60 protein-coding genes, 3 tRNA genes and 1 riboswitch (1 of these 64 only partly in view) are annotated in these 56,694 nt (G+C 48.3%); of the genes, 20 read left to right on the top strand and 43 right to left on the bottom strand.

Going from position 1 to position 56,694, the window contains the following annotated elements; all coding sequences use genetic code 11:
• The 3 genes from msrA to NOM72_RS11670 all read right to left on the bottom strand — a co-directional run.
• Positions 1-310: the 5' end (the start) of a peptide-methionine (S)-S-oxide reductase MsrA gene (msrA, locus tag NOM72_RS11680; RefSeq protein WP_255999215.1), read on the bottom strand. 638 nt of this gene lie to the left of the window's left edge; only the first 310 of its 948 coding nucleotides appear in the window; its start codon is at positions 308-310; the stop codon falls past the left edge of the window.
• 69 nt (positions 311-379) lie between these two features.
• Positions 380-562 carry a hypothetical protein gene (locus tag NOM72_RS11675; RefSeq protein WP_035399267.1) on the bottom strand — a complete coding sequence of 61 codons (183 nt, stop codon included), beginning with the start codon at positions 560-562 and terminating at the stop codon, positions 380-382.
• 80 nt (positions 563-642) lie between these two features.
• Positions 643-2,124, bottom strand: coding sequence for an amino acid permease (locus NOM72_RS11670; protein ID WP_029343164.1), 1,482 nt, complete (start codon positions 2,122-2,124; stop codon positions 643-645).
• A 132-nt stretch (positions 2,125-2,256) separates the two neighbouring features.
• Positions 2,257-2,445, bottom strand: a riboswitch (Lysine riboswitch).
• Positions 2,446-2,610: 165 nt separating this feature from the next.
• On the opposite strand from NOM72_RS11670, the gene NOM72_RS11665 reads away from it, so the two are divergent.
• Entirely contained in the window at positions 2,611-3,066 is a 456-nt protein-coding gene (locus tag NOM72_RS11665) for a MarR family winged helix-turn-helix transcriptional regulator (protein WP_023466733.1), read from the top strand.
• A 137-nt stretch (positions 3,067-3,203) separates the two neighbouring features.
• Positions 3,204-4,295 (top strand): diguanylate cyclase, encoded by a 1,092-nt coding sequence (locus NOM72_RS11660; protein ID WP_235147612.1) that lies wholly within the window; start codon positions 3,204-3,206, stop codon positions 4,293-4,295.
• Positions 4,296-4,340: 45 nt separating this feature from the next.
• On the opposite strand, the gene NOM72_RS11655 is transcribed toward NOM72_RS11660, so the two are convergent.
• A complete protein-coding gene (locus tag NOM72_RS11655; RefSeq protein WP_023466731.1) occupies positions 4,341-4,946 on the bottom strand; it encodes a TetR/AcrR family transcriptional regulator in 606 nt (201 codons plus the stop codon).
• 192 nt (positions 4,947-5,138) lie between these two features.
• Here NOM72_RS11655 and NOM72_RS11650 point away from each other — a divergent pair, with 192 nt between their 5' ends.
• The 5 genes from NOM72_RS11650 to NOM72_RS11630 all read left to right on the top strand — a co-directional run bounded on the left by NOM72_RS11650 (position 5,139) and on the right by NOM72_RS11630 (position 10,285).
• Positions 5,139-5,795: an HlyD family secretion protein gene (locus NOM72_RS11650; RefSeq protein WP_023466730.1), complete on the top strand. Its 657-nt coding sequence runs from the start codon at positions 5,139-5,141 to the stop codon at positions 5,793-5,795.
• A 12-nt stretch (positions 5,796-5,807) separates the two neighbouring features.
• Positions 5,808-7,499 carry a DHA2 family efflux MFS transporter permease subunit gene (locus NOM72_RS11645; RefSeq protein WP_035399224.1) on the top strand — a complete coding sequence of 564 codons (1,692 nt, stop codon included), beginning with the start codon at positions 5,808-5,810 and terminating at the stop codon, positions 7,497-7,499.
• Between the two features lie 130 nt (positions 7,500-7,629).
• Positions 7,630-8,187 carry a hypothetical protein gene (locus tag NOM72_RS11640; RefSeq protein WP_255999214.1) on the top strand — a complete coding sequence of 186 codons (558 nt, stop codon included), beginning with the start codon at positions 7,630-7,632 and terminating at the stop codon, positions 8,185-8,187.
• 121 nt (positions 8,188-8,308) lie between these two features.
• Positions 8,309-8,866: a nitroreductase family protein gene (locus tag NOM72_RS11635; protein ID WP_255999213.1), complete on the top strand. Its 558-nt coding sequence runs from the start codon at positions 8,309-8,311 to the stop codon at positions 8,864-8,866.
• 222 nt (positions 8,867-9,088) lie between these two features.
• A complete protein-coding gene (locus tag NOM72_RS11630; protein ID WP_255999212.1) occupies positions 9,089-10,285 on the top strand; it encodes an MFS transporter in 1,197 nt (398 codons plus the stop codon).
• A gap of 52 nt (positions 10,286-10,337) precedes the next feature.
• On the opposite strand, the gene NOM72_RS11625 is transcribed toward NOM72_RS11630, so the two are convergent.
• The 3 genes from NOM72_RS11625 to NOM72_RS11615 are packed head-to-tail and all read right to left on the bottom strand — an operon-like array spanning position 10,338 to position 12,032.
• Positions 10,338-10,865, bottom strand: coding sequence for a DM13 domain-containing protein (locus tag NOM72_RS11625; RefSeq protein ID WP_055969882.1), 528 nt, complete (start codon positions 10,863-10,865; stop codon positions 10,338-10,340).
• 35 nt (positions 10,866-10,900) lie between these two features.
• Complete coding sequence (locus NOM72_RS11620; RefSeq protein ID WP_255999211.1) at positions 10,901-11,353, bottom strand: DUF4385 domain-containing protein; 453 nt, start codon at positions 11,351-11,353, stop codon at positions 10,901-10,903.
• A 49-nt stretch (positions 11,354-11,402) separates the two neighbouring features.
• The gene (locus NOM72_RS11615) at positions 11,403-12,032 is read right to left on the bottom strand and encodes a TetR/AcrR family transcriptional regulator (RefSeq protein ID WP_064300475.1); all 630 of its coding nucleotides are present in this window, start codon (positions 12,030-12,032) and stop codon (positions 11,403-11,405) included.
• A gap of 108 nt (positions 12,033-12,140) precedes the next feature.
• Here NOM72_RS11615 and kynU point away from each other — a divergent pair, with 108 nt between their 5' ends.
• From kynU to kynB, 4 genes are read left to right on the top strand one after another with little or no spacing between them, the layout of a single operon-like run.
• Positions 12,141-13,418 (top strand): kynureninase, encoded by a 1,278-nt coding sequence (kynU, locus tag NOM72_RS11610; protein WP_174315905.1) that lies wholly within the window; start codon positions 12,141-12,143, stop codon positions 13,416-13,418.
• A 10-nt stretch (positions 13,419-13,428) separates the two neighbouring features.
• Complete coding sequence (locus tag NOM72_RS11605; RefSeq protein ID WP_035399235.1) at positions 13,429-14,808, top strand: amino acid permease; 1,380 nt, start codon at positions 13,429-13,431, stop codon at positions 14,806-14,808.
• A gap of 23 nt (positions 14,809-14,831) precedes the next feature.
• Positions 14,832-15,671 (top strand): tryptophan 2,3-dioxygenase, encoded by an 840-nt coding sequence (kynA, locus tag NOM72_RS11600; RefSeq protein ID WP_050676921.1) that lies wholly within the window; start codon positions 14,832-14,834, stop codon positions 15,669-15,671.
• 13 nt (positions 15,672-15,684) lie between these two features.
• A complete protein-coding gene (gene kynB / locus NOM72_RS11595; RefSeq protein ID WP_035399239.1) occupies positions 15,685-16,308 on the top strand; it encodes an arylformamidase in 624 nt (207 codons plus the stop codon).
• A 40-nt stretch (positions 16,309-16,348) separates the two neighbouring features.
• Here kynB and NOM72_RS11590 read toward each other — a convergent pair whose 3' ends face one another.
• The 3 genes from NOM72_RS11590 to cydD form a co-directional block, all read right to left on the bottom strand.
• The gene (locus NOM72_RS11590) at positions 16,349-16,987 is read right to left on the bottom strand and encodes a cyclase (protein WP_174315903.1); all 639 of its coding nucleotides are present in this window, start codon (positions 16,985-16,987) and stop codon (positions 16,349-16,351) included.
• A gap of 125 nt (positions 16,988-17,112) precedes the next feature.
• Entirely contained in the window at positions 17,113-18,822 is a 1,710-nt protein-coding gene (gene cydC / locus NOM72_RS11585) for a thiol reductant ABC exporter subunit CydC (protein ID WP_058713397.1), read from the bottom strand.
• On the bottom strand, positions 18,819-20,549 hold the full coding sequence (gene cydD, locus NOM72_RS11580; protein ID WP_058713396.1) for a thiol reductant ABC exporter subunit CydD: 1,731 nt from the start codon (positions 20,547-20,549) through the stop codon (positions 18,819-18,821). Before cydD ends, cydC begins: the two co-directional genes overlap by 4 nt.
• Positions 20,550-20,757: 208 nt before the next feature.
• Here cydD and NOM72_RS11575 point away from each other — a divergent pair, with 208 nt between their 5' ends.
• Positions 20,758-21,240, top strand: coding sequence for an Rrf2 family transcriptional regulator (locus NOM72_RS11575; protein ID WP_055969858.1), 483 nt, complete (start codon positions 20,758-20,760; stop codon positions 21,238-21,240).
• Positions 21,241-21,262: 22 nt separating this feature from the next.
• Positions 21,263-21,631 (top strand): nuclear transport factor 2 family protein, encoded by a 369-nt coding sequence (locus NOM72_RS11570; protein ID WP_023466710.1) that lies wholly within the window; start codon positions 21,263-21,265, stop codon positions 21,629-21,631.
• A 61-nt stretch (positions 21,632-21,692) separates the two neighbouring features.
• Here the strand turns inward: NOM72_RS11570 and NOM72_RS11565 are convergent, their stop codons facing one another.
• Both NOM72_RS11565 and ypfJ read right to left on the bottom strand, forming a co-directional pair.
• On the bottom strand, positions 21,693-21,860 hold the full coding sequence (locus tag NOM72_RS11565; RefSeq protein WP_023466709.1) for a hypothetical protein: 168 nt from the start codon (positions 21,858-21,860) through the stop codon (positions 21,693-21,695).
• 82 nt (positions 21,861-21,942) lie between these two features.
• Complete coding sequence (gene ypfJ / locus NOM72_RS11560; protein ID WP_255999210.1) at positions 21,943-22,785, bottom strand: KPN_02809 family neutral zinc metallopeptidase; 843 nt, start codon at positions 22,783-22,785, stop codon at positions 21,943-21,945.
• A 183-nt stretch (positions 22,786-22,968) separates the two neighbouring features.
• On the opposite strand from ypfJ, the gene NOM72_RS11555 reads away from it, so the two are divergent.
• Positions 22,969-27,414, top strand: a complete 4,446-nt coding sequence (locus NOM72_RS11555; protein WP_255999209.1) for a polysaccharide biosynthesis protein — start codon at positions 22,969-22,971, stop codon at positions 27,412-27,414.
• A gap of 48 nt (positions 27,415-27,462) precedes the next feature.
• On the opposite strand, the gene NOM72_RS11550 is transcribed toward NOM72_RS11555, so the two are convergent.
• Positions 27,463-28,635 carry a glycosyltransferase gene (locus NOM72_RS11550; protein WP_255999208.1) on the bottom strand — a complete coding sequence of 391 codons (1,173 nt, stop codon included), beginning with the start codon at positions 28,633-28,635 and terminating at the stop codon, positions 27,463-27,465.
• Between the two features lie 49 nt (positions 28,636-28,684).
• Here NOM72_RS11550 and NOM72_RS11545 point away from each other — a divergent pair, with 49 nt between their 5' ends.
• Genes NOM72_RS11545 through NOM72_RS11535 form a run of 3 tightly spaced genes read left to right on the top strand, consistent with a single transcriptional unit; the run spans position 28,685 to position 31,867 of the window.
• Positions 28,685-29,863 (top strand): MATE family efflux transporter, encoded by a 1,179-nt coding sequence (locus NOM72_RS11545; protein WP_255999207.1) that lies wholly within the window; start codon positions 28,685-28,687, stop codon positions 29,861-29,863.
• A 1-nt stretch (position 29,864) separates the two neighbouring features.
• Positions 29,865-31,004, top strand: a complete 1,140-nt coding sequence (locus tag NOM72_RS11540; protein ID WP_255999206.1) for a glycosyltransferase family 4 protein — start codon at positions 29,865-29,867, stop codon at positions 31,002-31,004.
• Positions 31,001-31,867, top strand: a complete 867-nt coding sequence (locus NOM72_RS11535; RefSeq protein ID WP_255999205.1) for a glycosyltransferase family 2 protein — start codon at positions 31,001-31,003, stop codon at positions 31,865-31,867. Before NOM72_RS11540 ends, NOM72_RS11535 begins: the two co-directional genes overlap by 4 nt.
• On the opposite strand, the gene NOM72_RS11530 is transcribed toward NOM72_RS11535, so the two are convergent.
• The gene (locus NOM72_RS11530) at positions 31,851-32,462 is read right to left on the bottom strand and encodes a response regulator (protein WP_255999204.1); all 612 of its coding nucleotides are present in this window, start codon (positions 32,460-32,462) and stop codon (positions 31,851-31,853) included. The genes NOM72_RS11535 and NOM72_RS11530 overlap by 17 nt on opposite strands.
• 40 nt (positions 32,463-32,502) lie before the next feature.
• Here NOM72_RS11530 and NOM72_RS11525 point away from each other — a divergent pair, with 40 nt between their 5' ends.
• Positions 32,503-33,837, top strand: coding sequence for a sugar phosphate nucleotidyltransferase (locus NOM72_RS11525; protein ID WP_052017228.1), 1,335 nt, complete (start codon positions 32,503-32,505; stop codon positions 33,835-33,837).
• A gap of 41 nt (positions 33,838-33,878) precedes the next feature.
• Here NOM72_RS11525 and manA read toward each other — a convergent pair whose 3' ends face one another.
• The 11 genes from manA to NOM72_RS11470 form a co-directional block, all read right to left on the bottom strand.
• Entirely contained in the window at positions 33,879-34,829 is a 951-nt protein-coding gene (manA, locus tag NOM72_RS11520; RefSeq protein ID WP_023466696.1) for a mannose-6-phosphate isomerase, class I, read from the bottom strand.
• 176 nt (positions 34,830-35,005) lie between these two features.
• Positions 35,006-35,647: a peroxiredoxin-like family protein gene (locus tag NOM72_RS11515; RefSeq protein WP_255999203.1), complete on the bottom strand. Its 642-nt coding sequence runs from the start codon at positions 35,645-35,647 to the stop codon at positions 35,006-35,008.
• A gap of 40 nt (positions 35,648-35,687) precedes the next feature.
• Positions 35,688-36,755: a YcjF family protein gene (locus NOM72_RS11510; protein ID WP_035399298.1), complete on the bottom strand. Its 1,068-nt coding sequence runs from the start codon at positions 36,753-36,755 to the stop codon at positions 35,688-35,690.
• A 98-nt stretch (positions 36,756-36,853) separates the two neighbouring features.
• Complete coding sequence (locus tag NOM72_RS11505) at positions 36,854-37,336, bottom strand: GNAT family N-acetyltransferase (protein WP_255999202.1); 483 nt, start codon at positions 37,334-37,336, stop codon at positions 36,854-36,856.
• A gap of 37 nt (positions 37,337-37,373) precedes the next feature.
• The gene (locus NOM72_RS11500; protein WP_370688698.1) at positions 37,374-37,811 is read right to left on the bottom strand and encodes a GNAT family N-acetyltransferase; all 438 of its coding nucleotides are present in this window, start codon (positions 37,809-37,811) and stop codon (positions 37,374-37,376) included.
• Between the two features lie 107 nt (positions 37,812-37,918).
• Positions 37,919-38,620, bottom strand: a complete 702-nt coding sequence (locus NOM72_RS11495) for a YjjG family noncanonical pyrimidine nucleotidase (protein ID WP_035399304.1) — start codon at positions 38,618-38,620, stop codon at positions 37,919-37,921.
• Positions 38,621-38,622: 2 nt separating this feature from the next.
• Entirely contained in the window at positions 38,623-39,093 is a 471-nt protein-coding gene (locus NOM72_RS11490; RefSeq protein ID WP_023466690.1) for a DMT family transporter, read from the bottom strand.
• Positions 39,094-39,105: 12 nt separating this feature from the next.
• Positions 39,106-39,768, bottom strand: coding sequence for a Crp/Fnr family transcriptional regulator (locus tag NOM72_RS11485; protein ID WP_255999200.1), 663 nt, complete (start codon positions 39,766-39,768; stop codon positions 39,106-39,108).
• Positions 39,769-39,780: 12 nt separating this feature from the next.
• Positions 39,781-40,206, bottom strand: coding sequence for a DMT family transporter (locus NOM72_RS11480; protein WP_023466686.1), 426 nt, complete (start codon positions 40,204-40,206; stop codon positions 39,781-39,783).
• A gap of 190 nt (positions 40,207-40,396) precedes the next feature.
• Positions 40,397-41,251, bottom strand: a complete 855-nt coding sequence (locus tag NOM72_RS11475) for a PPK2 family polyphosphate kinase (protein ID WP_050676896.1) — start codon at positions 41,249-41,251, stop codon at positions 40,397-40,399.
• A 74-nt stretch (positions 41,252-41,325) separates the two neighbouring features.
• Positions 41,326-42,180, bottom strand: coding sequence for an SDR family oxidoreductase (locus tag NOM72_RS11470; protein ID WP_255999199.1), 855 nt, complete (start codon positions 42,178-42,180; stop codon positions 41,326-41,328).
• Positions 42,181-42,302: 122 nt separating this feature from the next.
• On the opposite strand from NOM72_RS11470, the gene NOM72_RS11465 reads away from it, so the two are divergent.
• Positions 42,303-42,644, top strand: a complete 342-nt coding sequence (locus NOM72_RS11465) for a winged helix-turn-helix transcriptional regulator (RefSeq protein ID WP_255999198.1) — start codon at positions 42,303-42,305, stop codon at positions 42,642-42,644.
• A gap of 51 nt (positions 42,645-42,695) precedes the next feature.
• On the opposite strand, the gene NOM72_RS11460 is transcribed toward NOM72_RS11465, so the two are convergent.
• The 5 genes from NOM72_RS11460 to NOM72_RS11440 all read right to left on the bottom strand — a co-directional run bounded on the left by NOM72_RS11460 (position 42,696) and on the right by NOM72_RS11440 (position 45,698).
• Positions 42,696-43,688, bottom strand: a complete 993-nt coding sequence (locus NOM72_RS11460) for an NAD(P)/FAD-dependent oxidoreductase (protein ID WP_255999197.1) — start codon at positions 43,686-43,688, stop codon at positions 42,696-42,698.
• A 64-nt stretch (positions 43,689-43,752) separates the two neighbouring features.
• Positions 43,753-44,166 (bottom strand): phosphotransferase family protein, encoded by a 414-nt coding sequence (locus NOM72_RS11455; RefSeq protein WP_255999305.1) that lies wholly within the window; start codon positions 44,164-44,166, stop codon positions 43,753-43,755.
• A gap of 5 nt (positions 44,167-44,171) precedes the next feature.
• A complete protein-coding gene (locus NOM72_RS11450) occupies positions 44,172-44,645 on the bottom strand; it encodes a phosphotransferase (RefSeq protein ID WP_255999196.1) in 474 nt (157 codons plus the stop codon).
• The gene (locus NOM72_RS11445; protein ID WP_023466678.1) at positions 44,642-45,124 is read right to left on the bottom strand and encodes a GNAT family N-acetyltransferase; all 483 of its coding nucleotides are present in this window, start codon (positions 45,122-45,124) and stop codon (positions 44,642-44,644) included. The genes NOM72_RS11450 and NOM72_RS11445 overlap by 4 nt, the downstream gene beginning before the upstream one ends.
• Before the next feature lie 13 nt (positions 45,125-45,137).
• Positions 45,138-45,698, bottom strand: coding sequence for an isochorismatase family protein (locus tag NOM72_RS11440; protein WP_075643167.1), 561 nt, complete (start codon positions 45,696-45,698; stop codon positions 45,138-45,140).
• Positions 45,699-45,827: 129 nt separating this feature from the next.
• Here NOM72_RS11440 and NOM72_RS11435 point away from each other — a divergent pair, with 129 nt between their 5' ends.
• The gene (locus NOM72_RS11435; protein ID WP_023466676.1) at positions 45,828-46,001 is read left to right on the top strand and encodes a hypothetical protein; all 174 of its coding nucleotides are present in this window, start codon (positions 45,828-45,830) and stop codon (positions 45,999-46,001) included.
• A 37-nt stretch (positions 46,002-46,038) separates the two neighbouring features.
• Here NOM72_RS11435 and NOM72_RS11430 read toward each other — a convergent pair whose 3' ends face one another.
• The 13 genes from NOM72_RS11430 to NOM72_RS11370 form a co-directional block, all read right to left on the bottom strand.
• The gene (locus NOM72_RS11430) at positions 46,039-46,638 is read right to left on the bottom strand and encodes a short chain dehydrogenase (RefSeq protein ID WP_195866251.1); all 600 of its coding nucleotides are present in this window, start codon (positions 46,636-46,638) and stop codon (positions 46,039-46,041) included.
• A gap of 38 nt (positions 46,639-46,676) precedes the next feature.
• Positions 46,677-47,444 carry an alpha/beta hydrolase gene (locus NOM72_RS11425; RefSeq protein WP_214861626.1) on the bottom strand — a complete coding sequence of 256 codons (768 nt, stop codon included), beginning with the start codon at positions 47,442-47,444 and terminating at the stop codon, positions 46,677-46,679.
• Positions 47,445-47,467: 23 nt separating this feature from the next.
• The gene (locus NOM72_RS11420; protein ID WP_255999195.1) at positions 47,468-48,034 is read right to left on the bottom strand and encodes a hypothetical protein; all 567 of its coding nucleotides are present in this window, start codon (positions 48,032-48,034) and stop codon (positions 47,468-47,470) included.
• A gap of 75 nt (positions 48,035-48,109) precedes the next feature.
• Positions 48,110-49,906, bottom strand: a complete 1,797-nt coding sequence (glmS, locus tag NOM72_RS11415) for a glutamine--fructose-6-phosphate transaminase (isomerizing) (RefSeq protein ID WP_023466669.1) — start codon at positions 49,904-49,906, stop codon at positions 48,110-48,112.
• A gap of 412 nt (positions 49,907-50,318) precedes the next feature.
• The gene (gene glmM, locus NOM72_RS11410) at positions 50,319-51,674 is read right to left on the bottom strand and encodes a phosphoglucosamine mutase (RefSeq protein WP_023466667.1); all 1,356 of its coding nucleotides are present in this window, start codon (positions 51,672-51,674) and stop codon (positions 50,319-50,321) included.
• Between the two features lie 29 nt (positions 51,675-51,703).
• On the bottom strand, positions 51,704-52,990 hold the full coding sequence (locus tag NOM72_RS11405; RefSeq protein ID WP_023466665.1) for a CdaR family protein: 1,287 nt from the start codon (positions 52,988-52,990) through the stop codon (positions 51,704-51,706).
• Positions 52,990-53,850: a diadenylate cyclase CdaA gene (gene cdaA, locus NOM72_RS11400; protein WP_023466663.1), complete on the bottom strand. Its 861-nt coding sequence runs from the start codon at positions 53,848-53,850 to the stop codon at positions 52,990-52,992. The genes NOM72_RS11405 and cdaA overlap by 1 nt, the downstream gene beginning before the upstream one ends.
• Before the next feature lie 79 nt (positions 53,851-53,929).
• Positions 53,930-54,550, bottom strand: a complete 621-nt coding sequence (locus NOM72_RS11395; protein WP_023466661.1) for an anti-sigma factor — start codon at positions 54,548-54,550, stop codon at positions 53,930-53,932.
• A 16-nt stretch (positions 54,551-54,566) separates the two neighbouring features.
• Complete coding sequence (gene sigW, locus NOM72_RS11390) at positions 54,567-55,130, bottom strand: RNA polymerase sigma factor SigW (RefSeq protein WP_023466660.1); 564 nt, start codon at positions 55,128-55,130, stop codon at positions 54,567-54,569.
• 125 nt (positions 55,131-55,255) lie between these two features.
• Positions 55,256-56,164 (bottom strand): arginase, encoded by a 909-nt coding sequence (gene rocF / locus NOM72_RS11385; RefSeq protein ID WP_255999194.1) that lies wholly within the window; start codon positions 56,162-56,164, stop codon positions 55,256-55,258.
• A 211-nt stretch (positions 56,165-56,375) separates the two neighbouring features.
• Positions 56,376-56,451: transfer RNA gene (locus tag NOM72_RS11380), tRNA-Ala, on the bottom strand.
• An 11-nt stretch (positions 56,452-56,462) separates the two neighbouring features.
• Positions 56,463-56,534 (bottom strand) — tRNA-Gly (locus tag NOM72_RS11375).
• Between the two features lie 6 nt (positions 56,535-56,540).
• Positions 56,541-56,613 (bottom strand) — tRNA-Lys (locus NOM72_RS11370).
• Positions 56,614-56,694: the final 81 nt, after the last annotated feature.

The following is a 56,694-nucleotide window of genomic DNA, read 5'->3' as shown; positions in this document are numbered from 1 at the left end:
GTGCTTCATCGACATAAAAGATAGCCGGTTGGTATGATTCACCACGGTCATTGAATTGACCTCCACCATCTGTCGGATCGATTTGACGCCAGAAGATCTCGAGTAATTCTTCGTACGTAATGACGGACGGATCGTACGTGACTTCAACCGCCTCCAAGTGACCTGTCGTTTCCGAACAGACCTCTTTATAAGTCGGGTTCTCTGTATGACCACCGGTATATCCTGAAATGACCTGCTCTACCCCATCATATTTATGGAATGGCTTGACCATGCACCAGAAACAACCACCTGCAAATATTGCTTTTGCCATCTATCTTCCCCTCCTCTGTATGTGTCTATTTTACCGCGTTCAGAGAATGGACTCGACTTTCCTGCTCATTCAATCCTCTGGGTTCGCTTTTAGACGACGCATGACGAAGTAAATCGCCGCAAAGACAAGGAGAAGTCCTCCAAGCGAATACCAGATGTTATTCAAACGATAAATCATTTGGTATAAGGCTAGCGTCACAAGCAATAATGCGATCGGTAAGAAGGCACGCTTAAAGTGGTACCAGTAATTCACGAAGATCGCCTCCTGTTTTTCTTTCATCTTACTTGAAGCGACATCTAAAAAGCCACCTTCATTTGAAGGTGGCTCAATGATTAAGATTGACGTGGATGTTCTGGGAAGTCCATCTCGTCATAACGAACGATTGACGTCCGGTTTTTGAATTTATGTCCTAACCAGAAGGCAAGGAATAATGGAATACCAACATACGTTGCGGCAATTCCGACCCAATCAATTTGATCAGCGAGGAATGCGGCATAGTTTTGACCGACGATGACGAGGAAACAAAGACCGAATGCGAACAGCGGACCGAACGGGAACGCTGGTGCAACATATGGTAAGTCTTTCAACGAGTGACCTTGTGCAACGAATCCTTTACGGAAACGATAGTGACTGATCGCAATCCCGAGCCATGCGATGAATCCTGTCATCCCGGAAGCATTGAGTAACCACAAGTAGACTTGTCCACCAAACATCGACGTCAAGAAACAGAGAGCACCGACCGCACCTGTTGCGAGCAAAGCGTTACGCGGTACACCGTTTTTCGATACTTTTGCGAATAACTTCGGTGCATCCCCTTGACGCGCCAGTGTGTACAGCATCCGTGTCGAAGCATACATACCTGAGTTTCCGGCAGATAGAACAGACGTCAAGATGACGGCGTTCATGAGTGCTGCTGAGAACGCAAGACCTGCTTTTTCAAAGACGAGCGTAAACGGACTAACCGCTACGTCCGTAATGTCATTCGAAACCAAGTTCGGACTTGTATACGGAATGAGCATTCCGATGACAAAAATCGCGAAGACGTAGAAAAGCAAGATGCGCCAGAAGACTTGTTTGACTGCTTTTGGAACATTCTTTTTCGGATCTTCCGATTCACCCGCTGCAATCCCGACCAGTTCTGTACCTTGGAAACTGAATCCGGCAACGAGAATGATACCGATGACGGCAGGAATCCCACCGACGAACGGCGCATCGCCAAGAGCAAAGTTTTTAAAGCCAACCGGTGGCTCCGATGTAAAGACACCGAAAATCATCGCAACACCGACGACTAAGAAGACGATAACGGTAACGACTTTAATCATGGCGAACCAATACTCCGCTTCTCCGAATCCTTTAACGGAGAAGTAGTTCAAGCCAATCATGAGTAAGAGGAACAAAGCACTGAAATAAAATCCAGGAACGTCCGGGAACCAATACGTCATAACAATTTGTGCTGCGACGAGTTCGACTGCGATCGTGACTGCCCAGTTGTACCAGTAGTTCCAGCCAAGTGCAAAGCCGAATGATGGATCGACGAATTTCGTTCCATATGTCGAGAAGGATCCAGCGACCGGCATGTACGCCGCCATTTCACCAAGACTTGTCATCAGGAAGTAGACCATCAGACCAACGATTGCATACGATAGGAGCGCCCCACCTGGTCCTGCTGCTGCGACGGAAGCACCGGACGCAATGAAGAGTCCTGTTCCGATTGCCCCACCGATGGCGATCATCGACATATGACGGGCCTGTAATCCACGTTTTAATCCTTCTGCTGTCGAATCTGTTGTTTGTTTTACATCTAGATTGTTCATTTCGTTCGCTTCTCTCTGTTTAGATTTTTTGAGAGGACACTTTTTGAATGAAAAAAACAAAAAGCGTCCTCATCTTCCAGATGGAAGATGAGAACGCAACATAATAAAATGGATGCGCCTCATTCTACCGTCGTGAAAGATAGCTCTCCACAAGTAAGTGATACCCGACTTGTGACAGTATTAGACCTATTCGATCTAATCCCAATCGATCATCTTCAAAGCGATGATTGATTTCGGCAATTCTTCCTTTCAGGTCACTTCATCTGTCGCTTGACGACATCCGTAACCGTACTCTTAAGAACTGCAACCTCCATCCCACTGGTTGAGTGAGAACTGAATTAAGTTAGTTATTACTACGCCATATTACACAAAACGCCACGAAATTGTCAATTGCCTTTTTCGAATCTGGGGTAGTAGATGGTAAAAATCCGATATGTTTAGTACACTAAATGGTAGAAGTCCACTGAGAGAAAGGATGCTGCTTGCATGCCACAGGAACGTGATTTGCTAACTTATCGACTCGAAGAACAAATGCGTGTCATTCTTCGTACCCTGCGACGTGAACTTAACCGGCTATTTGAAGGAACGGCGACCCGGAGTGAATTTTTCATCTTACGAAGCCTTTCTGAAAATGGGCCTCAGCGCCCGACGCTTCTCGCGGAACAATTTGAGCTCGCGACGAGTCAAGTCACTGCTTTAACGGATAAGCTGTATAAACAAGGATACGTCACACGGACACGTTCGACGGAAGATCGTCGTTCGATCGTCCTCGCTTTGACGGAGGACGGGGAACGTGCATTTCGAGATCTCGAAATCGTTCGGAAAAACTATTTACAAGATCGCTTCGGTACATTGACGGAAGAAGAGCTCGAAACGATGATTCGTGTATTTGATAAAATTTTACAGACGATGGATGAGGATACTCTTACTTCATCTTCTTAAAAACGGTAGATTTTCTACCGTTTTTTCTATTTTGTCTAAAGATTTCTCTATGTCTAACCGTTATCTACTTGAGTATACTGGAAGTATATATATGGAAATCTGTTAGCTGGGGGAGTTGGGAGGATTTGTTGGCCATCATGAATCAATTCATCATTAACTTTTGTCTACTGTTCACAACGATTACTCTCTTGTTCTTACCGTTTCGGAATCAACCGCGTATTTCATTGAACTCCAAATGGAGCATTCGACTTATACTCGGAGCAGTCTCTGGTCTGATTGCGGTTTTATTGATGTTTAACGGGATCCAAATCGACGTCGCCCGTGTTGATTTACGTATCGTTCCTGTCGCGATCGCCATGCTGATCGGTGGTTTCCCAAGCGCCATCGTTGCTGGTGCAATGATCATCGGGACACGTTACTTTTTAACACCAGTTGATCAAATGGAAGGATTTTATTTATCGACGTTGATCATCGTCTTGTTCATCACGACGATTGGGATCATTCGTCGATTCATCCATGTCTCGATGCGTCATTTTCAGCTTATGGTGTTGGTCGGTATTCTCTATTCGTTACCCGCCATCTACATCCTGACGAACAGCTGGTCGACATTCTTTAAAATCTCGATTGCGTACGTCTTCTTTAATTTATTAGCTGGCTTTGTCGCTTATCGATTACTGACGGAATTACGCCGTCACTTCGAAAACATCCAGTATCAGCAGAAACTCGCCATGACGGATGCTTTGACAGGGCTCGCCAATCGTCGTCGTCTGGATGACTCGCTTTCGCTTGTCGGTTCGACCGACCAAGGCTATTCGCTTGTACTCATCGATATCGATTTCTTCAAGCATGTCAATGATACATATGGTCATGATGCGGGCGATGATGTGTTACGCCAACTCGGCATGACTCTCGCTTCCTTAACGCGTCCAGACGACCTCGTCGGACGGTACGGTGGTGAAGAATTTTTAATCATCTTACCAAGTACTTCAGCGAAAGAAGCGCAAAAAATAGCAGAACTAGCTCGGCTGACGGTCGCACGTAACCTGTTCCCGACAGCAGATGTACCTGATCTGCAAATCACGATCTCACTTGGGATTTCCCATTCCAGTGGTTCGCATACGTCACTTGAAGCATTACAACAGGCAGATAAAGCGTTGTATTACTCAAAAGAAAGCGGACGGAACCGGAGTACGATCTATACGAAAGAACTTGCATTCCGACAAGCTTAAACTGATTGGACACTTCCGTAGGGGAGTGTCTTTTCTTTTACGTATTCATTCCGTCTCTTTAGGAAAACCGATGCTTTCAACCGTTCCAAAGACAATCATCCGACTTAATTGTTCTGCCATGTATTCTGATGAATACGGTCGACCGTTTCGTAACCACGAAATCAACAATCCCAACTGTCCACCAATGACATAGTTTAATAATAAGTCCCGATCGACGAACGTAGCTTCTTCTGTGATTTGCGGTCGAAACACAATTCGATAATTCTCTTTCAATGTATCGAGAAAACGAGAGATGAACGTTTTGATCGGTCCTTGAACGAGCATCGTCTGATAGAATAATTCATTTTCTTCGATATGAATGAACAAACGAGCAAAATAGCGACTCACCTGCTCGACTGTCGGAAAGACAGTTCCTGTACCCGTGATCCGAATCGCTTGTTCAAGTGCCTTCATTTGCTCCTCAACGATTTGGTCGAGCAAATCATACTTATCCGTATAGTGTGCGTAGAAGGTTGAACGATTCACACCGGCTCCATCCGTCAGCATTTTGACAGTAATACTTGAAAAGCTGTGCGTCTTCAGTAAACGAAATAATTCCATTGTAATACGGTCACGTGACCGTTTTGGTCGGGGATCACGGCTCTCATTCATCCATATTTCACTCCTTTTTCATCATCTTTTCATTAATGAATCCGTTATCATCTATTTTTCCAACATTTTGTCGGAAATTGTCGGTTGTTTGTTAGCTAACGATCCATATAATTAACTATATTAATTACTCCTCCCCCCAGAGGAGTACTTTTTTTGAATCGATTGTACACAAGAAAGGATGCTAACACACCCATGAGTATGAAAAAATTATTGATCATCAATATCGTGACACTCATCGTTTTAATCGGTGGTGGTGTTGTCGGATACTACTATTACGATCAAGCAACGAGCTATGTCAAAACAGACAATGCGAAAATCGACGGTAAGATGATAACAGTTGCGAGCCCAAGCGCTGGTAAATTAACGGACTGGTCTGCGAAAACAGGCGAATCACTTGCCAGTGGGGCAACAGTCGGACACGTCATGACGGCACAAGCCGGACAAAAACCGACGGACTTCTCGGTTTCAATGCCCTCAAAAGCAACGATCGTTCAGTCGATGGCGACAAAGAACGGCTTCGTCGCAGCAGGTACACCTCTCGCCTATGGTTTTGACTTAAACGACCTTTGGGTCACAGCGAACATCGAAGAAACAGAAATCGATGAAATCAAAGTCGGACAAACAGTGGATGTCTATGTCGACAGCTACCCGGACACGACACTTTCTGGTGAAGTCGAGCAAATCGGTATGACGACGGCTTCGACGTTCTCCATGATGCCTTCTTCAAACGGAAACGCGAACTACACGAAAGTCGCACAAGTCATTCCAGTTAAAGTCTCACTCTCGCAAGAAAAATCACTCGACATTCGACCTGGTATGAATGTGACCGTCCGCATTCATAAGGATTAAGGAGGGACGTTCATGTCTACTACCTTCTTGTTCGGATACAGTGCGTTCACGATTCTGATCATCATCGGTGTCAACTGGGTTGCCCGTCGAAGTCGCCCATCCGACATGGCACTGGCGACGGACGGACCGACGCTTGAGGAATCCCTCGAGGCGGAACCGACGATGTCCGTGACACCTCCGATCGCAACACCTCAAAAACAAGTTTCAACTGAAAACGTTAGTATTCCGAAAGTATTGACGGTTTTACTGATTGGTATGTTTATTGCTATTTTGAACCAAACGTTGATTAATGTCGCGTTGCCGGTTCTGATCAATGACTTCAACGTTTCAACATCTACTGCTCAGTGGTTGACGACGGGCTTCATGCTCGTCAACGGAATCTTAATTCCGATCAGTGCCTTTTTGATGCGCAGTTATACGTTCCGCCAATTGTTCCTCGCTTCGATGACACTCTTTTTCTTCGGATCAATCATTTGTTCGATGGCGATGAACTTCCCGGTCATGATGATTGGGCGTGTCGTTCAGGCAGCAGGTGCTGGTATCTTGATGCCGCTTGGATCAAACGTCTTCATGACGTTGTTCCCACCTCATAAGCGTGGAGCCGCCATGGGGATGCTCGGGATCGCGATGATTCTCGCTCCAGCTGTCGGACCAACAATCACGGGATATGTCATCCAAAACTATGACTGGCACGTCATGTTTTATGCGATGTCGTTCTTTGGATTAGTGACGTTGTTACTCGGTGCAGCCTGGTTCCGTCTGACGCAGCCACTCTCAAAACCATCTTTTGATGCACTTGGTGTCTTATTCAGTACGATTGGGTTCGGTAGTCTCCTTTATGGTTTCAGTGAAGCTGGGAATGATGGCTGGGATAGCCCAATCGTCATCAGTACGATCGTCATCGGTTTAATCGGGATTGCGGCTTTTGCAATGCGTGAACTTTCGATGGAAGATCCAATGCTGAACATTCGTGTGTTGAAGGTGCCGGAATTTTCTTTCACGCTCTTCATCAATGTCATCGTTACGATGGCCTTGTTCGGCGGCATGTTGCTCTTACCGATCTATCTTCAAAGTATCCGCGGATTTTCACCGGTTGACTCCGGTCTTCTCCTTTTACCAGGTTCATTGATCATGGGGATCACTGGTCCGATTGCCGGTCGTTTATTTGACCGCTTCGGGATTCGTCCGCTTGCTATCTTCGGTTTGACGTTGATGACGTACGGAACATGGGAATTGACGCAATTAAACATGGATACGTCGTATTATTCCATCATGGGTATCTACATGCTTCGGTCATTCGGTATGGCATTCATCATGATGCCGATCATGACTGCTGGTATGAACGCTTTACCGATGAAGATGATCCCGCACGGAAACGCGACCCAAAACACACTTCGTCAAGTCGCCGGCTCCATCGGAACGGCAATTCTCGTCACTGTCATGACCCGTCAAACGACGGCTCACTTGGCAGACGATGCGAATCAGTTCACGACGCTCGACCCGACGCTTTCGCAACATTTAAACGATCTTGGTCAACAGCTTGGTAGCTCACAAGCTGCTTCGACGAGTTGGTTTACGATGCTGACGAAACAAGCGACGATCCAAGGGATCACCGATGCGTTCTGGATTGCGACCGTCTTATCTGCGCTTGCACTGATTCTGTCCTTCTTCTTGCACGGAAAAAAAGAACCGAATCTGGATTGATTGACGACAGACCAGTTGATGTCCTATCAGCTGGTCTTTTCTTATACTTTACGAAAAGTTCTTCTTTGCACTTCAGCCTTAAAATCGATACACTAGGGACAATGAGTTTCATATCTAAAGGAGATGCTTTATGGTTGCCTTTCTGCAATTTTATGCGTTCATCTTTGCTTGTTGTTTTGCTTGGCAAGTTGGTCGACCATCCCCTTGGTCACAAAAGATCGTTCGTGCCTTTTTAACAAGTGTCAACGGGCTCTTCGTATTCGCACGTGCCTCGATTTCAATCTTTTTATTAGTTGGACCACTATTACTCGTCACTTATCTTGTCTTCCCACGGTTAATCGCTTTTGAAAATGGTTTAGCGATGGTGATCAGCGTGCTCGTCATCGGACTGGTTGATCGTCTCGTCAGTCTCGTCGTCCTGCCACTCATGCGTTCCTTTTTCTTAAAACGTCAACGCGTCATGCCACAATCGGTGGAAATGGTGCTTTATACGATGGCAATGGCTGTCTTACTCTTCATTCAGCTTCATGCTGTTCCTGGCGTTCAAATTCATGTAGCGTTAACGATTTTCCTTGGTTTTACGATTTATTTCGCTCATTATCTATTTGCCCTATATCAGATTCGCCTCATGAAAAAGAAGCTAACGACCGTTGCTCAAGATCAAGACGAGGAACGAAAAGCCTCTTAAATACGAAAACGAAAGATGATTTCCTCTTGGGAATCGTCTTTTTGTTTTCTGATAAATAACGTTGACAATGATAATCGTTATCATTTATAGTGAAAAAGTACTCAGTGAGGAGATGAAACGGATGCATGCCCAACAAGTGATTGAAACACGCCGCTCGATCCGATCCTACACGGAACAACCGGTTCCGGTCGAATTGGTAGAAGCATTACTCGATACAGCGATTTATGCTCCGAATCATAAATTACGAGAGCCTTGGCGCTTTGTTCTCGCAATCGAAGACGGACAAACACGGTATGTCGATGCCTTAATGGAGTTACTAACGGCGCGTGGTCAATTCGAGACGAAAATGTCTGAACAACGTCAACAGGCTGAACAAAAATTACGGGAAGTCCCAGTTTATTTAACGGTACTTTGTCAGGTACAAGGGACACCGGATCAACAGCTAGAGGATACTCTCGCAACGGCTGCGATGATTCAAAATCTGCAGTTGGTAGCAACAGAACGAGGTCTTGGGTGTTGCTGGAAGAGCGGAAAACACTGGTTCACACCAGAGTATGCCTCACTCGTTGACGCTTCTGAAAACGAACGCGTTCTCGGCGTCATTCAAATCGGCTGGCCTGCCATCGTTCCACCTGTCAAACCGAGAACGTCCGCAAAGGACAAGTTGACGCACTTTTAAGAGGTGCGCATTCTGCGAGCTACCCCTGCTCGCGCCAATCAAGCCCCAATTCAAAAATAAAAACGTTCCGATGACGTCTCTCTCCCCAAACGGAGACGCAATCGGAACGTTTTTCTGTTAGAGAAACCCTTCATGATTGACAGGTGATTTAGCTTGAATCTAAGATTATGAAGGTGAAACAAATAACCGCTTACAGAAAGCGGGTCGAAAGAAGGGGTCCCCTTGCACGCGGATCAACGAAAAAAATTAACGGTCCTCATGATCAACATGTTCATTGCGGTCGGGAGCTTCGGGATCATCATTCCGATTCTACCCGCTTACTTAGCATCGATTGGACAGGGTGGAACGGCGGCTGGATTAATGATCGCCATCTTTGCCGGAGCACAACTCGTCATGTCACCGATTGCCGGAAAATGGGCGGACCAATACGGTCGTCGCAAGATGATCATCTATGGATTGATCGGCTTGACGCTCTCGATGTTCGTCTTCTACTTCTCCAATTCCGTCACGGTCCTCTACATCTCGCGCGCAATCGGTGGTGCCGGTGCTGCACTCCTGATTCCCGCAATTTTTGCTTACGTCGCGGACATCACGACGATGGATCAGCGCGCAAAAGGAAACAGTTACGTCTCAGCTGCGATGTCACTCGGAATCGTCATCGGTCCTGGAATTGGTGGATTCCTTGCCGAATACGACTTAAAATTGCCACTACTCGTCTCAGCGATCGTCTCAGGGGCAGCCGTCTTGTTCAGCGTCCTGTTACTTCAAGAAAGCGAAAAACACGATACGACAGCGATGGCACCAGACGAAGGGTCGATGCTTCGAAAACTCGGCACGTCGTTTAAGAAACCGTACTTCGTACCGCTCGTCATTACACTCGTCATGAGCTTCGGTCTCATGGCATACGAATCAGTACTTGGTCTATTCGTCGATGACCAATTCGGTGCTTCACCGAAGGACATCGCGATCATGGTAACGTCGACCGGTATCATCAGCGTCATTGCTCAAATCTTCATCGTCGATAAGCTGTCACGTAGTCTCGGAGAAGGAAAGGTCTTGAACCTATTCCTGTTCATCGCAGCACTCGGTTTCCTGTTGTCATTATTGACATCAAGTTACGGTGGATTCTTTGCGATTACCCTCGTCATCTTCCTTGCGACATCGATTTTACGTCCCGTCTTGAATACGATGATTTCAAAGCTCGCTGGTAATGAGCAAGGCTTTGCTATGGGAATGAACAACGCCTACATGAGCATAGGGAACGTACTCGGACCGACGCTTGCAGGTGTCCTGTATGACGTCAACATTCTCTATCCGTTTGCACTCGGTCTGATTTTCCTCGTCGTGACGTTCATCGGATCGTTCATCTGGCAGAAACGTCAATCGCGTTTAATTAAAAAAGTCGAACAAACTTCTTAACGTCAAAAAAGTAATGCGTTCCCGATTTTTTATTCGGAAGCGCATTGCTTTTTCATTCATTCATTGCTTTTAAATCACCTGTTCCAAAGTCAGCATCAAAAGCACGACACCAAATGACGACACGGCTATGTTTCGTCAAATCGACGTCTTTTGGAATCATATAGTTCTGATTTCCTTGATTTCCTTTTAAGGTGCCGAGACGAATGCCGTCTGCTGTATCTTCACCGGGCTCGATCAAGTACACAAACAAATCCGGACCATTCGTCGTTTGAAAATCTTCAAAACGTAGATACAACGTATCGTCTACAGTTAGCGTCTTGATGTTCCCTGATGTTTTGTAATTTTTTTCACCGTCCATGAATTGGCCTGATAATTCAGCTTCCGTTTCTTCAGGAGAAGGTTGTGACGTTTCGGAGTTGTTTTCCTCCTCCTTTTGTTCCACTGTTGAAGAACCTGGCGGCAGTCCTTCATCGACTGATTCATTCAAAAAAAGAGGTGATGCGAGCCACCAAACTAAAGCCAGTACGCAAACAATGACGATTCCGACGATAATTTTCGATCCTGTTCGCACCGTCTCCACTCCATTCCTCCATTGAGAGAAAGCATGACTGCCGTTTAACCGTATTGTTTTTGATGTTCCCGTTTTAATGCCAAATACTCTTCATCCGCCCGGATCAAATCCCATTTTTCTTGGAAGATGGACGCAGATTTTGCTTTTTCTTCGTCAATCTCGCGCGTGTGTAATTCTTTGGTCTCTTTATCTTTATATTTACGCCCACCCTTGTAGTTCGCGTAACGTCGTGCGCGCGTATGTCCCATCTGAATGAACTTCCGCGCCATATCCATGCCGACGAAGTCTCCGTCTTCTTTATAAGCTAAATACATCTCATAAATTTTCTCAGACGATTCCTTCGCGATGTCCGGCGTCTTAAAACGCCAATGCGGCAAAATCTCACTTTTGTAAGGTTCGACGAGTAAGACCCCTTGCTCCCCGCGTCCAACCCGGTACTTTTCCGGCTCCTTACGAAAATCCGTCGTCTTGAAATCGAGATCGTAATCAAACGGCATCCCGGTCACGCTCCCTTCTACTTCGAAACGTTCCCTTCCCGTCCGTTCATCAATCCTCGATCCGGTAGAGTCCTTGCGTATAAATCGTCGCTAAGACGTGCGCAATCTCTTCGATCGTCGCTGTCGCCTCTTCACGGACGACTTCGAATAAATACATCTCATTCGCAAAGAACCAACCACGGGCGACGAGTTTCGAGTCTACATCCTGCCGCGCAAGTCCTGTCTCCTGCGCATACTGGATATCCTGACTGATCCGATCAATGAACCGTTCCCGAATCGCTTTCCATTTTGCACGGACGATGTAAGACACGCCGATTGCTTGCTCGACAATCCGTAGTATCGCTCGTTCTTCTTCCGCGAGACGTAAGAAATCCGTCGCTTGCGTCACGATGCGTTCCTTTGCCTCTAGCGGCGTCGTCGGTTCGAATGTTCGTTCCGCGATCGCGTGGAAGCGGCTCATGACATCTTCCATCAGGACGACGAGCAGCTCATCTTTCCCTTCGAAATGGACATAGGCTGTTCCGTAGCCGACGCCAGCTTGTTTGATTACTTGTGAAATCGTTGCCGTTTGAAACCCTTGTTCTAAGAAGACGTCACGTGCCGCACTCAACAGTTTCTCGCGTGTCCGCACCGTGCGCAGATGACGTTTATCGATTTTTTCTGGTTGAGAAGATGACATGTCCTTCACTCCTTTTGTTTTCTCTATTCGATAATATTGACACAATGTCAATTTGTTTGCTACGCTTTTGTCAAAATTGATTGAGCATTCATTTGAGGAGGATGACATATGACACTGCAAGCAAAACGGACCGATGCTGTTGCTCGGGATGAGCAAGATACACTCGCCGCCTATCGTGATGAGTTTTATCTGCAACCGGGTAGTATCTATATGGACGGAAACTCGCTCGGCTTATTGTCGAAGCGTGCCGAGAAGACGTTGCTCGAGTCGCTATCAGACTGGAAAGAACTCGGGATCGATGGCTGGATGAAAGGACGTCATCCTTGGTTCGAATTATCGGAACGTCTCGCTGCTCTCAACGCTCCGCTCGTCGGCGCACAAGCAGAAGAAGTCATGGTCACTGGTTCGACGACCGTCAATCTCCATCAACTCGTCGCGACATTCTTCCAACCAACGGAAGGTCGAGACAAGATTTTAGCGGACGCGCTGACGTTCCCGTCAGACATCTATGCCCTTCAAAGCCAACTTCGCTTACGTGGCCTGGACCCGGAGACACACCTCATCCAAGTACCGAGTCGGGATGGTCGCTTTTTAGAAGAAGATGATATCATCGCCGCGATGACGGATGATATCGCGTTGATCGTCTTGCCGGCCGTGCTTTATCGAAGTGGACAAATTCTCGATATGGAGCGTTTGACGAAAGCGGCACACGACCGCGGCATCCTGATTGGTTTTGATGGTTGTCATTCCGTCGGAGCCGTTCCCCACGCGTTCCATGACTGGGGTGTCGACTTTGCCTACTGGTGTAATTACAAACACTTGAACGGTGGTCCTGGAACGGTTGGTGGATTATTCGTCCACGAACGTCATTTCGGAACGTTGCCTGGTTTGACAGGCTGGTTCGGTTCACGGAAGGATAAGCAGTTCGATATGGATCATACGATGACACCGGCGGCGCATGCCGGTGCTTTCCAAATCGGGACACCACACGTCTTAAGTCTCGCTCCACAAATCGGTGCATTAGAGATGTTTGACGAAGTCGGTATCGAAGCCGTTCGGACAAAATCACTCGCGTTGACGCAGTACATGATGGAACTCGTCGAGCAGGAACTCACACCGTACGGTTTCGTCATCGGAAATCCGATCGATGATAAACGCCGCGGGGCGCATCTCAGCCTCGAGCACCCGGAAGCAGCACGGATCTGTAAAGCACTCAAGGAAAATCGGATTATCCCCGATTTCCGGGCGCCAAACATCGTCCGTCTAGCACCCGTCGCGCTCTATAATACGTTCACCGATGTCTATGACGTCGTCGCGACACTCAAACGAATCATGAAAGATAAAGAATACGAACGTTTCGCGAATGAACGCGAAGTCGTTGCTTAAGGAGTACACCATGGAACAACCTACTGAACTACGGCGTGAACTCAAGACACGCCAACTCACGATGATTGCAATGGGCTGTGCGATCGGTACCGGTCTTTTCCTCGGAAGTGGACTTGCGATCGGGCTTGCTGGTCCGAGCGTTCTGATCAGTTATGCGGTCGGCGCCTTCATCGTCCTACTTTTAATGGGCTGTCTGGCTGAAATGACAGTCGCCCATCCGACATCCGGCTCGTTCGGGACGATTGCAGAGCGTTATATTAGTCCCTACGCTGGTTTCCTCGTCCGCTATTCGTACTGGATTGCAAACGTCCTAGCGATTGGTGTTGAAGTCAGTGCGATTGCGATCTATATGAAATACTGGTTCCCGGACGTTCCCGGATTCGTCTGGATTCTCGTATTCGCTGCCGCGTTGATTTACATCAACGCAACGACAGTCAACACGTTCGCGACCTTCGAATACTGGTTCTCGGTCATTAAGATCAGTGCCATCTTGCTATTCATCCTGCTTGGTGCCTACTTGGTCATCGGTAGTCCAAGTCCTGAGATTGGTCCACAAAACTTCACGAATGACGGTGGCTTCATGCCGTTCGGTTTCTCAGGTCTCTGGATCGCGATTTTCATCTCCCTGTTCAGCTTCCTCGGAACGGAATTGATTGCCGTAACCGCTGGTGAAGCGAAGGATCCAGATGTCGCCGTGCCGAAAGCATTAAAAGCGACAGTATTCCGTCTCTCGACGTTTTATGTCATCACGATTGCTTTGATGTTGATGATCGTCCCGTGGCAACAAGCAGGCGGTGTCGATCAAAGTCCCTTCGTTAAAGTAATGGAGATGCTATCGATTCCGTATGCAGGAGGCATTATGAACTTCATCATCCTGACGGCAGCACTGTCTGCGATGAACAGTCAACTGTATGCTTCGACACGGATGATGTATTCGTTATCGAAGGCAACATATGCGCCGAAAGTGTTTGGTCGTTTAAACCATAGAGGCGTGCCACTCTTCGCACTCGCCGTATCAACGATCGGGATTTTCCTTGCTGCGATCATCAGCAGTCAGTCGAGCGTCTCTTATCCGTTCATGATGGGGATTTCGATGTTCGGGGCAATTTTCACGTGGTTCATGATTTTCATCTCCCACCTCTACTTCCGTAAAGCGTGGGAACGCGAAGGCGGACGGACGTTACCGGTCCGGATGATGGGCTATCCGTATCTGACAGCTCTCGGTGCGTTGCTATTATTCGCACTCGTCCTGACGACGTGGTTCACGGATTTCCAAATCGTCTTGAAGTTTGGTGTACCGTGGTTAGTGTTCTTATCGATCGCCTATTTCTTCTGGAAACGGGCGCATCCGGAACAACCACAGACCGCTGAAAAACGAAAACTGAATTAACTCGATAAAGGGGATGAATGGGAATGACAAAGACAGATCCTACGTCTATTGAAGCATCGATTCAAACGGATTTTAAGAAAGATATGTCCTACGGGGATTATTTGCAACTAGATCCATTGCTTACGAGTCAACATCGCTTATCTGGGCATCATGACGAGATGCTGTTCATCATCATTCATCAAACGAGCGAACTATGGATGAAGCTGATCCTGCATGAGATGCGTGCGGCGACTCAAGCGGTCGCAAACGATGATCTCGAATCATCCTTTAAGATGCTCGCACGCATCTCAAAGATTCAGCACCAATTGATTCAGTCGTGGAATGTTTTGTCGACCTTGACTCCTGCCGAGTATTTAGAATTCCGCGATTCACTCGGTCACTCATCTGGGTTCCAGTCCTATCAAAACCGACAAATCGAATTTGCGCTCGGCTTCAAGAACGAGCAGATGCTAAAAGTGTATGCGCATGACGAAACACTCTATCCGATGATGCTCGAAGACCTGAAGACACCAAGCATCTACGACGAAACGGTCCGAGCGATGGCGCGACATGGTCTACCAATCGACGAGTCTGTCCTCGAACGTGATGTCACGCAAGACTGGACGCCGAATGCAAGTGTCGAAGCAGCTTGGGCGACCGTCTATCGTGATGTTGAACAATACTGGGATTTGTATGAACTCGGTGAAAAACTACTCGATATCGGGAGCCAGCAGCAGATGTGGCGCTTTAACCATATGAGTACCGTCGAACGGATCATCGGACAAAAGCCAGGAACGGGCGGTTCTTCTGGCGTCAGTTATCTACGACGTGTGCTCGACCACCGATTCTTCCCGGAACTGTGGTCAGTCCGCACGACATTATGAGGAGGATGAAGCGATGACACGATGGATTGATGTTTCACAACCACTTGATCGCCACGTCACGACGTGGCCGGGAGATACACCGTTTGACGCGATATTGACATGGAATAAGGCAGACACCGGTTCCGTCAACGTCGGAAAGGTAACGATGAGTCTGCATACTGGCACTCATGTCGACGCGCCGTTTCATTTTGACGATGCCGGACAAAAAATCATCGACCTTGATCCGGATCTCTACATCGGACATGCGCGCGTCATTTACTTACCAGGTCGTACAGAAATAACAGCCGCTGATTTAGATGGCTTTGAGCTAAATGACGTCCAGCGCTTGATCATCAAAACGGATGGTTGGATCGACAAATCAACGTTCCCAGAAACGATTCCCGTCTTGACGCCAAGTCTTGCTGAACGTCTCGGGGAACTCGGGATTTCGCTGATTGGTCTCGACTTACCAAGCGTCGATGCGATCGATAGCAAGGAAATGCCGGCCCATCACGCACTGGCGCAGCATGGAGTCCATATCCTCGAAGGACTCGTCCTGGATGCGATCACGCCTGGTGATTACCACCTCAACGCCGTCCCACTTCCGCTCGTCGACGGCGACGGTAGTCCTGTTCGTGCCTTACTTCGTCCATACTAAAAAATCCGTACAGCAGAGCATCTGCTGTACGGATTTTTTGTTACTTAGGTAGTGGTTCGAACAAACTCGCTTCAATTTGACGAACGACATGTCCGAGAACCGCAAGCGATTGATCGACCTCGAATCCTTGATCCAAGGAATGATTGGCTCCTTCCATGACATCAATCGTCAGTTGCGAGGTGTGACACGTTTCAAGTGCCACTTCATCATAAAACTTATCGGCTGTCCCGATGACGAGGAGTCCAGCTTGCGACGAGGTGGCGATTTGTTCGGCCACTTCAGTCAGGACGGGTGTTAAGAAGACAAAGCGTGCTGTCTGTAGATTCGGCTTAGCAAGTAATGCCGCTAAAGGAATCGTTCCTAGTGACTTCGCAATAAACTGGACGTTTTCGTATGTATGTGTCGCAAGCACTTCTGAGACGACAGCGTCGACCCGGCGTGTCATGCAAGCATTCGATTCAGCGTCTGACATCGAAAATAGCTCTTCTGTCACATAGTGAATACAGATGACATCGATGTCTCGAGCTAGTAGCGCCATCCGGCTGTAGTAAAAGTAAGGATGGTCGTATAGGTACGATGCTCCCGAGATCAAGAAGCAGACCTGTTTGGACCCCATTTGAAAATGATCATATGAAACGGTCGTCTGATCGACGACGATGGATGATTGTTCGATATGCATGAAATCCCTCCACGTTTTTTCTAGACTTTACCATTTCAAAAGTAGACTGTCATGTCTTTTTCGGCTCTCGCTTATAAACTAAAAAAGGCGATGCACCACATTTGGTCACCGCCAATCCTATATCTTTATCCAATCGGAGCAAAAACGGACTGTTCGACTTGTTTTAATTCATAGAACGCCCCTTGTCGCGCCATCAATTCGGCATACGTTCCGACTTCGATGACTTGACCTTGATCCATGACGATGATTTGATCCATCGCTTCAAGACCTGCTAACCGGTGGCTAACAAGGACAAGTGTCGCGTCCGCTGCCCGTGCGAACAGTCGATCGAGAATCATCTGTTCCGTCAAAGCATCGACGGAAGACGTTGGTTCGTCAAGCAAGTAAAGCGACGCTTCCCGCAAAAGCACACGCGCAATTGCTAAGCGTTGTTTTTCTCCTCCAGACAAGTTCTCGCCTTTTTCAAATACACGATCGTTTAATTCGAACGTCGTTAACCCAACATCATCGAGCGCTTGACGCATCGCCTCGTCCGTCGCTGCTTCGTTTGCGAGCAATAGATTATCGCGAAGCGTTCCATAAAAGTAATGATTCTGTTGCAAGACAACATTTGCGTGTTGCCACAGTCCTTCCGGATCAACCGTCCGACTCTCTTGACCAGCAATCGTTAATCCGTCCGTCGGATACATCCGTAACATCAATTGAAGTAACGTTGATTTCCCGGAACCACTCGCCCCGACGATTGCCGTCTTCTTGCCGGCAGGAATCGAGACGGTAACGTCACGTAAGACCGGGCGAGGTGCATCAGGGAACGTGAACGTCAATGCATTCGTTTCAAAGGATGGTGCCTGATCGAGAACGAACGTGTCATAGATTGGCTCCTCTTGCTCGGTCACGACTTCATCGAGTCGTTTCGCAGCATGGCGGCTATCTTCAAAGAAGCCTGGTAAAATCGCCATCGGTGCGGCGTTTTCAAAAACGGTCAGCGATGTCATGACGAGTAAAGCGAGGAAGACCCCTTCGAGTTGTCCACTCGCGACGAGATAGGCACCGACACCCAGAACGAGCCAAGAGATGATTAGCGTCACCATCGTATTCAAAGCAAGGTTCGAGACGGCATGTAACCCATTACGCTTTTCTTCCTCGACATACCGTTTCGCGACGGCATTCAAGTCCTGTTCTTTTTGATCCAGTTGCTGGTAAATCTTTAAGTCACGATAGCCTTGGAACAACTCTGTCACTTCTGTCGACAAGTCACCACGGCGGACACGAACTGAACGTGCGAAACGTTGTTCGCGGTACGCGAACCAACCTGGAATCAAAAAGCCGGTCAGAATCAGACCAAGCAATAACAGTCCGGCAATCGTCCACGAGAAGAAACTGACGAAAAAGATCGTACAGAAGAAGACCAGCAACAACACGATTGGTGGATAAAGAACACGTAAAAACGTATTTTGCAGACTCTCGACGTCCCCAACGATTCGGGCAAGTAAGTCCCCACTTCGGTACTTCCCGAAAATACCGGGTGCAAGCGGCTCGAGTCGACGATAAAATGACGTTCGGATATCACTGAGGATCGTAAACGTCGCCCGGTGCGAATAATAGCGTTCTGCATACCGACTGACGGCACGCGTCAGACTCGAGATTTTTTGCAGCGCAATCAAGACGGCAAGCGTCTGGATCGGTGGCAACAAGGCTGCCTTTGAAATCAGGTATCCACTTGCTGCGAATAAACCGACCGCTGTCACTCCGGCGAGGACACCGAAGAAGATCGACCAGGCGATATCGCGTTTTTGATGCACCATCAACCGAAAAACTCCTAGTAGTTCCTTCATCGTGTTTCCTCCCCTCTCTGGACGCTGCGCATCCGAGCATATTCCGAATCACGTCCAAGCAGTTCATCGTGAGTGCCACGATCGACGATTCGTCCGCCATCGAGGACGACGATTTGATCTGAGCGCTCGATCGTATGCAGGCGGTGTGCGACAGTAATGACTGTCGCTGCTTGTCCAAGCTGTTCAATCGCTTGTTGAAGCAATCGCTCCGTTTTGACGTCGAGTCCTGTTGTCGGTTCATCAAAGACGATGACGTTCGGTCGTTTCAAGAACGCTCGTGCCAACGCAACGCGCTGTTTCTCGCCACCTGATAGACCACGTCCACCTTCTCCGATTACCGTGTCGATCCCTTTAGGTAACGTCGCAATCAGCTCCTCGAGCCCTGCTGCCTGCGCCGCCTCAAAAATCTCTTCCGGCGTCGCTTGACGGAGTTCACCGATTGCGATGTTTTCTGCCAGCGTTCCGGCATACAGATACGGATGCTGCGAGATGTAGCTCAACTGACGGAACCAGCTCGCTTCCTCCACCTGACTGCGATTAATCCCGTCGAGCAGAATCCGTCCTTCTTTTGGATCCGCGAGTCCGGCAATCAACTGTAAGACAGTCGACTTACCGGCACCACTGCGACCGATCAACGCCACCTTTTGATACGGTTCAATCGCAAGTGTCACGTCTTGTAAGGCAAAGCGTCCTTCTTGATACGTAAAATCAACTTCATCCAAGACGATTCGTGGTGGACGGTTCATCGCAAGTTCTGATTGACCAAAGGCAACAGGACGATCGTCTGCTGTTAGTTCGGCTGCGATCTGTTTCGCTGCCGCGACACTACCTCGTCCCGTATGGAAGGCAGCTCCCATCTCTTTTAAGGCAAGATAGTATTCTGGTGCCAACACGAGCATCAGGAACGCCGGGATGAAGGTAATGCTTTGGAACAAAATCAAGCGCAGACTGACTTCAAGTGCAATCATTCCCATGCTGAGCATCGAGATGAACTCAAGCATCAACGACGACAAGAAGGCGAGCTTCAAGACCGTTAACGTCGCATCCCGGAAATCAAGACTACTTTTTTCGATGACGTCACGTTGTCGTTTCGCACGACCAAATAACTTCAAGGTCGTCAGTCCTTGCAACGTATCAAGGAACGTTCCCGAGAATGCCGTCATCTTCTCGAGTTGAGCATCCGCCCGCTTTTGCGTCATGATGCCGATGATGATGTAGAACAACGGAATGAACGGTGCCGTGATCATCATGACGAGACCAGTGATCCAGTCATAGCTGAATGCCGCGATCAAGACCATCAAGGGAACGATCGTCGTCTGGACGACTTTCGGCAAGTACTGACTGTAGTAGCTGTCCATCTCGTCTACAGCGTCGAGCAAGACACTGACCTTCTGTCCCGCTTGCCCTTGTAGCATCATCTCGACCGAACGACCTGTGTATTTCGCGACGAGTGCTTCCCGAAGCGCCTGCTTCATGTGTGCCGATAACGTCGTACCGAGACGACCGTTCCAATACGTCACGATGACCCGGAGCAACAGCATCCCGAGGACGACGAGTAGTAACGGAATGACGGCTTCAAACGGTTGTTCTTTCAAGAAAATCCGATCGACCGTCAACACGATGCCGTACGATTGACCGACGACCGCAACCCCCATCAGGAAAGCTGCCATGATGAATTGAATGAGAATACTACGTGGAATCTGAACGATTCCTTTTAATGGATTCATATACAAACGTCCTTTCACAAAGTGTGAACGACTTTTAGTGAATATTTTCACATATCGTACATTTAGTATACCGAATCCGGAACGGGGATGCCATGCAGATGCTGTCGAAAAGGTGTGACGGTTTTGTGAGAGCATAAAACTCGACAATTCTTTCGAATGAAACTATTATGGATATACATTATCCACGTTTAACGAAAGGGGACTTCTCATGCAAATGAAAACCGGGGTCGAGCAATCTGTCTACGCGATGTTGCTTTTGACCTTCCTTCCGGATCGCGCTGTGTTGCCCGGTGAATTCATCAGCCAGCAACTCGGTGCCTCGCCGACTTATTTCCAAAAGCTCTTACGAAAACTCGTCCAGGCGGATCTGTTGTATTCCGTACCGGGTGTCAAAGGCGGCTTTCGCTTACGACGTCCGGCAGACGAAATTCAAATCTTTGACATTTATCAAGCGATCGAGGGCAAGCAGACGTTGTATGCGTCAAGCGGTGTCTTTGAGGATTTGATGGGAATTCAGGAACAGGAAATCGGTCTACTCTCGAATCTGATGACAGAGGCGGAAGAGGCGTGGCAATCGACGTTGAAGCGCGAATCGATCGGCTCGATCCGTCAAGCGATTGATGCCTCCTGTCCACCGGAACATTTAGAACGGTTGCATGCGTTAATCACAGACCGGATGATGACACTTTAATGAACAGAAAGAGGTTTTTACTATGGTATTGAATCGTTATTTCGACTTATTCGACGCGTCACGCACAGATGAACAAGCTTTTGAGGATCTCGTTTCCTTATTCACGACAGACATCACGTTCGTCCTGAACGGACAACCAAAGCACGGCATCGACGCCTGGAAACAGTTCGTCCGTCATGTGTTCACGGCGAATCAGGATATTAAGCATATGTATGCAGGCTGGGAAGAAACAACACCCGGAACATATGAAACACGCTGGGCAGTTTGCGGAAAACGGGCAGACGGTAGTGTCTTCACGCAAGACGGAAAAGATATCGCACGTCTCGATGAAAACGGACGGATCGCTTACCTGGAGAACGTTCCAGATGATCCGACGATGTTCCGTTCATAAGATGGCTTTTAAATAACGAAAACCTGTGTTCCGCGCAAGCAGAACACAGGTTTTTTGGTATTTAGCGTTTCATTACGAGTCGTTTCAACAAATAGCCTGTGATGACAAGTAATGATGCAATGGCGAAATAGACCATGTAGACCAACAAGTCTGGCGCAAATCGTGACACGATGTACGTCAATCCGACGACAGCCGTATAGAGCAATAGAAATAGACTGATGTGCTTCAACTTCGACACTCCCCTTTGAATCCTTCCCTCTTCTTTACGGAAATGACTGGAAGATGTTTCAAAGGACTGTCGTTGCTTCGTTTTATAGATTCTTCGCTTTGAATGTATCTCCGCCTTCGATCGTGCCGTTATCAAAGCCTTTTTGGAACCAACGTTCTCGTTGCGCCGATGTGCCGTGGGTGAAACTTTCCGGTACGACATATCCTTGTCCCTTCTCTTGTAACGTATCATCCCCGACAGCATTCGCTGCCGTCAACGCTTCTTCAAGATCGCCTTCTTCGAGCAAGTTTTCGCCTTGCGCATGATGCGCCCAGACGCCGGCATAATAATCGGCCTGTAGTTCGAATCGAACGAGGTACTTGTTGAACTTCTCCTCACTCATTTGCTCTCGAAGTGGCATGATCTCGTCTGACTTTCCGAGTAACGTCTGAACGTGATGTCCAACTTCATGCGCAATGACATAGGCCATCGCAAAATCGCCCGGTGCCCCGTACTTCGTCTGTAATTCGTCATAAAAGCTTAAATCAATGTATAATTTCTGATCACCGGGACAATAAAAGGGACCGACGGACTTCCCTGCTTGTCCGCAAGCCGAACTAACTTGATCCGTATATAAAACGAGCTTCGGTTTTTTATAGGTCTTACCATCTTCTTTGAATTCCTTCGTCCAGACTCGTTCCGTATCCGCTAAGACGACGGAGACGAAGTCCGCTGCTTCTTTTTCCTGTGCTGTTTCTTCATATGTCGTATTTTGCTGATCCCCATCGGTTAGGTCTCCGAGTAATTCAGCTGGATTACCGCCCATCAAGGTGATGACGATCAGCAGGATGATTCCGACACCACCACCGATGCCGGCAATTCCTTTCCCTCCCATTCCTCGTCGATCCTCAACGTTTGAACTCCGTTCTCTTCCCTTCCATTTCATGCGCTTTCCTCCTACTCGTTTCGTTGTAGGTCTTTACCCGAAAGCATTCGTCCGTAACGCTCCGTCTTAGGATGGACGTTCCTTCTCGTATTCATTGCTAAAATAAGTACATCCATTTCTAGGAATATCGCCCTCCTGTAGAGAAGAAGTTCAGCACGGATTTTCGCAGAAAGGAGTTGTCCGATGCACTCGTTCCGTCAACACCTCAAGAACTTCATGCATACGTACCGTAAGGATATCCTTGTCCTATCTGGTATGTTTGTATTCATCCTAATTTATAGCTTCCCGTTGTTTCGTTCCGGTATGGTGACGTTCAGCGATCTATCCTTCGGACTGTCCTCACATCGCTATTTAGAAGAAATTTATGGGGCCTGGAACAACCGCTGGAGCACGACGACGCTTCTGAATATCGCACGACTGCTCTACATCCTACCGTTTTATGTACTCAGTCTATTGTTTGGCTCATCCGGTCCTGTCTTGATCAAGTCATTCATCGTCGGACTGTTAACGATCTCTGCTTTATCGATGTTTGCTTTTACGAAACGGCTCCATTCCGTTTATGTCTCGAAGCACTTTTCTTATCTCTCACTGATTGCCTTCGCAATCGCTGCGTTGTTTTATGCCTTGAATCCGTGGGTGATTACGCGAATTCAACATATCTATTTATTATGTGGCTATTCCGTCTTCCCTTACGCTTTGATGTTGTTCTTCAACATCTTCGACCCGAAGTTTCGGGAACAGCTCGATCCTGGTTTCCGTTTGTCTGATCGATTGAGTCGACGGACATGGATTGATATCACCGGACTATCGATCGTCTTTGCCTTCATGGCGGCGGGGATCCATTATTTTTTCTTCTCGCTGATTTATATGGGAATCATGGTCGGACTCATTTTCCTAAAGACAAGTTGGACGCGTCGCAAAGAACGGATTTGGTCGTCGTTACTGTGGTTTTACGTCCGAGCGACCTGTGCGTTTGGTCTCGTTTTTCTACTATTCAATGGATATTGGTTCTTGATGTACGTCGGCTCGATTCTGACTGGCTCACAAGCTTCACAACACAATATCAATGTCTCTGATACGTTGATGTTGTTCAGCCGCCACTCGAGCTGGACGAACGTTTTATTTTTAACGAGCTACTGGTGGCCGATGTTTGATTTGACGACGTTACCGCTGACGTTTTGGATTGCTGGCGCGATTACACTTTTACTCATCTTGCTAGGAGCCGTCGTCGCGTATCGGCAACCGATCCATCTGTTCTTTAGTCTGCTTGCGATTCCGCTGATCGTCTTCGCGACCGGTACCCATGAACAAGTTGCCGATGCGTTTGTCCTGTTCGTAACGAAGACACCGTTGATTGGTGCGATGTTCCGCGATCCAAATAAGCTGGTTGGTCTCTTAATGGTCAGTTACAGCTTGTTGCTCGCCGTCGGATTGAACGCCGTCTTTATCCGTGCGTCCCGAACGATTCCACTGAAGTTGTACCGGGGCGTCTCGATCGTCGGAACACTGATCGTCGTCGCCTGTTTTTTCCTCCCTTACCGGACTGTCTATATGGAAGGTTTTTATCATCCAGTCAAAATGCCTAAGGAGTACACGGCTATCCAAGAAGAAGTCGATGGGAAATGGTTGCAATTCCCGATTGCAGACGAGATGACGCAACCGAGTACCGGCATCGCGACTCCACGCTGGAATCAAAATCCACGAAAAGGTGGCGAGATCAAGGCAACGGGTGACGTGCAAGTCTATACGTCGGCACACGATACCGTCTTCCATCACGAAGGAGCGTCACCGACGATTGGTTACATGATGACGTTCATGCAATATCTACTCGACACCGGTCGCTCGGAACAAGCCGGACAGATTGCGAAAGCATTCGGACTGAAACAATTCGCTTACCGGGATGAGTACACGGGGATGAAGGACCGACAAGACTTCAATCTAAAGGTTCTACAGGAACAACGTGATCTCGTACAAACGAAACAAGTCGGCTTGTTCACCTTGTTCGACTTGATCGCACCGCTCGACACCCGAACCGTTCCACAATTGATGTTGACCCCTTATGGACTCGAACGGTCAATCAGTTATCCGACACTGGATGGCTACAACCTCGGTCGTCAATCGATTTTGTATGCGACACAAGCACATCAGGATAGTCTCTCTTGGATGAAAAAGGGTGATATCGTTGAGATGGTCGAGGAAAATGATCTTGTTCTCAGTCAGGTACCGGAAGAATACTACTGGAAACCGTTCGATGCGATTGATTCAGCGAATGCCTTCCTGAACTGGGGTAAGACGTTTCTTGCCAATAATGATTGGCGCTGGTATTTACGAACGCAAGGGATGACGAACCCGTCGTTTGACCTCGATTTTGGAGACGGGATCGGTCTCTCGTTTGCTTCCGCCCGGATTGACGCGCCGGTCTACAAATTAGATGGATTAAAGGCGAAGCAGGTCGCCTCCTTTAATTCGATGCTTGAGGATGAGACATTCTTCAAAGCCGATAACCCGGACATCGTCGACTTATCTCCGAATCCGATGTCAAAAGATAATAACCTGCCTGTCCTTCATGCGGAAGTCGCAGAAGGTGATCCGAAATACATCTGGCAAGTCGCAAAATCCGGTAAGCTGCCGGCACGACCGAATAACGCCTACCGCTTTGATATCACAGCGAGCGGTCGCGGTGTCGACCGGCTCCACGTCAAGGTCCGGTTCTTTGATGAGAAGGATCGCGAGGTGAATCAGACGTATGTCGTCGCTCCGCGTGATTCCGGTGATGTCGACGCGATTCACTTGCAAGGTGAATATGTCACACCACGAAACGCAAAGACGATGCGGATTGATCTACTCAGTTTCCAGCGCCCCGAGCGGAAAACGTATTGGTGGGTCCATGATATTAAAATCTTCAGCTATGAGGATTATATGATCCCGAACACGTTTACGATGACGAAAGACCTGCCAGCCGGTCGTTACGCTGGGTTTGCCCGTGTGCTGCTGAACCAAAAAGGTGGACAACTCGATTTAACCTTCAATAAACGAGGCTTCACGATTCCAACTCGACAACGATCCGGTGCTAAACTCGCTTGGGTTCCGATTGGTTCGTTCACGACGCCGAGCGGTCCTGCGACGCTCAGCGTGACGAACACGGAAGGTTTTAATGCCATCCAAAACATCGTTCTGATACCGGAAGAAAAGCTGACTGCTTTACGAAAACGCGTCGATGATACACTCGCTTTCACGAAGACCTTAATGGTAATCGAGGCAGAGACCGGATTCGATTACACCGGTCACTTGCAGTCGGAACGAAACTATCCTGGACTGAGCTTTGGGAAAGGAATCGCTGCGCAACGGGGACGTTTACAGCGTTCAATCGATATTCGTGAAGCGACCGATTATCAACTCCAACTGATGTTGACTCCACCGCCAGGAAACGATGGTCGAATCACTGTCAAAATCCGAGACGGAAAACAGGTCGTCTTCGAACGCGCCTTGTCTCGTGCTGATATTCTAAATGGTCAAAAACACCAACAACAGATCGGTAATCAAACGGTGACGTACGATCCGTTACACTTAGCGTTTCCGTACCGGATGACAGAGTTGAGTGATGTTTACCAAACGTTGTACGATGTGAAGTTATCCGATATCCCTCTCGAGAAGGGACGCTATCAGCTAGAACTATCCTATGCGAGCAAGGTGCCGTCACTCGTCAATTGGAAGGATCTACACAAGTTCGACCCAAACGAGATCGTCACCGATAAAGCCCTCGCCGCTCCGGAAGCGGCAGCGAATTGTGCGACGTGTGTCTCGATCACGGACGATATGTTCGACGCGAGTGAGACTGAAGATGGCTACACGATTGATTACGAGCCGACCTGCTCGTGCGATTGGTATATTTATGCCTCGCAAAAAATGAAGGTGAAACCGAATCACGAATATTTGATCCAGTTCGACGCCGTCAGCAAGAACGTCCGTCAACGACACCTCAAAGTGTATTACCTGGATAAAGATGATCGGGTCATCGGTACGGATTTCATCAATGAAGTCGAAGAAAAGAAAAAGAAGCAGTGGAACCATTACGAACAAATCGTCATTCCACCGAAGAAGACTGTCCGGATGCAGTTGCACATCTGGACGCGCGGAAATGAGAAAAAGGCTGGGCAATTGCGTCTGAAGAATTTAGAAGTGCTACCGTACGATCAACTGATTCTAATCGATCAACTCGTTCTCTCCGAGCAAAGCGATACGCTGTTCGCAACAGAACCTGCCCGTGCGCTTGACGTCGATGCCTCACAGATGGGACGGGATATAAACGGTGATGCGCCACTCGGTCGCTTTACGGTCAATGATTCTCCGACACCGTTATTTAAACTCCAGACAGATCAGGAAGTGATGCGTGGTGACACGGCATTAAATGGCGTCAGTCAGTTGTATCGTTCGAACGAAAAGACGGCACATGTGACCGTCGTGTTGCGTCCGATTTATTACGCCGGACTGACCATCCTCGTCTTAGCGCTCCCACTTAGTATCTTGTTGATTTATTTCATGACAAGCAATCGTGGTCTGGCTATCCGACAACGCCTATTGTCCGTGTTCAAGCAACGTCTTCCTCGTCTGAAACGAAACCAGAAATAGTGTATCGAAAAAGGACAATGGAGATCCCACGGATCCCCATTGTCCTTTTCATTTGACCGGTACTTCCTCTTTTCGGTGGCGCTGATACAGGCTGACCATCGTCTTCAAGAACGCGACGGAATCCTTGACGAGATTGACGTGCGATCCCTCACGCTCGATGCAGGTCACGGGTTGTTGGTAGACCCGTAAGCGTTCTTTTTTCGCTGCATACATCAGCTCTAGATCAATTGCGAGACCACTCTCGACGTGTAGATAAGGCAACAGACGATGGACGACCCGTCGGTTGATGATCTTCAGACCGGTCTGCGAATCAGTTACCCCTTTTGGTAAGAAGAACCGTGTCAGATTTCGTTTTCCGAAGCTCATGAAACGCCGGACGGCTCCTCGATCTTCAATCGTCAAATCCTTCGTCCCGACGACGATGTCATAATATCCTTCCTGGGCGATCGTCAGCAACCGTGCGATGTCTTCGATCCGAAACGAGTTATCCGCATCGACGAAAACATAATAATCACTTGAGACGTTTTTCATTCCCTCGATGAACAGACCGGCCTTCCGTGTATTTTGTTCGACCTGATGTACTTCGAGATATCCGACCGTGAACAACGTATCGGTTGCTTCCATGACGATCGAGCGATACTCCTGTAAGAGTGCTTTCGATCGATCCGATGAGGCATCATCAAAGAAATTGATCGAAGCGTGGATGTAGTCTTCGCTGATGAAGGTCGCAAGCGACTCTAAAAAATCTTTTACATAATTAAAACGTTTCTCTTCGTTAAATATTGGCAATATAAAGGCTATAGTATCCTTTAAAATGGGATATTCAGGATGAATGATATGCTGGATTTCAGCAAATAATTCATTCGGATAGGCTGGTCGGTAAGAAAACAGACGAAGCATCCCGTCTCCTTGAACCGTATGATACGGGAAATCTCCCTTTAAACGAATCGCTTCTTTAATCAACAAGATTTTCGAGCGTGGACGTACAGTTCGAATCTGATTGGCGATCGCAAGTTCCTCTTCCCGCGTCTTATAGTCGACGACATACAACAGAATCTCGTGTTCTTCCGCTTCTTGAATTTCAGTGCTAGCGATCTGTTCGAACGAGGCAGGACATCTACCAGGTTGTGTATAAAACAAAACTGGATAATAGGAAATCAATGATTCGTATGGAATATGCCGAGAGTGATCGGTGAAAACAGCAATATGTCCTTGACTCATAAGTTTCATCCTTTCCGTAAAACAGCTCTGACTGATGGGAGGTGGCTCCATGACAAGTTTCATTCAGCGACATGCCGTCCTGTTGATTTTTCCGATTCTCGATGTAGCGTTGAATCTCGTGAACTATGCCTATCATTTACTATTAGCTCGTGAGCTTTCTAGTGCCGTCTACGGATTACTGAATGCTTATCTAGCTTTCTTAGGTCTTCTACTCATCATCGGTGGCGCTTTACAATGGACCGTGACACGGGACTACAGTCAACAGAAGACAAATGATTATCAAAAGCTCCGTTTTCGTATACTGGTGGTTACAGGATGCTTTTTACTTATTTTACTTTATGCATTACCTTATTTCCTGCCGTTTACCAAAATAAACCTACTAATTGTTTATTTCATCATCGTGTTTCATATCCTTCTCTCTTTTCGTCGTGGTGTCTTACAAGCGACCGAACGCTTCTATGCCCTGAACCTCTCGTATTACATCGAATCCGTCGTCAAAGTCCTAGCCACCTGGCTTTTGATTCAACAAACGAACGTCAGTTATGCACTGTTGTTCATCTTGGCTGGCATGATCGCGTCCTATCTATTAAGTCTGATACAAGTCACGTTCCCGGTTAGTAGCGGGCGTATTCATGCGAACGGACTCGTCCATATGATCCATACACAGGTCGTCATGACACTATTTTTCACTCTCGATAGTCTTCTCGTCACCCGTTACTTCCCGCAATTAGCCGGAGATTATTCCGTTGCCTTACGGTTTGGTCAACTCCTGTTGTTCGTTGCGTTATCACTCGCCCAATTGTTGTTGCCACGCTTAAGTCAAAAAAGTCAGGACGAAGCCTTTCTTCTTTGGGAGCGTCGCTTTTACCGCATCTTGTTAGGTGGACTCGCTCTTGCAGTTTTGGTGTACTGGACGATTGTTCCTTACCTGATTCCGATTTTATTCGGGAGCGGCTACGACATGGCAACCCATTACATCAAGTATATGGTTTTCGTTTATGTTGGTATCACTTTGATTCAATACGAGGCACTCGTCCAGTTTTCCCTACATCGAACTGGTTACTTGAAAGGCTATTGGCTGATTCTGATTCTGTTCGTCCTTGTCTTGACGACGTTTCACTCGACCGTCGAGATTTGGTTGCTCGCACAAGCAGGTGTCTTTTTACTTGGTGCTCTGATTTTACGTTTCACCTTACCTCGGCACCCCGATCCCGTGAAGGAGGCATAGCATGAAACCCCATCTACTTTTTTTATCTTGGCGCGATATCAAACATCCGAAAGCCGGTGGCGCAGAAGTATTCACACACGAGATGCTCCGACGTGTCAGTGATGAGTATGAAATCACTCATTTTTCTCCCGCATTCGAAGGCGGACACGATGTCGAGTACTTGGACGGAATCACTTATATCCGGAGAGGTACTGCGCTTTCCGTCGTTCCGCTCGCCTTTTCTTATTATCAGTCGCATGCTGCGACGATTGATTTAGTCGTCGATCAGATGAACACGCATCACTTTTTCACACCCTTGTATGTTCCATTAGCGAAACGTGCCCTCTTCATTCATCAACTGACACGTGAAATCTGGCAAATCAATGTTCGTCCTCCGTTTTCATACGTCGGCGAATGGACGGAGACACCGCGTCTGCAGCTGTACCGGACCGGTCGCGCGTTGACGGTCAGTCAGTCCACGGCAGACGATCTACTTGCTGTCGGCTTCTCCAAGGACGACGTGACGATTCTACCGGAAGGTCTCTCCTTTACCCCATGGAACGAAGAAGACTGGAAGCCAAAAGAAGCACATCCGACTTTTTTATACGCTGGACGGATGTCGGCCTATAAAGGAATCAATGATGCACTCCAAGCTTTCGTCATCGTTAAACGGGAGTATCCTGACGCTCGTTTCTGGGTTATCGGAAAAAAAGACGAGGCGTATATCACCGAGCACCTTCATCCAATCGTCCCGGAAGAGATGCGTGACGCCATCACCTATTTTGGATTCGTCAGTGAGGAAGAAAAGCTCGAACGGATGAGTCGCGCGACGGCGCTCCTGTTTCCTTCTAAACGAGAAGGTTGGGGTCTGACGGTCAGTGAAGCGGCGGCCGTTGGCACACCGACGATCGTCTATGACGCACCTGGACTACGCGACGCCGTCCAGTACGGCATGACTGGTTACATGGCAAAGAGTCAGACCCCGGGTGCACTCGCTGCCGAGATGCGCGCCTGCTTACGTGACCCGGAAGAATACGAAATGATTCAAGCAGCCGGTCATCGTTTCGCTCAGACCCTGCACTGGGATCACACAGGTCAAGCGTTTCGAAACTGGTTGCAACGCGAATTAATACCCATCGCACTAAAGGAGGATTTTTCATGATTGGAATCGCTATGTCCACATACGAAAATGAAGCAATCATCATGGAAACGATCCGCTCCCTTCAGGCACAACAGGCTTCTTTCCTTTGTGTCATCGCGGATGATGGTTCGACCGATTCGACCGTCGCGACGATGCGTCAATTGACCGCAAATGATACGCGATTCGAAGTACTCGCGCTACCGCACGGTGAACGAGGTATCGCCCGCAAGACTGCGATTGATCGCTTAAAGCAACACGATGTCGAATTTCTCTATATCATTGATTCCGATATGGTACTTGAAGAGCAGTTATTGAAAAGCTGCCTCTTGTATCTCGAGGCACATGTAGAGGTCGGGGCACTCGTCATTCCCGAACGCGCGTACAGTGATTTTGATAATTACTTCAGTCAAGTGAAGGTCTTTGAGCGTAACCTGTTCAACGTCCCAACGGATCAACTCGACACGCATACGATGGAAGCCGCGCGCTTCTGGCGGCTCGAGGCGTACGTCGCCTCGGGCGAGATTGATCCGACGCAAATCAGTTTCGAAGAGACGCAGCCGACGATCCGTTATTTAGAACAAGGCGGAATCATTCGCCGTGCGACGTTCACTTACGTACACCACAACGAAAAGCAGGTCGAATTAAGTGACCTGCTTCGAAAGAAACGCTATTACTTTGATGTCATGCCTGCGACGCTCGACGCAGAACAGGGTGGCTTCATGAAAGCCTTACGACGTTGGTATTTCTTCCGTCCCGTTCTCTATCATCAGGCTAATTTAAAAAAATATAGTCGTCATCCACTATTGACCGCTGGTGTCATCTACATGTACTTGCGTCTTAGCTTTATTGGTGTAGAATCTCTCTTCTTCAAACGGGTTTCGTAATGCTTCCGACGACTGATTGATACAAGATGTAGGTACCGAACTGCGTAGGGAATTCTAAACGCTGTATTTGATCTTCTTCACGCACCTCTTGTTCGGAGTGATTAATGATTAAAGAGCGTTGACTAGCAATCGTTCCGTCTTCAAAAAATAAACAATACGGACGATCTGAACTCAAAAGCACGCTCTCAAAATGGTTGACCAAATTACGTTTCCGTTGCTTCGTCTCGACGACTTCATCACCAATTTTAGTCATGATAGAGAGTATTCGCTCATCAATTTTCAATGGTTTCGTCATCATCCGACTGACGTTTCCTGCGTTCACAGCCGCCAGCAACGTATGGACTTGCATATAGTCCGTCAAGACGATTTGTTTCGTTAACGGCGCCTGTTGTTTAGCAGCACGCAACAGCTCGACACCATCCATTTCTGGAAGTCGAAGTTCCGTCAGTAAGACATCAACGTCGGAATTGCTGAGTTGTTCCAATGCCTCTTCTCCTGATCCTGCTTCTTGTACGTCTTGTCCCGCTGCCAGTAGTTTACGACGTAAAATCCGTCGTGTCGGTTCATGTGAGTCAACTAATAGATAAAGTGCCATATGCTATCGCCTCCGTTTTAAAAAGAAAGGATGGTCGTCAATGTATATTCTTTTACTATCAGGTGGATCCGGAAAACGGCTTTGGCCGCTCTCGAACGATTTGAACTCGAAACAGTTCTTAAAAATCCTGGAAGATCGCGATGGCAATAAACAATCGATGATGGAACGCGTCTTTCAGCAGCTTCAGGAAGTCGGTCTGGACGACCGGACTGTCATTACGACGACGAGTTCACAAGTCGATGCAATCGAAAATCAGCTAGGCTTCCGTACTTCCATCATTCAAGAACCGTCACGTCGCGATACGTTCCCTGCGATCATGCTTGCGACAAGTTATCTCGCAGAACGAATTGATTTAGAAGAGACGATCATCATCATGCCGGTCGATCCTTACGTTGAACTATCGTTCTTTGAACGCTTCGAGCAACTGGACCAAGCCGTCCAAGAACATCCGGATGCACTTCATTTAATGGGGGTCGAGCCGTTACATCCGACATCAAAATATGGCTATATCATTCCGCAGACTTCCGAAAATGTGTCCATCGTCGATCGCTTCCAAGAGAAGCCGACTGTTGAAGTCGCGAGTGACTTAATCGAACAAGGTGCACTATGGAACTGTGGTGTCTTTGCCTGTCGCCTTGACTTCTTGATGCAGTGTCTAGAAGAACAAGCTGTGCCGACGACATTCGAGGCGCTCCACTCGAACTATGATGCATTAGAAAAGACGTCATTTGATTATGCGGTTGTTGAAAAGACCGATTCTTTATTCGTTCATCGGTATGATGGTTACTGGAAAGATCTCGGAACATGGAATACATTAACGGAGGAGATGCCGCATCCGCTTCATGGAAACGCCCGGATGCTCCATTCGAAAAATACGCATATCGTCAATGAATTACAGGTTCCGGTCCTTGGAATCGGACTTGATAACTTAATCGTGTCGGTGAGTCCAGATGGTGTCCTCGTTGCGTCCAAAGACGAGACACCTGCCTTAAAAGAATATTTGACGGATGACACTTTGCCACCACAATTTGAATGGAAACGCTGGGGCTATGCGACGATTTTACATCAACAGCAACTAGAGGACGGGCGTTATGCCGTGACCCGACGGCTGCATATCAAGGCGCATCAACAAATCAGTCATCATTATCATGCGCATACCGACTCGACATGGAGCATCTTACAAGGTCGCGCTGAGGCACTGATCGATGGTCAGTCACAGCAACTCGGACCAACTTCTGTCGTGCATATCCCACAAGGTATTCCGCATACGCTGACCACACTAGAAGATTTGATCATGATTGAAATTAAATACTCGATCGATTGGACGGAGCAAGATAACTATCCGCTCCCAACCTCGATTCGTTCCAAACCATGATGTTAGAAAGGGCACCTCCTATCGGTGCCCTTTCGTCTGCTCTAATCTAAAAACACTTCACTCGTCACGAATGTGACGGATCCCGCTATTTCGTAATCTCCCGCTCGACGCGGTACAAAGAATTGTTTTCCTTTCTGTAAGGGAATCACGCGATTCCCTTGCCGCGCTTCTCCTTTACCTTCGATGACAGTCAACAAACGAAAGACTGGATGATCATGTAATGTATATCGACCGATCACTTCATGACGGATCACCGTAAAGGAAGGTACTTGAAGCAACTTCGTCATGACACCCCCTTCCTTGATGATCGTCTCTGGTTGGTTCGTCCACGGCTCATCTGGAATCGTCGTGACAGCGATTGCCTTCTCAACGTGCAATTCTCTCGGTTTCCCGTCATCTCCTAATCTGTCGTAATCATATAGTCGATACGTTCGATCGCTCATCTGTTGAATCTCAAGAAGAACGATGCCTGGTCCTAGAGCGTGGATCGTACCACTCGGAATGTAATAGAATTCGCCAGGTTTAACTTTTTGATGCCGAAGTGACGTCTCCCAGTCCTTTTCTTGAGCGCACCGAAACAGGGCATCTCGTGATTGTAGATTGTGACCAAGAATGATTTCTGCCTCTGGTGCAGCCTCTAAGATATACCAGCACTCATTCTTGCCGTATGGTTCTCCTTCTAGCCGTCGTGCCTCCTCATCGTTCGGATGGACTTGAACGGATAAGTAGGCGGACGAGTCCAGAAATTTTACATGAAGCGGAAAGGCATCCAGCAGATAATCACCGAATAATTCTGTCCGTTTCGTTTGCCATAATTCATCTAGCGTCTTCCCCTGATCAGGTCCATCTAAGAAGTACGTCCGCCCACTCGCGTGAGCAGATGCTGTCCAACATTCTCCAATTTGTCCTTCTGGTAACTCAAACTGAAACAACGCCTCTAAACGTCGACCGCCCCAAATTCGTTCTTTGAAAATTGGTTGAATGGCATACATATCGACGCGGACTCCCGATAGACTAGGAGCGACGCTTCACCTCCATCTATACGTTTGGTTACCTCTTTATACCCATTTTTATGTCTATATTATCCAAATAAAACAGATTGAATCATAAAAAAACCAACTCTTAGTGCATCACTAGGAGTTGGTTTTCGTACAGTTTGCTAGCTCTTTTATTGTTCGAGGTAATCGATGATCGTCTGCGGATCAACGCGTTTTGTATAATCCGATGGTACTTCTGCGAAACGAATCACACCGTCCGTATCAATAATGAACGTCGCCGGTTTCGGCAACTGCCAATCCTCATTTCCGTTGTGCTTCGCTACATCGAGTCCCGATGCCTTGTAAATCTCGATCAAGTAATCTGGCAGGTCGAACACGAGATCAAATTGGCTTGATACATGTAAATCAACGTCACTCAAGACAGGGAAACTTAACGCATTCTTATTTGCTGTCTGTTCAGCAAAATCAGGTGTCTCTGGACTGATCGCAACGACGGTCGCTCCCTGAGCACGAATTCGGTCGATTTCCCGTTCATACGCGCGAAGTTCGAGATTGCAGTATGGACACCAGCCACCCCGGTAGAATGTTAAGATGACAGGACCTTGCTCGAGTAATGTCTCGATCGCCACAGACTTGCCAGATACATCGGGTAACGTAAAGTGTGGAATCGTATCACCGACACCTAGACCTTTAGCGATACCAGAAGCAGCCAGCTCAGCTGTCGCTTCCGCCATCAACCGTTGTTTCTCAGCAGGTGCCTTTTGTCGGAATTCCGATTGATACTGTTTGATTTCTTCGAGTAATCGTGTCATGTGTTCTCCCCCTTTATTGCTGTATAGAATAACAGGGAGATTACTCGTTTGTCTCTTCTGACGACTCTTCTGCCTTCTTCCGGAATCGTTTCACGAACCCCATCAGTTGTTCCGGTGTCAGCTCGAGCTTATTCTCATAGACATATTTTGTTCCATATCCGAGTGCAAGGGTGGCGGTCGAAGCAACGCCCGCGGCAATGACGGCACCATACCCCGGAACGAGCTTCGCCATTTGCCGAAAGGCGGTTTTTCCGGAGTTTCCGACGATCGTCACGACAAGCAACTCCTTCGCACTCTCCTTGGATAACTGTCGTTCGTACAGATTCGATAACTTGAGCATCAAGCCGATTTGAATTGAAGTCAATGGAATGATATCAGCTCCCGGGAACGGTACGGCACCAATCGCACCTGCGGCTGTTCCGGCACCCACAATCCAGTTGTTGGCGATCTTGCCACGAACGGTCGGATCCATCTGACGAACGAACACATTATCCTTGTCGAACTTTTTTAAGATATCGAGGACCTCCCGACGGAGCCGATCAATGTTCGTTCCTTCTCGTGCTGATACGGGAATGATTTTGGGTCCTGGTAGTTTTTCTGCAATATGCTGAACGATCGTGTCGACATCATCCGTCGCATCCATCTTCGTAACGACGATCAAGACATTTTGGTTATGTTGATAGATCTTACGGAAGTTTTTCGTCTCCGTCTCAGATAAGACGGTACCTGCCGCATTTAAAAAATAAAGGATGACATCGGCACTTTGATAGTACGTCCACGTCGCTTCCGAGTTCTGTGTATTGGCATCATTCAATCCTGGTGTATCGACGAAGATGACTTTATCTTCCGGATGCTGCCTTACTTGATCAATCCGGACCGTTTCACCCGGGCGCGCTCCGACCGTTGCGACTTCACGACCAAGAATCGCGTTCAAGGTCGAGGATTTTCCCGCATTGACATCTCCGATCAAGGCAACCGTCACGTCCTGCTCCAGCGATTGATTGAAATCCCGTCGCTCCGATTCAAACGACTGATCAAAGATTTCCTCCAGTTTGCGTTTCCGTTTTTGCTGATTGGTCTCAAGTCCTTCACCAAAAAAATCATCCATTGTGATCCCTCCCCCTTCTTCTGCTGTCTGTCTTTTCCCATTATCCCTTGCTTTCAACACAAAGAAGGCAAGGGAACATTGTGTCCACTTGCCGAATTTTAGAGATATGTGCTGCGTCGCTCGAGCAATACCGTATCGCGCCATCTGCCTCCGAGCCGACCAATTCGCTCTCGGCGACCGACTTCCCGAAAATCAAAACGTTCATGAAGGCGTAGACTCGCTTGATTTTCCGGAAAGACTTGCGATTGCAACGTCCAGATTCCGGCTGCTTCACTTGCTTGAATGACGTCGTCCATCAAGCGTGTGCCGACACCTTTACCGCGTGCTTCTTCCGCGATATAGAGGCTGATTTCAGCGACACCAGCGTATGCCGGAATCGAAGAGAATGGACTTAACGCGACCCAGCCGAGCAATTGCTCGTCTTCAATCGCAACGAGACGACTGTGTTCATGGTGATGCCTCGTCCATTCTTCGTACGGTAATGCCTCCGTGCGAAACGTCGCGTTCTCCGTCTTTATCCCTTGTTCGTAGATCCGAACGACTTCTGGATAATCCGATTCTTTCATTAGTCGAATGTGCATGGTGTCTCCTCTATTCGTTCTATCATCTCATCAAGTTTTATACTTCTAATCGCACTGCCATTTCCCGACCGAATCGATCCCCGTGGTCGATGAAACCGAGGCTCGCATACAGACGGTGTGCCGCCTGATTATCCGGTCGATAGCCGACGACGATTCGTTTCGCTGCAGGTAACACGCGCATCTCGTCAATCACAGCTTGCATCGCCAATCGTCCAATGCCGTTCCCTTGTTGCGCTTGATCGATCATGATGCGGTAAATCCAGTAGCCGTCGAGTTCTTCTAGCTCCGTGTTATACATCACAAAACCAACGACGGCTTCACCTGCAATGATCGCCCGAAGGACAAGGCTAGGTTCGAACTTCGCTTGCGCGATTGAATAGACGTTCGCTTCCATGAAGTCTTGCTGTTCTGCTGTCAGTGTCAGCTCACAACACGCTTCCCAGTTCTCTGCTGTTACCGGTACAAGTTGAATCATGTTCATTTCCCCTTTTAGTTAGACGGGAGTTCCCTCCAGCGTCTGTTGATCACATCGTTGCACAGTGATCGCCCCCTTTCCTTCTCTCTCCTATCGGTTGGTTTAATTCATTGTTGAAGAACTGCTGCGTTTTCAAGCACCGCAGGTAGTTCGGCTAACGACGTAATCGTAAACGTCGGCTTGATATCCGTCGCTGATTTTCCTTCTGGATTAAACCAACATGTTGCGATACCGGCTTGATTGCCACCTGCGATATCAGCTGACAAGGAATCCCCGACGATGATCGTTCGCGCTGGGTCGAATTGCGGAATTCGCGCAAACACATGATTGAAGAACCCTGCCATCGGCTTTTGAAAACCCGTCTCCTCTGAAACGAAAATCCCTTCAAAGAAGTCCGTTAATTCGGCGCCCTCGAGCCGTGCGCGTTGCGTCTTCGAGATACCATTCGTGACGACGTACATCGTGACGTTTCCGGCTAGCTGCTCAAGCAGCGCCGTCGCACCCGGAATCAATTCTGTTCCTTGTGCGAGATAGCCGCGATACGTTTCGTCAACTTCTCGTCCGTCGACCGTCCGTCCTTCTTCCGCGAAGAACGTCACGAACCGTGAGTGAATGACTTCCTCGCGTGTCACCTCACCTCGTTCGAGTGCTTTCCAAAGCGCTTGATTGAGTGTTTTATAGCGCGCTTCTCGCTCCGGTGTCCACTGCAAATCTTGTTGCTCGAGCAGGCGGCGAAAGGCAATCCGTTCCGTCGCTTCAAAATCGAGTAATGTATGGTCAATATCGAATAATACCGTCGTGTAAAACATAGTCAAGCTCCTTTTCGTACGTGTTGTACAGTCGTTGTTTTCCCGCCCAGTTGAAATAACAGCACGCCACCACCAATCAATAGGACACCGAGTGCTTTCGTCCACGTAAACGGAACGGTCTGTAAACCAAACCAGCCGAGCGTATCCCAGAGTAAGGCAAACAGGATTTGTGATACCATGACGATCGAAATCGCTCGACTCGGTCCGAGTTGTTGAACGCCTTGCGTCACACAGAGGACGACACCGACACCAATGATCCCGCTGAACCAAAACCAGGTTTGTGCCTCTTTTAGTGCAAACAGTTGTGATCCTTCGACGATCAAACCAATCGTCAGTGAAGCGAGGAACCCGAGTCCAAGGACTAACGTCGTCGTCGCCCAAGCGCCGACGTGTTCTTTGACTTTTGCGTTAAACGTATTTTGAATACAGACGAGCATGCCCCCACAAAGGGCAAGAATGATTCCTGTAACCATATCACACCTCTTTCATTCGTAAATGCTTTCTCCAACGCGCTCCATCAATCCGTCTCGATCAATGATTTCAATCGTATGCTGCGTCCGGCGAATCAATCCGTCGTCGACGAACTGGCGTAAGACACGATTGACGTGACGATAACTCGTCCCGATCAAATCTGCCGCATCGACGAGTTCCTTACTCGCAAAAGCATCCGTATTAGGTGTCATCGACAACAAATAACTGGCGAGCCGGACTTCGACCGGGTACAACAGATTGAAGCTGAGCGTATGTGATTTCAATTCAAACTTTTTCGTGATCGTCTCGAGTAAAAATAATAGAAAGGCAGAATGATGGATACGTGCTTCTTCCAAATCCGGATAGGCAATGCGTAAGACGGTCACTGGTGTCACTGCCTCGACCGTGTTCATCAAATCAATCTTTCGGACGAACTCAATATCGCCGACGAGATCAAACGGATGTTTAAAGGACAACACGAGACGTTTTCCCGTTGCCGACATATGCGTGATCTTCAATTTCCCTTCGACGAGCAGGTAGAGTTCATGCGCAACATCGCCTTGTCGGCATAAAGCCTCACCCGGTGCGAACGTCTGGATGTGCATCGCCTTGCGTAGTGACCCATCAAAGACATGCATTAACTGATACCGTTCCAAATAGGTCACAATGTCCGTCACTTCTTCTCCTCCTTAGCTCTTTAAGATGAAGATGCCTGCTACCATCATCAAGATGCCGATGATCTGCGGACCCCGCAGTCGACGTTTCATGACGCCGAACCAGCCTCTTCCGTCAATCCAGAGTGCCAGCGCTAATTGCGCCAATAAAAAGAGCGAAATCGTCAAAGTCACGCCCATCCGGTGGACAGCCGTCATGTTGCTGAATAATATGATCGCCGCAAAGGCTCCCCCTGCCAGATAGAGCGGTTTGACACGTCGCATCGCTGAAAAACTGCGATCCCGTAAGACGATTGCTAAGAGGATCGCAACGATGAACCCGGTCATCTGGGTGATCGTCGCCGCTTGCCACGTCCCGATCGTTTGACTGATCCGGGCATTAGCGACACTTTGAAGCGTTAAGAAAAAGCCACCCGCAATCGCAAATAAGACACCACGCATGTGCATACTCCTCTCCTGTTCCATGATACTTTCATTTAACGAGAGTCCATCTGATTTGAACAGGACATTTGTCCTGAGATATTTAGAAGTTCAGACTTTATGTTGACTAAAAAGGATTTCATATAAAGCCAAGTATATCAAAAAAGCGATTCTTCTCAGCAAGAGAACAATCGCTTTTGGTGTAAATGATTTATGCTTCTTCTTCCAATCGTTTAATCGCTTCATCTAGTTGTTCCTGATCCTCTTCCGACAACTTCGGATATTGCGGATCAATTTCCTTCAAAACGTCATTCATGACTTCGGTGACGATATAGCGAGAATACCATTCGTCATCTGCCGGCAAGATGTACCATGGTGCATACGATGTCGACGTCGCCGAGACGAGTTCAGCAAAAATCTCATGGTATTCGTCCCAGTGCTTGCGTTCTTCAATATCACTGAACGAGAATTCAAAGTTTTTCGTTGGATCCTTCAGACGAGTCAATAATCGTTGCCGTTGCTCTTCTTTTGAGACATGGAACAAAAACTTGACGACCCGGAAGCCGTTCTCGACGAGATAGCGTTCAAAGTCATTGATTTGGCGATAGCGCATCTGCCAGACATCTCCGTCATCCGGCTTTTCCTCTTCCTCTAGCAAATCATGGATGCGTGGCGCAATGACTTCCTCATAATAGGAACGGTTCAAGATGCCGACTTCGCCTTTTTCCGGTAGTCCTTCGTGGATCCGCCATAGATAGTCGTGTTTTTGCTCCGTATCCGACGGTTTTTTGACGGAAATCGTCCGGAGTCCTTGTGCGTTCAAGTTAGAAAAGATGTAGCTGATTGCCTCATCCTTCCCCGCTGCATCAATCGCTTGCAGGATGACGAGGACGCCGTTCTTCTCTTCGGCATGTAAACGCCAGTGTAACTCTTGTAAGGTCTCGACACTTTTCGGAATCCGCTTCTCTCGCAATTCCGCTTCCGAAATCTCATGTTTTTCTGATGTCGGGTAATTCGAAAACGAGACTTGCTCGCCTTCCTTGACACGATAGGATGACAGTTTCATGGTAGGGCTCCTCCTTTAATTGCTTCTAAAGGGGGTTTACCCTACTCGTTCGTCCTGAAAACGTTCAGATGAACTTATCTTTTCAAAAGGAGACGGACTCCATCTTCTAGCGTCGTCACAGGACGACCGAGTAATTCTTCAAAATCAGTACTTTCTACTGCCAGAGTTCCGGCCGCGATATCTGCCTGGATACCCGTCAACATTGGAATCAAGAAGTCAGGTAAGCCAGCTGCTTGCATCCGCTCGCCATAGGTCGCGCTATCTACTTCATCTACAGCGACCGATCGGTTAAGTACTGTTCCGACTGCATTCGCGAGTTCTGCTTGTGTATGCAACGGTCCAGAGAGTTCATAGATCGCTTTTGGATGCTCGAGCGTCAGTCCCGTCGCAATCGCTAGCGCATACTCCTCTTGTAACGCCCATCCGACTTTGCCTTCACCTGCTGCTGTTAACCAGTCTGCACCTTGTGCGACGGCATCCATCGTTCCGAGTTCATTTTCGAGATACCAGTTGTTGCGGAAAAAGACATACGGGATACCTGTCGCTTGAATCGCTTCTTCTGTGACCCGATGTGTTCGCGCAAGTCCGTTCGTGCTGTGTGCCGCATTAGCGATGCTCGTATAGCCGATCAGCTTGACGCCTGCCGCTTGTGCTGCCGTGACAGCGGCTTGGTGTTGCCGGATCCGTGTTGCTTCTTCACCGTCCGTCGAGATGATCAGCAGACGATCGATGCCTTGAAACGCGTGTCCGAGTGTTTCTGGCTGATCGAAATCACCATGCCGGACGTCGATTCCTTGCGCTGCAAGCGACGCTGCTTTTTCAACGTCACGGACACTAACCGCTACATGTTCGTTGCCGACTTGTTCACTGAGATGTTGCACGATGCGCGCACCTAATTTTCCGGTTGCGCCTGTAATTAACCATTTCATGATGAAACCACTCCTTTGAAGTTTGATGTTGTTCTTCATGATACGCCAGGTGATACACTAAAAAAAGTAGGCACTTATCTGAAACTAGGTCCCTCAAAACGAACCAATGGGAGAGGATGAACGTGGCTGTATTTGATTCAACGACCAATCAACGGACGGCTTGTCCAGTCACTCGGGTCCAACAGATGGTCGCTGGCAAATGGAAGATCATCTTGCTGTGGCACCTGACACACGGGACGCATCGTTTTCATGAACTGCAACAATTAACAGGTATCTCTAAAGGAACATTGACGCGTCAGCTTCGCGAGCTCGAGGCGGATGGTTTGATTCAACGACACGTCTTTGGCGAAGTTCCTCCTCGCGTTGAATATTCACTGACGGATGCCGGACATAGTTTTTTACCGATTCTTGACCAAATGGCAGCTTGGAGTGAGCAGCACTTCCAGGGGAATGATCGTGAGTAACAAAAAAACATGCGCTTCTTCTCAATTTAGAAAAGAAGTGCATGTTGTCGTTCATTCCGTCGCTGTCACCGTCTGACGTAAGTGGGTATCAATCGCCTCTGCGACGCGTAATCCGGAGATGACAGCACTCTCGACGCGCGTCCGCCCTGACGCATCATCGGCTTCAAGGAACGCATCCCCGGCAAGCCAAAGCGGATGTGCCGCTAGTTTCAAATGCGGTGTCCGGTAAACCGCACGTGCCTGAGCGTAACGCCAACGTTTGAGCTGACGCGAAACAATCGTCACCGGTCCGAGTTGCTGTTGTAACAGCCGCTCGACTTCAGCGAGTGTCTCTTCTTCCGGACGCTCGTACCAGTCTTCACTGAAGCGAGCTGTCATATAGACGCTCAAGAGTGTCGTCTTCGAAATCTGCTTCTCGGCATTATTGACGAGTTTTAACATCCCATCGACGAGTTGTTCGTCTTGTAGGCCGACTTCCCCGATCGTCAGTCGCTCTTTGATTTCAAACAGACCCACGAATGTCGGCTCGAACGTCACTTGGCGCAACTGCTCATGATCGTCATCTCCAAGCGCCAGATCAGAAGACTGCAACAGTTCATATGCTTGCGGCACAGGCGCCGTCACGAGTAACGCATCATACGTACCTTGATGATCCGTCGCTTGTGTGACGAGTTCATCCTCTGTTGCCGTAATATGCGTGACCTGCTCATTCAACTGAACGGGAATCCCTCGACCAATCGCTTGTACGAGTTGATTCATACCGTTCGTTGCGACATAGCGTGGAAAATCCGTTCCGAACCACTTACGAACCCATCCCTTCTCAAGCCATTCGTCGACTTCGCGTCCTAACTCTTCCGTCCGAACCGTGAAGAAGACGGCACCATGATCCGCTGTTCCTTGATCAATCCGACGAGTTGCCATTCGCCCCCCGACGCTCTGGCTTTTTTCGATGATTTCAACAGCATGTCCTGCTGCCTGCAATTGACGTGCCGCAAAGATTCCGGCGAGTCCACCACCGATGATTCCGATTCGTTTCCCTGTCATCTCGCTTCCCCCTCATATTCCTCATTTCCCTAAGTATAGAGGTTTCTTCCAAGACATGGGTGAATCAATACCCGTCCGATATGCTCGTCATCTGTAATTCCTGCTCGATAAGTACGATGTTCTCCTCAAAGAACGCCCGGTGCTCTTCTAGTCCACGTTTGATGCACCAGCCAACAGCCGTGAGTGCTTCCCACAAACGATAGTATGCTAGATACGTCTCGATCGGCACGTCTGAGTGTAACGTCGCGTATCCTTCTTGAAATGCCGTGACGTAAATGGAACCGAACGTATTGAGATTACGGACGATCTTCGTGAAGTCCATCTCGACGGCCCCGTAGCGGGTCGTCTCGAAATCGATCACCCCTGTGACTTGATCACCTACCGTCAGTAAATTTGCTAGGCGGAAGTCACAATGTGTGGCAACGGGACGTGAAGGCTCCGGTAACGACTGTTCTCGTCTGACTAACTCTGTTTGGATGTTCTCTAAAAAACCGGATCGAGTTCGGTCGTGATGAACGGCATGAATCCATCGAGTTTTTCATTCCGGAAGCGTCGCCAGTCCTGAACCGGATAGGCATAAAATCCATCTTCCGTATACTCGCCGTAAGCTTCTCCTGTACACGTATGCAGCATTGCGAGCGTTCGACCAATTTCGTACGCCAATTTTTTAGTCATCGTGATCGGTACCTGTCCCGGTAAGGCAGCAAGTACGAACGCCCCTGTCTTCTGCCCGGGAGCTGCTTCAGCTAAGATGTGTGGCACGGGTACAAATCGTTCTAGTGCATGAATCCAGCCACGTTCCCGGTACCACTTTTCAGCCGTATACGGGCGCTTTAAGAAAACGACCTGACCATCCGTTAGGACGAGACGATCGACTTCAGAACTATACGATTCGTCGACAGTCGCGCATGCTGCGACGTCGAGTTGAAAATGTTCAATCCATGCGTCTCGTGTCATTCTGTCGTCCCCACTATTTTCTGTAGCGTTTCACCTGGTAGACCGTCAATCGGTCCAACATAGGTCGATTCAAAACCTAATCCGATCAAAATACGGCGCGATGCCTCATGCGCTGGATCAATCGTTGCCGTGACGACCTGTAGCTCTTCTTCTGTCGCTAACTGTAAGAGACGCTCTGCAATCGCTGTGCCGTATCCGCGTCCCCACTGATCGGGTAACAGCATGTAACCGAGCTCTGCTTCAAACGGTTGCGTTTGACTCCGGGTCATGTGCCCGATTCCAATCCATGTCTCTTCGGTATAAATCAGATACGATCCGAGTCGGTCGTGCTGCTGTTGTTCAAGGATTCGGTCAAAGCGTTGTTTCGTTTCCGTATCTGTTAATGCCTGTTCCGTGATGTAACGCATGACACGTTCGTTTTGGACGAGCGTCGCGTAGCGATCGTAATCGGACGCTGTTATTTTTCGTAATTCAATCATCTTATTCTCCTCTTCATGTCCGGTAGTCATTGTGGGTTGGGGTGAAGACATCTTCCGTCGACGGACGAACAATCGCAAAGTGTTCGACGTTATAATGACCGTGCAAGACTTGATTATGGTGAGCGATCATTTGCTCCGGCGTCAGGACATCGGAGCCGTTCGTCGTATGCCCGTCGGCGACGAGTGTGACATCAAAGCCATGCACCGTCGCACTGCGCACCGCGGTATCGATGCAGTGTTCCGTCTTACAGCCTAAGACGATCAGATGTTCAATCGATGCTTGGCGTAGATAATCAAGCAAGGGGGTGCCATGAAACGAATTCGTCGCCGCTTTATCGAACGTGACACTGGACGTTGGAACGGGAATCGAGTCATGGACTGCAAACCCAGGTCCTGTTCCGCCAGCGACGTCCAAATCCCGAATGAAAACGACCGGAACGTTTCGTTCGTCTGCTTCAAGTACGACCGCTTCGATGACATGCGCGACTTGCTCTTTTAAGTATACCGGACGTTCTTCCGTGTTTCCGTCGACGAGTTCCTGTTGAAAATCAATCACTAGGACTGCTTGTTTCATCGTCATGTTCCTCCTTGTAATATCGACTGTTTGTTTCCTTCCCGTTCATCTGAATGATTTCCTGCTCCTGACAGACACGAAACTTTTTAGCTGTTGGATTCGTTAAGAAGAAGGAAAGGATGTGTCTGGATGATTTGGTTTGGCGTCATCTTCTTATGTGTGCTTCTCGTCAATCTGACACTGGAGAAGCTGATCATGAACCGGACGATGACAGGTCGTTGGTTCGTACGTAACTTACTCATTTGCCTCGGAATCACTCTATTACTTTTCGGAATTGAACGTTATGTCCTATCCGGTCTATGAAAAAGCAGATAGCGATTTTCGCTATCTGCTTTTTTAGTTAATAGACTTCGTAATTTTGCCCTGTCTGTGCCCCTTCGACACTCTTTTCGAACGCCGTCGCGACACGTGACGCCGGAACGGCTTCAAAACCACGGAAGAAGGGTCCGTACTTTTCAAGCGACTCGATCAGTACGTTCGGACTGACACTGTTGATCCGAATACCTCGTGGCATCTCGATCGCTGCTGCGTGAACGAACGCTTTGACCCCACCGTTCGCAAGCGCAGCGGATGCGCCTTGGCGAATCGGATCGTCCATCATGATGCCGGTCGTCAGCGTAAAGCTTCCGCCGTCTCGTACGGACTCTAAACCAAGCAAGACGAGATTGACCTGACCTTTTAGTTTACTGTCGATTCCGATTTGATTAAGCTCCGGTGTTAAGTCCGTCAATGGACCGAAATGAGCACCACCTGTGGCACTGATGACGGCATCAACAGAACCGACTGTTTCATACATCGCCCGAATACTTTCCTCTGATGTGATGTCGACTTGTACATCCGCTCCGCTTCGTCCGGCACGAATGATGTCATGCCGCTCACTCAGCCGTTCGACGACTGCCTGCCCAATCGTTCCGCTTGCTCCTACTACTAAAATTCGCATGATCCTTTCCCCTTTCTCGTCTAACTTACCTATCTAGCCTACTGCACAGCAGATGGTGGTTTCAAGGAATCTACCGGATGCGTCTTCAAGAAGATGAGGATTTCTTCGAACAAACGTTGTTTATCCCGATCGAGTGTCAGTAGATGTTTACTGTTCGGAAGAAGAACCTTTTTCTGATCTCGGCTCGGCACCGTCGTTTCGATTCGCTCGAGACTCGCATGATAGACGGCATCATCTAAGGCGCCAAGGAATAGAGCGATGGGCTGCGTGATCTTCGGCAAGACGACTCCTGTGTCGAGAATGAACTGTTGTAGTGCCCATAAGTCTTTTTCTGGGCGTGGAAAATGACGGTCGACAAAGTCTACGATCCACTCCGGTGAACGATCGTCAAACTGAAAATACCGTTCCGTATACCGACGGACGCGGTGCTCGAGTCCCGCAATCGTCCGCTCAAGAATCGGCGTCGAGAGTAAGATGAGTCCAGCGCATCCTGACTGTTCTGCTAGTCGAAGTGCCATTACTCCACCGAGTGATTGTCCGATCAAAAAGATGTCTTTGTGTCCTCGATCTTGTAAAAACGCGAGTCCGACTTGCGCGGACTGCCAGACGTCTTCGATCGTCGTCTCAAACAAGCGCTCCGGCGATTCCCCGTGCCCGGCGTAATTTGGCGCGTAACAGGTATAGCCGGCTGCATGTAAAAAACGAGCGAGTCCCCGCATCTCATTCGCACTTCCAGTAAAACTATGTAACAACAAAACAGCAGGTCCGGGTCCTTCTAAGTACAGATCCTTTGATTTCGTAATCAAGTGCGCCCCTCCTTTTCATCTCTTCACACTTCCTCCACCGAAGCATCCTCCCGTAACGACTCTATAATCCGAAAGCCTGGGTAGTTCGCTTCGGATCGTCGTTCGCCACTTGACCGATAATAAGCATTCCAGTAACTGATCATCCGGTCTTCGATTCGCTTCATGTATGCCGGATCATCCTCGACGAATCGCCGCTTCACTTCCGGATCCCATTGCTCGATTGCGGGTACGATGATGTCGACGATGTCACGGACGTATTCACTAGCAAGTTCGATGATATAGGCAAGAACCCATCCGTCGTGTGGATGGTTTTTAAGTAACTGCTGAAGATACTGCTCACGAACATGACCATCATGGTGACGGGTGTAAAGGCAATATAAAATCGTCTGCTGAGTCGACGTCAGTTGCTTGATCCGCTCCGAGTCGATTTCTGATAAATACAAACGCATCGGAATCTGTATGTGTTCCTGTTCTATATTTACTTCGATCGCCCCTGGTGATAATTGTGTCCATCCAAACGGTAGACATGCTTTAACGACCCGAACGTCCTGTTCATATCTCTTAGGAAATGCGGTGATCCAGCGGTTCATCTCGTTCTCCTCCTAATATAAAAACTCCAAACGACAGACGCTTACACGCCTGTCATTTGGAGTCGATTTGTTTCCTTATTCAACCGTTACCGACTTCGCCAAGTTACGTGGCTTATCGACGTCACAGTCGCGACCGAGTGCCGCGTAGTATGAGATTAATTGAAGTGGTAAGACCGACAAGAGTGGTGACAAGAGTGGCTCGACTGCTGGAATGACGAATGCATCTGTTGGCAATTCAAGACCTTCTGCTGCGATGACACACGCATTTGCCCCACGTGCGACGACTTCCTTGATATTCCCACGGTTGTTGAGATGAACGTGTGGTTGTGTCACGAGCGCGATGACCGGTGTGTTGTCTTCAATCAAAGCGATCGGACCGTGCTTAAGCTCTCCACCCGCGTATCCTTCTGCTTGGATATACGAGATCTCTTTGAGTTTCAATGCACCTTCCATCCCGACGTATGCATCTTGTCCACGACCGATGAAGAACGCATTGCGTGACTCAGACAAGTATTCTGTCGCGATTTCTTGGAAGCGATCTTTTTGAGACATGACCGACTCCATCGCACTTGAGATTTTACCGAGTTCTTTCATGAGATCAAAGTTGACGGCAACCCCTTTTGCTTGAGCAAGGTCAAACGCAAGGACAGCGAGAACAGCGATTTGAGCTGTATAGGCTTTTGTTGAAGCAACGGCGATTTCTGGACCCGCGTGGAGCAACAATGTTGCGTTTGCTTCACGTGACAATGTTGATCCTGGAACGTTCGTGATCGTCAGTGCCGGGTGACCAAGTTTCTTCGCTTCGACGAGAACGGCACGACTATCCGCTGTTTCACCTGATTGTGAAAGGAAGAGGAAGAGCGGTTTCTCTGTCAATAATGGCATGTTGTATCCGAACTCAGAAGAGATGTGCACTTCTGTCGGGATGCCTGCGATTTGTTCGATCAACTGTTTTCCGATCAAACCAGCATGGTAGCTTGTTCCGCAACCGATGATGTAGACGCGGTCACGACCAAGTACGAGATCACGGACTGATTGATCGAGTGTGATGTCGCCTGCTTCGTTTTGATATTTTTGAACGATGTTCCGGATGACTGCTGGTTGCTCATCCATCTCTTTGAGCATATAGTGCGCGTACGTTCCTTTTTCGATATCTGATGCATCGATTTCAGCCGTGTACGCTTCACGCTCTTGGACGTTCCCGTCGAGATCTTGGATCGTCACGCTATCACGCGTCAAGATGATCATCTCACCATCATGCAACTCAACGAATTGATCCGTTACTTGCAACATTGCCATTGCGTCTGAAGCGACGACGTTGAACGTACCATCACCGAGACCGACGAGAAGTGGTGATTTGTTTTTCGCGACGTATAAGACGTCTGGATTTTCAGCATCGATCAACGCGAGCGCATACGAACCATGCAAGACACGGAGTGTTTGACGGAATGCTTCCGCGACGTCACCTGTCTCGTTGAAGTTTTTTTCAATCATCTGAACGATGACTTCTGTATCCGTGTCGCTCAGGAGATCGACGTTCAATTCTGCTTTTAGTTGCTCATCGTTTTCGATGACACCGTTGTGCACGAGTGTGAAACGTGCTGACGCACTTTGGTGTGGGTGCGCGTTTGGTACGCTTGGGACACCGTGTGTCGCCCAACGTGTATGTCCGATTCCAACTGTGCCGTCTGCCTCAGCAGGAACGACTTCGCGTAGCGCAGCAATCCGGCCAACTTCTTTGTGGACTTGGACGCCGTCGTTGACGAACGCAAGACCTGCCGAGTCATAGCCGCGGTACTCGAGCTTTTCGAGACCTTTTAATAAAATTTCTTTCGTGTTGACCTGTCCGATCATACCTACGATTCCGCACATGTTACATCTCTCCATTTACAAGTATTTCCCTGAAGAGGAAACGGCTCTTGTTGAGAGGGTCCCGATCGGTCTGTTTGTCCGCCCAATCACTTGGACGATTTCAGAACGATTTACGGTATGGACCTGTTACCGGGAGGCATCCGCCGAATGATTCGATAAACCTCCACCTCGTCAGCTTTCAACCTACGAAGAAAGCCCTGGCGCTTTTTAGTTCCGTCTGACCCCGTTTCTGTCCGACTTCACCATCATACGAACTTTACTTTGAAAAAGCAAGAAAGGTAACGTAGTTGTAACTATTCCCGATATTTCACTAATCAATACGTATAATCCCTATTTTTTGTAAAAATCTCAAGCTGTTTTTCTAAAATAATTGTAAAAAAAGAAGCAGAGCAATCGCTCTGCTTCGGGTTTCTTAGTTTTCTTGTAACGCATAGTTCTCACGAACGACGTTCGCGATCCGCTCGACGTACGCATCACACGCTTCTTGTGTCGGAGCTTCCGCCATGACACGAACGAGTGGTTCTGTTCCTGACGCACGAACGAGGATCCGTCCGTTCCCCGCCATTTCCGCTTCAACTTCCGCAATGATTGCTTGTACAGCAGGACCGCTCATTGCGCCATTTTTATCTGAGACACGGATATTGACGAGACGTTGTGGGAAGATCGGCATCTCAGCTGCGAGTTCTGATAACTTCTTCCCTGTCGCTTTCATGATTTGCAACAACTGGACGCCTGACAACATGCCGTCTCCTGTCGTTGAGTAATCCATGAAGATGATGTGCCCCGACTGTTCGCCACCGAGCGTATAGTCGTTCTTACGCATCTCTTCGACGACATAACGGTCACCGACTGCTGTCTGAAGCGCCGTCATCCCGTTTTCTTTGACGGTTTTATGAAAACCAAGGTTACTCATGACCGTCGCAACGATCGTGTTGTCTTTCAGACGACCAAGTTCGTTCAAGTATTTCCCGCAGATGAACATGATTTTATCACCATCGACGATATCGCCGTTCTCATCGACTGCAATCAAGCGATCGCCGTCGCCATCAAATGACAAACCGACATCTGCGCTCTTTTCTTTGACGAAGGCAGCAAGGTGTTCAGGGTGTGTCGAACCGACACCATCATTGATGTTGAGTCCGTTCGGATTCGTTCCGATCGTCGATACTTCCGCTTCTAAGTCACCGAATAGACGTGGTGCGAGGCTTGACGTCGCTCCGTGTGCACCGTCAATCGCGACATGGATACCTGAGAAATCTTCATCCGATGTCTGACGAAGCATATGCAGATACTTTTGTGCGCCCTCAAAATAATCATGAACGAAGCCGAGTTCTTTTCCAGCTGGGCGTGGCAATGTATCTTCTGCTTCATCGAGTAATGCTTCAATTTCAAGTTCTGTTGCGTCATCAAGCTTAAAGCCGTCTGATCCGAAGAACTTGATCCCGTTATCTTCTACTGGATTGTGCGACGCGGAAATCATGACTCCTGCTGTCGCATCCATTGTTTTTGTCAGATACGCGACACCTGGTGTCGAGATGACACCTAGACGCATGACTTCTGCACCGATCGATAACAGACCCGCGATAAGTGCGTTCTCAAGCATTTGACCAGAAACACGTGTATCGCGTCCAATTAAGACTTTAGGTCGTGTGCTTTCGTGTTTTGTTAACACGTAACCACCTGTTCGACCGAGGCGATACGCCAGTTCCGGTGTCAATTCTACGTTTGCGACGCCGCGTACGCCGTCAGTTCCAAAATACTTACCCATATGTTATTTCCTCATTTCACTAATTTGTTTTAATTGGTCGGAACGGATGTCCGAGGCACGGCTTTTAACGTGACATCCATGTTATCCGGACGCAAGACATCGAAGGCTTTCGACGTCTGGTATGAAATCGGCAATCCATGCGTCCCTTCCTTTAAGCCTGTCACATCGATGACCGCTTTAATATCCGTCGCATCAATCGATGCTAGATCCGATTCTTTCCCACGGACAACGACATCCATCGTTTGGTTATAATCAATCGTATACTTCGACTCATCAAACCCGTTCAATGTGACCGTCACACCCGGGATCGTTTTCTCTGCTCGATCCTCGACGGTTTCTGTCGTCGATTTCGCGTTTTCCTTTTCAACGACGATATTGACGGTAACCTGTGTCGGATCCATCGCCGTCGCGTTTTCCGGTTCCACGAGTTTGACGGTTTTTTCCGTCGTCTTCGTCAATCCCTTAAGCGAGACCGCTTCTGTATCAACGGAACCAATCCGTTCCAACTCTTCTTTTGTTCCATATAGACGAGCTTCCGTCGTGACGGGAACGATCTTGACAACGGTATACCCTTTTTTGACGTTGTCTTTTGTCTTCACATTGATTGGTACCGTCTTACTTTCCTTATAGATCGGTACTGTGATTTCTAATTGCTCCGGTTGATAAGATGCATTAATCGTATTCCCGTTCGCATCCGTCGCTTTAGCATTGAACGTCTCTTTGAACGTCTCTGCCCGACCGGTCACATCAATCGGTACTTGAATTGCTGAAATCGCCTGTAACTTCTCCGCGCCTCCCGTGACTTCAACAGTTTGTTGGTTCGGTTGCGCTTCCCCAGCGACATATCCTTCAGCGATTTTGTTTTTATTGAGTAAGGCGACTTGTACCGGTACTTCTTTCGTAATCTTCTTATCGAGGAAGACTTCGATCGTCTGTTGTTTCGGCGTCACTTCGACATCTTTTCCGAAGCCGGTCGGTGTGACACGGACACGATGATAGCCCGGGTCGAGGCCTTTCAAATCAATCGATAATCCAAAATCCTGAACAAGCCGGAGCATCGTCAAGCTACTCGAAGGACCTTTAACGGTGACCTCCATCGTATTTGGAATATTATAGGCGACCCATTGCGATTCATCATACTGGACCGTGACCGGTACGTCAAACTTCGTCGAGCCTTGTCCTGCGATCGGTAACAGACTAGCCGCATCGCTTTTTCCCGTCGTATTCGAACCTGCGACCATCAAATACAACATGACGGCTAAGGCAACGGCAACGATACGTAAAAACCAGCGTTCATTGAACCACTTTTCGAACATTATTTTTTCGCCCCCATCCAGTTCAAGAAGGAAGTATTCGTCGGTTCGGCCTTGACGATTGTCTCAAGTAACTTCGTCCGCAAGGATTCTTCGTCGAGTTCCCGGTATAGACGTCCATTGATGGCGAGTGAGACACCACCCGTTTCTTCCGAGACGACGAGCGTGACACTATCCGTCACCTCACTGACACCAATTGCTGCGCGGTGACGTGTTCCAAGCTCTTTTGAGATATGTGCACTCTCAGACAGCGGTAAGTAACAAGCGGCTGCTGCTAACTTGCCTTGCTGGACGATGACGGCACCATCATGTAAGGGTGTATTCGGAATGAACAAGTTGATCAGCAACTGACTCGTGATTTGTGAGCCGAGCGGAATACCCGTCTCCACGTATTCACTCAGTCCAGTCTCCCGTTCAATCGTCACGAGTGCCCCAATACGCCGTTTTGACATGTACTGAGCAGACGATACGAGCGCATCGACGATTCGAATTTGTTCATCTTCATCACTGACCGCACTACGCGAGAAGAATTTACTCGTTCGTCCTAAATGTTCCAGTCCACGCCGGAGTTCGGGTTGGAAGATGATGATAATCCCCAGTAACCCATAGGTGATGATTTGATTCAGTAAGAATTGCAGTGTTTTGAGTCCAAAAAAGCCACTCAGGAACCAACTGATCAAAATGACCGAGATCCCTTTAATGAGCTGGACCGCTTTTGTTCCTTTGACGATGATCATGAGACGGTAAATGACGAACGTCACGACCGCAATATCAATCACGTCATTAATATAATCGTACCAATGTACGTTTTCTCCCAGTTTCAACAATTGAAATTGAAGTGGTTGCCAGCTGAAGTAATTCACCAACCGTGCCCCCTAACTCATCTGATTTAAACAGTTTCCATTATAGCACAAAGGGACGAGTTCGACTCGTCCCAGCTGATTATTGAAATAGACGCTTGATTCCGTACCATACGCGTTCGAATAATTGATCGATTTCCTTGATTTCTCCGGTCACGCTACCAGCACTCGCCGTGTACGCTTTCCCGTCAACGGTCATGACATCGCCATTGACTTTCCCTTCGATGCGGACGTTCCCGCCTTCGACATATAGATCTTGGTCGACCGTGACGCCTTTCGGGACAACGACCTCACCATTTTGAGCGACGATACCTGGTGCATTCGTATAAGATAAGTCATGTTCTTCTTGTGCCATATAACCACCTAGGCTACCGACCGACAAGAGTAAGAAAACAGCCGCTGCCGCGAGCAATGGGTACTGCTTCATCTTACCTCCAAAACGAGACGGTTGCGGTTGGTGCAGCAAAGCAGCGCTTGGCGTCTCCACCTGTTCAGGCAATTGTGCCAGCACGCGGGATGTAAAATCTGCCGATAATTTAGGCGCTGGAAGTTGACGCAGTCGAGCATCAAGGAGCCGATACTCTTCGAACTCGTCCATCGCGTCTACTTCTCGTAACTCTGCTTCTAATCGCTCGAATTCCTCAGGTGGTTGGTTTTGGTCTAAATAATCCTGGATCCGTTCATGTACATGCTCTCGTGACATGGTGAGTTCCTCCTTCTCATCGTTTGGCAAAATGCTTCTTCAGCGCTTCTCGTCCACGATGAATTCTAGTTTTGACAGTAGCGACAGGTAATTCGATCATTTCACTGATTTCCTTTAGCGAAAGATCTTCTACATATTTCAGGACGAGTGGGACACGGTATTTTTCTGGTAAAGCTGCAATCGCGTCCCCGACTTCGTTTCGTTGCTCGTTATCGACCACTTGGTCCTCCGGCAAGGTATCCTTGCTCTCGAGTTGTGAATACAATGTCAGTCCTTCAGTACCTGACATCTCAGCATCAAGAGAATAATCAGGTTTCTTTTTCCGTAATCGGTCAATCGATACGTTCGTGACGATTCGGTACAACCAAGTCCGGAACTTCCATTGTGCATTATACGAATCAATCTTCGTAAATACACGGATGAAGGCTTCTTGTGTCGCATCCTCCGCTTCCATTCGATCGCGCAAGACGCGGAAAGCCACAAGAAAGGCACCTTCCTTATATAGATCAACAAGTGCCGCGAATGCATCACGGTCTCCTTGTTTCACTCGCTCAATTAAGCGTAGTGTCGTTTCTTCCACTTTGAATACCCCCCGCTCTATGCGGTCAATCTCTTATACGAAGTCGACCGATAAATGTTTCATCTCCTTTTAAATTGTAACAAAAAAAACTTGAACTCCGCTGAAAAGAGTTCAAGTTCTATCCATTATTTTACTAAGCGATGTGTTTCCATTGCCAAAAGTAGATCTCCGATCAGTTCATTCGCAAGTTCCGCTGTTCCGTTTCCTTCTTCAAGTAACGGATTCACTTCAACGAATTCAGCTGCAATGAAGTTTTCTGACGTTGCACAATGCTTGAGCACCGTTTTCGCATCGTCTAAGAAAATGCCATCGGCGACACGTGTACCTGTACCGACGACGAGTGATGGATCGAGACCATCCATATCAAAGCTAAGATAGAATGCATCCGTCGTTTCCTTCAAATAAGCAATCGCTTCTTCCATGATCGCGTCCATTCCCCGAGTTCGGATCGCTTCCATATCATAGACCCGAATACCAAGACGATCAATCAGCTCTTGTTCCCCTGGATCAACGTCACGTAATCCGATGAAGACGAGGTGTTCCGGTTGCAGCTTGATATCTGTTCCTCCGACTTCCGTTAAACGCTGATGTCCTTCCCCAAGGGCTACAGCGAGCGGCATACCGTGGATGTTACCAGACGGTGATGTTTCCGGTGTATTCAAATCACCGTGTGCATCGAACCAGATGACGCCAAGACGTGGTACAGTCTGACGTAACCCAGCAATCGTTCCGATCGCCATGCTGTGATCGCCACCAACTAACAACGGAAAACGTTGTTCCGATAACGCGTCACGTACGATCAGGTGCAAGTCATTCGTCGTATGGACGACGCCTTCAAGACGTTTCAGCTTAGGATCTTCTTCCCGGACTGCATCCTCGGATAAAACAGCCGCTTCCCCGTAGCGTACTGCTTCTTGTCCCCGTGCTTCGAGTGTCGCGAGTAGACCCGCTTTTTCGACAGCAGCAGGTCCGTGTTCAGTGCCTGGCTTTCCTTGTCCATAACGGTACGGTACGCTGATATACGCGATGTTCATACGATATTCCCCCTATGTCATAGTCACTTCTACATGTATTGTAAGCGGTAACAAACAAGTGGTTCAACTCAACAAAAAAACGCATGAATATACAAAAAAACACCGTGAAGGGAATCACGGTGTTCTTGCGTACGTACTCTGGTTATGCTTGGCATTTCATATAAAAAAAACTTAAGACGAACGAAACTCGCTTAAGATCTTTAAATAAAATTGGTGGAGCCTAGCGGGATCGAACCGCTGACCTCCTGCGTGCAAGGCAGGCGCTCTCCCAGCTGAGCTAAGGCCCCGAAAGAAAAAAAGCGGAAGACGGGATTCGAACCCGCGACCCCGACCTTGGCAAGGTCGTATTCTACCACTGAACTACTTCCGCAAGAAATGAGCCATGCAGGATTCGAACCTGCGACCCTCTGATTAAAAGTCAGATGCTCTACCAACTGAGCTAATGGCTCGACATGGTGGGGGGGGGCGGATTCGAACCGCCGAACCCGAGGGAGCGGATTTACAGTCCGCCGCGTTTAGCCACTTCGCTA

It is taken from the genome of Exiguobacterium sp. LL15 (genome assembly GCF_024436095.1).
GTDB classification, from domain to species: Bacteria; Bacillota; Bacilli; order Exiguobacteriales; family Exiguobacteriaceae; genus Exiguobacterium_A; species Exiguobacterium_A indicum.
This window is presented reverse-complemented; position numbering and strand designations above follow the sequence as displayed.

What these genes read in the sequence shown, in the direction of transcription:
- NOM72_RS11670 (WP_029343164.1), bottom strand. Translation starts at nt 2,124, where the DNA reads ATGAACAATCTAGATGTAAAACAAACAACAGATTCGACAGCAGAAGGA.
- NOM72_RS11665 (WP_023466733.1), top strand. Translation starts at nt 2,611, where the DNA reads ATGCCACAGGAACGTGATTTGCTAACTTATCGACTCGAAGAACAAATG.
- NOM72_RS11660 (WP_235147612.1), top strand. Translation starts at nt 3,204, where the DNA reads ATGAATCAATTCATCATTAACTTTTGTCTACTGTTCACAACGATTACT.
- NOM72_RS11655 (WP_023466731.1), bottom strand. Translation starts at nt 4,946, where the DNA reads ATGAATGAGAGCCGTGATCCCCGACCAAAACGGTCACGTGACCGTATT.
- NOM72_RS11650 (WP_023466730.1), top strand. Translation starts at nt 5,139, where the DNA reads ATGAGTATGAAAAAATTATTGATCATCAATATCGTGACACTCATCGTT.
- NOM72_RS11645 (WP_035399224.1), top strand. Translation starts at nt 5,808, where the DNA reads ATGTCTACTACCTTCTTGTTCGGATACAGTGCGTTCACGATTCTGATC.
- NOM72_RS11640 (WP_255999214.1), top strand. Translation starts at nt 7,630, where the DNA reads ATGGTTGCCTTTCTGCAATTTTATGCGTTCATCTTTGCTTGTTGTTTT.
- NOM72_RS11635 (WP_255999213.1), top strand. Translation starts at nt 8,309, where the DNA reads ATGCATGCCCAACAAGTGATTGAAACACGCCGCTCGATCCGATCCTAC.
- NOM72_RS11620 (WP_255999211.1), bottom strand. Translation starts at nt 11,353, where the DNA reads ATGCCGTTTGATTACGATCTCGATTTCAAGACGACGGATTTTCGTAAG.
- NOM72_RS11615 (WP_064300475.1), bottom strand. Translation starts at nt 12,032, where the DNA reads ATGTCATCTTCTCAACCAGAAAAAATCGATAAACGTCATCTGCGCACG.
- kynU (WP_174315905.1), top strand. Translation starts at nt 12,141, where the DNA reads ATGACACTGCAAGCAAAACGGACCGATGCTGTTGCTCGGGATGAGCAA.
- NOM72_RS11605 (WP_035399235.1), top strand. Translation starts at nt 13,429, where the DNA reads ATGGAACAACCTACTGAACTACGGCGTGAACTCAAGACACGCCAACTC.
- kynA (WP_050676921.1), top strand. Translation starts at nt 14,832, where the DNA reads ATGACAAAGACAGATCCTACGTCTATTGAAGCATCGATTCAAACGGAT.
- kynB (WP_035399239.1), top strand. Translation starts at nt 15,685, where the DNA reads ATGACACGATGGATTGATGTTTCACAACCACTTGATCGCCACGTCACG.
- NOM72_RS11590 (WP_174315903.1), bottom strand. Translation starts at nt 16,987, where the DNA reads ATGCATATCGAACAATCATCCATCGTCGTCGATCAGACGACCGTTTCA.
- cydC (WP_058713397.1), bottom strand. Translation starts at nt 18,822, where the DNA reads ATGAAGGAACTACTAGGAGTTTTTCGGTTGATGGTGCATCAAAAACGC.
- cydD (WP_058713396.1), bottom strand. Translation starts at nt 20,549, where the DNA reads ATGAATCCATTAAAAGGAATCGTTCAGATTCCACGTAGTATTCTCATT.
- NOM72_RS11575 (WP_055969858.1), top strand. Translation starts at nt 20,758, where the DNA reads ATGCAAATGAAAACCGGGGTCGAGCAATCTGTCTACGCGATGTTGCTT.
- NOM72_RS11570 (WP_023466710.1), top strand. Translation starts at nt 21,263, where the DNA reads ATGGTATTGAATCGTTATTTCGACTTATTCGACGCGTCACGCACAGAT.
- ypfJ (WP_255999210.1), bottom strand. Translation starts at nt 22,785, where the DNA reads ATGAAATGGAAGGGAAGAGAACGGAGTTCAAACGTTGAGGATCGACGA.
- NOM72_RS11555 (WP_255999209.1), top strand. Translation starts at nt 22,969, where the DNA reads ATGCACTCGTTCCGTCAACACCTCAAGAACTTCATGCATACGTACCGT.
- NOM72_RS11550 (WP_255999208.1), bottom strand. Translation starts at nt 28,635, where the DNA reads ATGAGTCAAGGACATATTGCTGTTTTCACCGATCACTCTCGGCATATT.
- NOM72_RS11545 (WP_255999207.1), top strand. Translation starts at nt 28,685, where the DNA reads ATGACAAGTTTCATTCAGCGACATGCCGTCCTGTTGATTTTTCCGATT.
- NOM72_RS11540 (WP_255999206.1), top strand. Translation starts at nt 29,865, where the DNA reads ATGAAACCCCATCTACTTTTTTTATCTTGGCGCGATATCAAACATCCG.
- NOM72_RS11535 (WP_255999205.1), top strand. Translation starts at nt 31,001, where the DNA reads ATGATTGGAATCGCTATGTCCACATACGAAAATGAAGCAATCATCATG.
- NOM72_RS11530 (WP_255999204.1), bottom strand. Translation starts at nt 32,462, where the DNA reads ATGGCACTTTATCTATTAGTTGACTCACATGAACCGACACGACGGATT.
- NOM72_RS11525 (WP_052017228.1), top strand. Translation starts at nt 32,503, where the DNA reads ATGTATATTCTTTTACTATCAGGTGGATCCGGAAAACGGCTTTGGCCG.
- manA (WP_023466696.1), bottom strand. Translation starts at nt 34,829, where the DNA reads ATGTATGCCATTCAACCAATTTTCAAAGAACGAATTTGGGGCGGTCGA.
- NOM72_RS11515 (WP_255999203.1), bottom strand. Translation starts at nt 35,647, where the DNA reads ATGACACGATTACTCGAAGAAATCAAACAGTATCAATCGGAATTCCGA.
- NOM72_RS11510 (WP_035399298.1), bottom strand. Translation starts at nt 36,755, where the DNA reads ATGGATGATTTTTTTGGTGAAGGACTTGAGACCAATCAGCAAAAACGG.
- NOM72_RS11505 (WP_255999202.1), bottom strand. Translation starts at nt 37,336, where the DNA reads ATGCACATTCGACTAATGAAAGAATCGGATTATCCAGAAGTCGTTCGG.
- NOM72_RS11500 (WP_370688698.1), bottom strand. Translation starts at nt 37,811, where the DNA reads ATGATTCAACTTGTACCGGTAACAGCAGAGAACTGGGAAGCGTGTTGT.
- NOM72_RS11495 (WP_035399304.1), bottom strand. Translation starts at nt 38,620, where the DNA reads ATGTTTTACACGACGGTATTATTCGATATTGACCATACATTACTCGAT.
- NOM72_RS11490 (WP_023466690.1), bottom strand. Translation starts at nt 39,093, where the DNA reads ATGGTTACAGGAATCATTCTTGCCCTTTGTGGGGGCATGCTCGTCTGT.
- NOM72_RS11480 (WP_023466686.1), bottom strand. Translation starts at nt 40,206, where the DNA reads ATGCGTGGTGTCTTATTTGCGATTGCGGGTGGCTTTTTCTTAACGCTT.
- NOM72_RS11475 (WP_050676896.1), bottom strand. Translation starts at nt 41,251, where the DNA reads ATGAAACTGTCATCCTATCGTGTCAAGGAAGGCGAGCAAGTCTCGTTT.
- NOM72_RS11470 (WP_255999199.1), bottom strand. Translation starts at nt 42,180, where the DNA reads ATGAAATGGTTAATTACAGGCGCAACCGGAAAATTAGGTGCGCGCATC.
- NOM72_RS11460 (WP_255999197.1), bottom strand. Translation starts at nt 43,688, where the DNA reads ATGACAGGGAAACGAATCGGAATCATCGGTGGTGGACTCGCCGGAATC.
- NOM72_RS11450 (WP_255999196.1), bottom strand. Translation starts at nt 44,645, where the DNA reads ATGACACGAGACGCATGGATTGAACATTTTCAACTCGACGTCGCAGCA.
- NOM72_RS11445 (WP_023466678.1), bottom strand. Translation starts at nt 45,124, where the DNA reads ATGATTGAATTACGAAAAATAACAGCGTCCGATTACGATCGCTACGCG.
- NOM72_RS11440 (WP_075643167.1), bottom strand. Translation starts at nt 45,698, where the DNA reads ATGAAACAAGCAGTCCTAGTGATTGATTTTCAACAGGAACTCGTCGAC.
- NOM72_RS11435 (WP_023466676.1), top strand. Translation starts at nt 45,828, where the DNA reads ATGATTTGGTTTGGCGTCATCTTCTTATGTGTGCTTCTCGTCAATCTG.
- NOM72_RS11430 (WP_195866251.1), bottom strand. Translation starts at nt 46,638, where the DNA reads ATGCGAATTTTAGTAGTAGGAGCAAGCGGAACGATTGGGCAGGCAGTC.
- NOM72_RS11420 (WP_255999195.1), bottom strand. Translation starts at nt 48,034, where the DNA reads ATGAACCGCTGGATCACCGCATTTCCTAAGAGATATGAACAGGACGTT.
- glmS (WP_023466669.1), bottom strand. Translation starts at nt 49,906, where the DNA reads ATGTGCGGAATCGTAGGTATGATCGGACAGGTCAACACGAAAGAAATT.
- glmM (WP_023466667.1), bottom strand. Translation starts at nt 51,674, where the DNA reads ATGGGTAAGTATTTTGGAACTGACGGCGTACGCGGCGTCGCAAACGTA.
- NOM72_RS11405 (WP_023466665.1), bottom strand. Translation starts at nt 52,990, where the DNA reads ATGTTCGAAAAGTGGTTCAATGAACGCTGGTTTTTACGTATCGTTGCC.
- NOM72_RS11395 (WP_023466661.1), bottom strand. Translation starts at nt 54,550, where the DNA reads ATGTCACGAGAGCATGTACATGAACGGATCCAGGATTATTTAGACCAA.
- rocF (WP_255999194.1), bottom strand. Translation starts at nt 56,164, where the DNA reads ATGAACATCGCGTATATCAGCGTACCGTACCGTTATGGACAAGGAAAG.